At 74.4% G+C, this 55,776-nt stretch carries 50 protein-coding genes and 4 pseudogenes (1 of these 54 only partly in view); 39 read left to right on the top strand and 15 right to left on the bottom strand.

What is annotated here, in order from left to right; all coding sequences use genetic code 11:
* The 10 genes and pseudogenes from NX794_RS21685 to NX794_RS21640 all read left to right on the top strand — a co-directional run.
* Positions 1–403, top strand: the 3' portion of a protein-coding gene (locus NX794_RS21685; RefSeq protein ID WP_258780329.1) for a D-glycero-alpha-D-manno-heptose-1,7-bisphosphate 7-phosphatase. The gene continues 149 nt to the left of window position 1, outside the view; the window shows 403 of its 552 coding nt (coding positions 150–552); the start codon falls outside the window, past its left edge; its stop codon occupies positions 401–403.
* Positions 400–498: pseudogene (locus NX794_RS21680) on the top strand (glycosyltransferase family 9 protein); the annotation flags it as partial. The gene NX794_RS21685 and the pseudogene NX794_RS21680, both read left to right, overlap by 4 nt.
* Positions 499–674: 176 nt before the next feature.
* On the top strand, positions 675–1,685 hold the full coding sequence (locus NX794_RS21675; protein ID WP_258780328.1) for a glycosyltransferase family 9 protein: 1,011 nt from the start codon (positions 675–677) through the stop codon (positions 1,683–1,685).
* Positions 1,682–2,644, top strand: a complete 963-nt coding sequence (locus NX794_RS21670) for a glycosyltransferase (RefSeq protein WP_258780327.1) — start codon at positions 1,682–1,684, stop codon at positions 2,642–2,644. The genes NX794_RS21675 and NX794_RS21670 overlap by 4 nt, the downstream gene beginning before the upstream one ends.
* Positions 2,641–3,891 carry a glycosyltransferase gene (locus NX794_RS21665; RefSeq protein ID WP_258780326.1) on the top strand — a complete coding sequence of 417 codons (1,251 nt, stop codon included), beginning with the start codon at positions 2,641–2,643 and terminating at the stop codon, positions 3,889–3,891. Before NX794_RS21670 ends, NX794_RS21665 begins: the two co-directional genes overlap by 4 nt.
* Complete coding sequence (locus NX794_RS21660; protein ID WP_258780325.1) at positions 3,888–4,610, top strand: D-sedoheptulose-7-phosphate isomerase; 723 nt, start codon at positions 3,888–3,890, stop codon at positions 4,608–4,610. Before NX794_RS21665 ends, NX794_RS21660 begins: the two co-directional genes overlap by 4 nt.
* On the top strand, positions 4,607–6,037 hold the full coding sequence (locus NX794_RS21655; protein ID WP_258780323.1) for a PfkB family carbohydrate kinase: 1,431 nt from the start codon (positions 4,607–4,609) through the stop codon (positions 6,035–6,037). The genes NX794_RS21660 and NX794_RS21655 overlap by 4 nt, the downstream gene beginning before the upstream one ends.
* A gap of 100 nt (positions 6,038–6,137) precedes the next feature.
* Positions 6,138–7,130 carry a glycosyltransferase family 9 protein gene (locus NX794_RS21650; RefSeq protein WP_258780322.1) on the top strand — a complete coding sequence of 331 codons (993 nt, stop codon included), beginning with the start codon at positions 6,138–6,140 and terminating at the stop codon, positions 7,128–7,130.
* Between the two features lie 252 nt (positions 7,131–7,382).
* Entirely contained in the window at positions 7,383–8,645 is a 1,263-nt protein-coding gene (locus NX794_RS21645) for an ANTAR domain-containing protein (RefSeq protein ID WP_258780321.1), read from the top strand.
* Between the two features lie 39 nt (positions 8,646–8,684).
* Positions 8,685–9,140 carry an RpiB/LacA/LacB family sugar-phosphate isomerase gene (locus NX794_RS21640; RefSeq protein WP_258780320.1) on the top strand — a complete coding sequence of 152 codons (456 nt, stop codon included), beginning with the start codon at positions 8,685–8,687 and terminating at the stop codon, positions 9,138–9,140.
* A gap of 57 nt (positions 9,141–9,197) precedes the next feature.
* On the opposite strand, the gene NX794_RS21635 is transcribed toward NX794_RS21640, so the two are convergent.
* On the bottom strand, positions 9,198–9,563 hold the full coding sequence (locus NX794_RS21635) for a DUF6479 family protein (protein WP_258780319.1): 366 nt from the start codon (positions 9,561–9,563) through the stop codon (positions 9,198–9,200).
* Positions 9,564–9,718: 155 nt separating this feature from the next.
* Between NX794_RS21635 and NX794_RS21630 the strand changes: the two genes are divergently transcribed.
* From NX794_RS21630 to NX794_RS21620, 3 genes are all read left to right on the top strand, one after another.
* Positions 9,719–10,096 (top strand): four-helix bundle copper-binding protein, encoded by a 378-nt coding sequence (locus NX794_RS21630; RefSeq protein WP_258780318.1) that lies wholly within the window; start codon positions 9,719–9,721, stop codon positions 10,094–10,096.
* 47 nt (positions 10,097–10,143) lie between these two features.
* Complete coding sequence (locus NX794_RS21625) at positions 10,144–10,992, top strand: oxygenase MpaB family protein (protein WP_258780316.1); 849 nt, start codon at positions 10,144–10,146, stop codon at positions 10,990–10,992.
* Positions 10,993–11,084: 92 nt separating this feature from the next.
* Positions 11,085–12,581, top strand: coding sequence for an acyl-CoA synthetase (locus NX794_RS21620; RefSeq protein WP_258780315.1), 1,497 nt, complete (start codon positions 11,085–11,087; stop codon positions 12,579–12,581).
* 6 nt (positions 12,582–12,587) lie between these two features.
* On the opposite strand, the gene paaK is transcribed toward NX794_RS21620, so the two are convergent.
* Complete coding sequence (gene paaK, locus NX794_RS21615; RefSeq protein ID WP_258780313.1) at positions 12,588–13,892, bottom strand: phenylacetate--CoA ligase PaaK; 1,305 nt, start codon at positions 13,890–13,892, stop codon at positions 12,588–12,590.
* Positions 13,893–14,063: 171 nt separating this feature from the next.
* Here paaK and NX794_RS21610 point away from each other — a divergent pair, with 171 nt between their 5' ends.
* From NX794_RS21610 to NX794_RS21590, 5 genes are all read left to right on the top strand, one after another.
* Positions 14,064–14,918 carry an alpha/beta fold hydrolase gene (locus tag NX794_RS21610; RefSeq protein ID WP_258780311.1) on the top strand — a complete coding sequence of 285 codons (855 nt, stop codon included), beginning with the start codon at positions 14,064–14,066 and terminating at the stop codon, positions 14,916–14,918.
* Positions 14,919–14,965: 47 nt separating this feature from the next.
* Complete coding sequence (locus NX794_RS21605) at positions 14,966–15,739, top strand: alpha/beta fold hydrolase (protein WP_258780310.1); 774 nt, start codon at positions 14,966–14,968, stop codon at positions 15,737–15,739.
* Between the two features lie 32 nt (positions 15,740–15,771).
* The gene (locus tag NX794_RS21600; protein WP_258780309.1) at positions 15,772–16,014 is read left to right on the top strand and encodes a DUF397 domain-containing protein; all 243 of its coding nucleotides are present in this window, start codon (positions 15,772–15,774) and stop codon (positions 16,012–16,014) included.
* A gap of 120 nt (positions 16,015–16,134) precedes the next feature.
* On the top strand, positions 16,135–17,037 hold the full coding sequence (locus tag NX794_RS21595; RefSeq protein WP_258780307.1) for a universal stress protein: 903 nt from the start codon (positions 16,135–16,137) through the stop codon (positions 17,035–17,037).
* 92 nt (positions 17,038–17,129) lie between these two features.
* A complete protein-coding gene (locus tag NX794_RS21590) occupies positions 17,130–17,627 on the top strand; it encodes a hypothetical protein (protein ID WP_258780306.1) in 498 nt (165 codons plus the stop codon).
* An 8-nt stretch (positions 17,628–17,635) separates the two neighbouring features.
* On the opposite strand, the gene NX794_RS21585 is transcribed toward NX794_RS21590, so the two are convergent.
* Positions 17,636–19,606 (bottom strand): N-acetylmuramoyl-L-alanine amidase, encoded by a 1,971-nt coding sequence (locus tag NX794_RS21585; RefSeq protein ID WP_258780305.1) that lies wholly within the window; start codon positions 19,604–19,606, stop codon positions 17,636–17,638.
* Between the two features lie 295 nt (positions 19,607–19,901).
* Entirely contained in the window at positions 19,902–21,044 is a 1,143-nt protein-coding gene (locus NX794_RS21580; protein ID WP_258780303.1) for an aminoglycoside phosphotransferase family protein, read from the bottom strand.
* A 293-nt stretch (positions 21,045–21,337) separates the two neighbouring features.
* On the opposite strand from NX794_RS21580, the gene NX794_RS21575 reads away from it, so the two are divergent.
* A complete protein-coding gene (locus NX794_RS21575) occupies positions 21,338–22,831 on the top strand; it encodes a DNA-binding protein NsdB (protein ID WP_258780302.1) in 1,494 nt (497 codons plus the stop codon).
* 45 nt (positions 22,832–22,876) lie between these two features.
* Here NX794_RS21575 and NX794_RS21570 read toward each other — a convergent pair whose 3' ends face one another.
* On the bottom strand, positions 22,877–24,292 hold the full coding sequence (locus tag NX794_RS21570; RefSeq protein WP_258780301.1) for a SpoIIE family protein phosphatase: 1,416 nt from the start codon (positions 24,290–24,292) through the stop codon (positions 22,877–22,879).
* A 275-nt stretch (positions 24,293–24,567) separates the two neighbouring features.
* Between NX794_RS21570 and NX794_RS21565 the strand changes: the two genes are divergently transcribed.
* Positions 24,568–24,981, top strand: a complete 414-nt coding sequence (locus NX794_RS21565; RefSeq protein WP_258780300.1) for an SsgA family sporulation/cell division regulator — start codon at positions 24,568–24,570, stop codon at positions 24,979–24,981.
* Here the strand turns inward: NX794_RS21565 and NX794_RS21560 are convergent.
* Both NX794_RS21560 and NX794_RS21555 read right to left on the bottom strand, forming a co-directional pair.
* Positions 24,956–25,767 (bottom strand): annotated as a pseudogene (locus tag NX794_RS21560) (Gfo/Idh/MocA family protein). The gene NX794_RS21565 and the pseudogene NX794_RS21560 sit on opposite strands and share 26 nt — an antisense overlap.
* A gap of 78 nt (positions 25,768–25,845) precedes the next feature.
* The gene (locus NX794_RS21555; protein ID WP_258780298.1) at positions 25,846–26,940 is read right to left on the bottom strand and encodes a baeRF3 domain-containing protein; all 1,095 of its coding nucleotides are present in this window, start codon (positions 26,938–26,940) and stop codon (positions 25,846–25,848) included.
* A gap of 367 nt (positions 26,941–27,307) precedes the next feature.
* On the opposite strand from NX794_RS21555, the gene asnB reads away from it, so the two are divergent.
* Positions 27,308–29,149, top strand: coding sequence for an asparagine synthase (glutamine-hydrolyzing) (gene asnB / locus NX794_RS21550; RefSeq protein WP_258780297.1), 1,842 nt, complete (start codon positions 27,308–27,310; stop codon positions 29,147–29,149).
* A 19-nt stretch (positions 29,150–29,168) separates the two neighbouring features.
* Here the strand turns inward: asnB and NX794_RS21545 are convergent, their stop codons facing one another.
* On the bottom strand, positions 29,169–29,690 hold the full coding sequence (locus NX794_RS21545; RefSeq protein ID WP_258780296.1) for a DUF4232 domain-containing protein: 522 nt from the start codon (positions 29,688–29,690) through the stop codon (positions 29,169–29,171).
* 121 nt (positions 29,691–29,811) lie between these two features.
* Complete coding sequence (locus NX794_RS21540; RefSeq protein WP_258780294.1) at positions 29,812–31,416, bottom strand: alpha/beta hydrolase; 1,605 nt, start codon at positions 31,414–31,416, stop codon at positions 29,812–29,814.
* 266 nt (positions 31,417–31,682) lie between these two features.
* Here NX794_RS21540 and NX794_RS35920 point away from each other — a divergent pair.
* The 4 genes and pseudogenes from NX794_RS35920 to NX794_RS21515 all read left to right on the top strand — a co-directional run.
* Positions 31,683–32,344: pseudogene (locus NX794_RS35920) on the top strand (chaplin); the annotation flags it as partial.
* Positions 32,345–32,525: 181 nt separating this feature from the next.
* Positions 32,526–33,380 carry a GNAT family N-acetyltransferase gene (locus NX794_RS21525; protein ID WP_258780293.1) on the top strand — a complete coding sequence of 285 codons (855 nt, stop codon included), beginning with the start codon at positions 32,526–32,528 and terminating at the stop codon, positions 33,378–33,380.
* A gap of 589 nt (positions 33,381–33,969) precedes the next feature.
* Entirely contained in the window at positions 33,970–34,746 is a 777-nt protein-coding gene (locus NX794_RS21520) for a GNAT family N-acetyltransferase (RefSeq protein ID WP_258780292.1), read from the top strand.
* 212 nt (positions 34,747–34,958) lie between these two features.
* A complete protein-coding gene (locus tag NX794_RS21515) occupies positions 34,959–36,404 on the top strand; it encodes a hydrolase (RefSeq protein ID WP_258780291.1) in 1,446 nt (481 codons plus the stop codon).
* A 46-nt stretch (positions 36,405–36,450) separates the two neighbouring features.
* Here the strand turns inward: NX794_RS21515 and NX794_RS21510 are convergent, their stop codons facing one another.
* Positions 36,451–39,156: a glycoside hydrolase family 2 protein gene (locus tag NX794_RS21510; protein ID WP_258780290.1), complete on the bottom strand. Its 2,706-nt coding sequence runs from the start codon at positions 39,154–39,156 to the stop codon at positions 36,451–36,453.
* A 115-nt stretch (positions 39,157–39,271) separates the two neighbouring features.
* On the bottom strand, positions 39,272–40,456 hold the full coding sequence (locus NX794_RS21505) for an ROK family protein (protein WP_258780289.1): 1,185 nt from the start codon (positions 40,454–40,456) through the stop codon (positions 39,272–39,274).
* 116 nt (positions 40,457–40,572) lie between these two features.
* On the opposite strand from NX794_RS21505, the gene NX794_RS21500 reads away from it, so the two are divergent.
* Positions 40,573–42,045 (top strand): APC family permease, encoded by a 1,473-nt coding sequence (locus NX794_RS21500; protein WP_258780288.1) that lies wholly within the window; start codon positions 40,573–40,575, stop codon positions 42,043–42,045.
* Positions 42,046–42,112: 67 nt separating this feature from the next.
* Positions 42,113–42,625 (top strand): GNAT family N-acetyltransferase, encoded by a 513-nt coding sequence (locus tag NX794_RS21495; RefSeq protein WP_258780287.1) that lies wholly within the window; start codon positions 42,113–42,115, stop codon positions 42,623–42,625.
* Positions 42,626–42,725: 100 nt separating this feature from the next.
* Here the strand turns inward: NX794_RS21495 and NX794_RS21490 are convergent, their stop codons facing one another.
* Positions 42,726–43,169: an SPW repeat protein gene (locus NX794_RS21490; protein ID WP_258780286.1), complete on the bottom strand. Its 444-nt coding sequence runs from the start codon at positions 43,167–43,169 to the stop codon at positions 42,726–42,728.
* A 228-nt stretch (positions 43,170–43,397) separates the two neighbouring features.
* Between NX794_RS21490 and NX794_RS21485 the strand changes: the two genes are divergently transcribed.
* From NX794_RS21485 to NX794_RS21470, 5 genes are all read left to right on the top strand, one after another.
* Positions 43,398–43,574 (top strand): hypothetical protein, encoded by a 177-nt coding sequence (locus NX794_RS21485; RefSeq protein ID WP_258780285.1) that lies wholly within the window; start codon positions 43,398–43,400, stop codon positions 43,572–43,574.
* Between the two features lie 293 nt (positions 43,575–43,867).
* Entirely contained in the window at positions 43,868–43,951 is an 84-nt protein-coding gene (locus NX794_RS36100) for a putative leader peptide (RefSeq protein ID WP_428985943.1), read from the top strand.
* A 259-nt stretch (positions 43,952–44,210) separates the two neighbouring features.
* Positions 44,211–44,765 (top strand): NADPH-dependent FMN reductase, encoded by a 555-nt coding sequence (ssuE, locus tag NX794_RS21480; protein ID WP_258780284.1) that lies wholly within the window; start codon positions 44,211–44,213, stop codon positions 44,763–44,765.
* 5 nt (positions 44,766–44,770) lie between these two features.
* Entirely contained in the window at positions 44,771–45,262 is a 492-nt protein-coding gene (locus tag NX794_RS21475; protein ID WP_258780282.1) for an acyl-CoA dehydrogenase, read from the top strand.
* A 26-nt stretch (positions 45,263–45,288) separates the two neighbouring features.
* Entirely contained in the window at positions 45,289–46,431 is a 1,143-nt protein-coding gene (locus NX794_RS21470; RefSeq protein ID WP_258780280.1) for an LLM class flavin-dependent oxidoreductase, read from the top strand.
* A 36-nt stretch (positions 46,432–46,467) separates the two neighbouring features.
* Here the strand turns inward: NX794_RS21470 and NX794_RS21465 are convergent, their stop codons facing one another.
* Positions 46,468–47,508, bottom strand: coding sequence for an acyl-CoA dehydrogenase family protein (locus tag NX794_RS21465; RefSeq protein ID WP_258780279.1), 1,041 nt, complete (start codon positions 47,506–47,508; stop codon positions 46,468–46,470).
* Between the two features lie 199 nt (positions 47,509–47,707).
* Between NX794_RS21465 and NX794_RS21460 the strand changes: the two genes are divergently transcribed.
* From NX794_RS21460 to NX794_RS21435, 6 genes and pseudogenes are all read left to right on the top strand, one after another.
* A complete protein-coding gene (locus NX794_RS21460; protein WP_258780277.1) occupies positions 47,708–49,030 on the top strand; it encodes an aldehyde dehydrogenase family protein in 1,323 nt (440 codons plus the stop codon).
* A 115-nt stretch (positions 49,031–49,145) separates the two neighbouring features.
* Positions 49,146–49,744: pseudogene (locus NX794_RS21455) on the top strand (chitinase); the annotation flags it as partial.
* A gap of 34 nt (positions 49,745–49,778) precedes the next feature.
* Positions 49,779–50,684 (top strand): aldo/keto reductase, encoded by a 906-nt coding sequence (locus NX794_RS21450; RefSeq protein WP_258780276.1) that lies wholly within the window; start codon positions 49,779–49,781, stop codon positions 50,682–50,684.
* Between the two features lie 323 nt (positions 50,685–51,007).
* Positions 51,008–51,391, top strand: coding sequence for a BlaI/MecI/CopY family transcriptional regulator (locus tag NX794_RS21445; RefSeq protein ID WP_258780275.1), 384 nt, complete (start codon positions 51,008–51,010; stop codon positions 51,389–51,391).
* Between the two features lie 144 nt (positions 51,392–51,535).
* Positions 51,536–51,928, top strand: coding sequence for a VOC family protein (locus NX794_RS21440; RefSeq protein WP_258780273.1), 393 nt, complete (start codon positions 51,536–51,538; stop codon positions 51,926–51,928).
* Between the two features lie 35 nt (positions 51,929–51,963).
* Entirely contained in the window at positions 51,964–53,034 is a 1,071-nt protein-coding gene (locus NX794_RS21435; protein ID WP_258780272.1) for an adenosine deaminase, read from the top strand.
* Here NX794_RS21435 and NX794_RS21430 read toward each other — a convergent pair.
* Positions 53,016–53,531: a mycothiol transferase gene (locus NX794_RS21430; protein ID WP_258780271.1), complete on the bottom strand. Its 516-nt coding sequence runs from the start codon at positions 53,529–53,531 to the stop codon at positions 53,016–53,018. The genes NX794_RS21435 and NX794_RS21430 overlap by 19 nt on opposite strands.
* A 143-nt stretch (positions 53,532–53,674) precedes the next feature.
* On the bottom strand, positions 53,675–54,589 hold the full coding sequence (locus NX794_RS21425) for a LysR family transcriptional regulator (RefSeq protein WP_258780269.1): 915 nt from the start codon (positions 54,587–54,589) through the stop codon (positions 53,675–53,677).
* A gap of 111 nt (positions 54,590–54,700) precedes the next feature.
* Between NX794_RS21425 and mgrA the strand changes: the two genes are divergently transcribed.
* Entirely contained in the window at positions 54,701–55,693 is a 993-nt protein-coding gene (gene mgrA / locus NX794_RS21420; protein WP_258780268.1) for an L-glyceraldehyde 3-phosphate reductase, read from the top strand.
* The last annotated feature ends 83 nt before the right edge of the window (positions 55,694–55,776 follow it).

Genomic DNA, 55,776 nt, shown 5'->3' with positions numbered 1-55,776 from the left:
CGTCAGCAACCAGTCCGGTGTGGGACGCGGACTGCTCACCACCGAGCAGGTCCGCCGCGTCAACGAACGCGCCGACCGGCTGCTCGGCGGCCTGGACACCTGGGTGTTCTGCCCGCACGCCCCCGAGGCCGGCTGCGACTGCCGCAAACCCCGGCCCGGCCTGATCCGCACCGCCGCCGGGCGGCTCGGCGTCGACCCCGCCGACTGCGTGGTGATCGGCGACATCGCCGCCGACGTCCTGGCCGCCGAGGCGGCGGGCGCCCGGGGCGTGCTGGTGCCCAACCCGGCCACGGCGCCCGACGAGGTGGCGCGTTACCTGGACCGCAGCGCGCCCGACCTGCCCACGGCGGTCCGCGCGATCCTCCGCCACACCGAACTTCAGGACGGGGGGCGGTCGCGGTGAGGGCCCTCGTCGTGCGCCTCGACAGCTTCGGCGACGTCCTGCTCGCCGGCCCCGCCGTCCGCGCCATCGCCGCCCACGTCACCCTGCTGTGCGGTCTGCCCACCGACGTCCTGGCCGCCGAGGCGGCGGGCGCCCGGGGCGTGCTGGTGCCCAACCCGGCCACGGCACCCGACGAGGTGGCGCGTTACCTGGACCGCAGCGCGCCCGACCTGCCGACGGCGGTCCGCGCGATCCTCCGCCACACCGAAGTCCAGGACGGGGGGCGGTCGCGGTGAGGGCCCTCGTCGTGCGCCTCGACAGCTTCGGCGACGTCCTGCTCGCCGGCCCCGCCGTCCGCGCCGTCGCCGCCCGCGCCGACCACGTCACCCTGCTGTGCGGCCCGCGCGGCGCCGAAGCGGCCCGGCTGCTGCCCGGCGTCGACGAGGTCCTGGTCTGGGAGGCGCCCTGGGAGGGCTTCGACCCGCCCCCGGTCGTTCCCGCCGACATCGACGCGCTCCTCGCCCGGCTGCGCGCCGGCGCCCACGACACCGCCCTGATCCTCACCTCCTTCCACCAGAGCCCGCTGCCGGCCGCGCTGCTGCTGCGCCTCGCCGGCGTCGCCCGGATCGGCGCCGACAGCACCGACCACCCCGGCCGGCTGCTGGACGTCCGCCACCGGCGCGCCGACGGCCGGCACGAGGTGGAAGCCGCCCTCGACACCGCCGCCGCGCTCGGCTTCCCCAGGCCGCCCGGCGACGACGGCCGGCCCCGCGTCCTGCCGCCCCCCGACACCGGCGCCCTCACCGGTCCCGGCCCCTACGTCGTCCTGCACCCCGGCGCCAGCGCCCCCGCCCGCGCCTGGGGCCGGCACCGCTGCGCCGAGGCGGTCGCCCTGCTCACCGACGCCGGACACCGCGTCGTCGTCACCGGCGGCCCCGACGAGACCGACCTGACCCGGCGGGTCAGCGGCGACCTGGCCGTGGACCTCGGCGGCCGGACCGACCCGCGCACCCTCGCCGGGGTGCTGCGCATGGCCGACGTCGTGATCAGTGCCAACACCGGGCCCGCCCATCTCGCCGCCGCCGTCGGCACCCCCGTCGTCTCCCTGTTCGCCCCCGTGGTCCCGGCCGAGCGCTGGGCCCCGTACGGCGTCCCCGTCATCCTGCTCGGCGACCAGTCGGCGCCGTGCGCGGACACCCGGGCGCTGACCTGCCCGGTGCCCGGCCACCCCTGCCTGGACGAGGTCACCGGGCAGGACGTGGTGCGCGCGGTGCACAAGCTCATCCAGGAGCGCCCCTCATGAACATCCTCGTCTGGCACGTGCACGGTTCCTGGCTCACCGCCTTCGTCCAGGGCCCGCACACCTACCTGCTCCCGGTCACCCCCGACCGGGGACCCGACGGACTCGGCCGCGCCCGCACCTGGGACTGGCCCGCGACCGTCCGGGAGGCGACCCCGGAGCAACTGCGGGACGCCGACATCGACCTGATGGTGCTGCAACGCCCGCACGAGGCGGACCTCGCCCGGCGCTGGACCGGCCGCCGCCCCGGCACCGACGTGCCCGCCGTGTACGTCGAGCACAACAGCCCCGACGAGTCCCCGGAACGCCAACGCCACCCGCTCGCGGGCCAGTCGGACGTCCCCGTCGTCCACGTCACCCACTTCAACCGGCTGATGTGGGACACCGGCCGGGCACCCACCGAGGTCGTGGAGCACGGCGTCATCGACCCCGGCCCGCTGTGGACCGGCACCGAGCGCCGCGCCGCCGTCGTGGTCAACGAACCCGTGCGCCGGGGCCGTACCACCGGCACCGACCTGCTGCCCCGGTTCGCCCGTTCGGCGCCCCTGGACGTCTTCGGCATGCGCACCGAAGGCCTCGCCGACCACCTCGGCCTGCCACCCGAGCGCTGCCGCACCCGCGACCTGCCCCAGCACGCGCTCCACCGGGAACTGGCCAAGTGCCGGGTCTACCTGCACCCCGTGCGCTGGACCTCGCTCGGCCTGGCCCTGCTGGAGGCCATGTTCCTCGGCATGCCGGTGGTCGCCCTCGACACCACCGAGGTCCGCGAGGCCGTACCCGAGGGCGCCGGGGTGGTCTCGAACCGCCTCGACGTCCTGGAGGACGCCGTACGGGCCTTCCTCGCCGACCCCGGACACGCGCGCCGCACCGGCGCCGCCGCCCGGGCCGCCGCGCAGGCCCGCTACGGAGAGCGGCGCTTCCTGGACGACTGGGAACGCCTGATCAAGGAGGTCACCCGATGAGCCGTACTCCGCACACGGCCGGCCGCGTCGCCATGGTCTCCGAGCACGCCAGCCCGCTGGCCGCGCTCGGCGGGCCGGACGCGGGCGGCCAGAACGTGTACGTGGCACAGGTCGCCCGGCAACTCGCCCGGAAGGGATACCGGGTCACCGTGTACACCCGGCGGGACTCGGCGGGACTGCCCGACCGGATGACCCTCATCGACGGCGTCCGGGTGGTGCACGTGCCCGCCGGGCCGGCCGCACCCGTACCCAAGGACCAACTGCTGCCCCACATGGGCGAGTTCGGCGCCTTCCTGGCCCGGCAGTGGGCCGCCGACCCACCCGACGTGGTGCACGCCCACTTCTGGATGTCCGGCCTCGCCGCCCTCACCGGCACCCGCGGCCTCGGCATCCCGGCCGTGCAGACCTACCACGCCCTCGGCACCGTCAAGCGGCGCTACCAGGGCACCGCCGACACCAGCCCCGCCGAACGGCTCGCGATCGAGGAGGCCGTCGGGCACGAGTGCACCCGGATCATCGCCACGTGCAGCGACGAGGTCGCCGAACTCAAGGCCATGGGTCTGCCCGAGGACCGGATCAGCGTCGTGCCCTGCGGTGTCGACCCCGACCACTTCGCCCCCGTCGGCGCCCGCCGGCTCCCCGGCGCCCGCCGGCTCCCCGGCGCCCGCCGTCGGCTGCTCGCCGTCGGCCGGCTCGTGCCCCGCAAGGGCTTCGACCGCGCCATCCGCGCCCTGGCCGGCGTCCCCGACGCCGAACTCCTCATCGCCGGCGGCCCCGAGGCCGACCTGCTCGGCGTCGACCCGGAGGCGTCTCGGCTGTACGCCCTCGCCGGCGAGTACGGCGTCCAGGACCGCGTCACCCTGCTCGGCGGGGTGGGCCGGGCCCGGATGCCCCGCCTGATGTCGAGCGCCGACCTCGTGCTGTCCCTGCCGCGGTACGAGCCGTTCGGCATCGTCCCGCTGGAGGCCATGGCCTGCGCCACCCCGGTCGTCGCCACCGCCGTTGGCGGCCAGCTCGACACCGTCGTGGACGGCACCACCGGCGTCCTCGTCCCGGCCGACGACGACCACGACCTCGGCGCCGTCGTCCGCTCCCTGCTCGCCGACCCGGACCGGCTCGAACGCTACGGCGCGGCCGGCCGGGAACGGGTGCTCGGCCACTACACCTGGGACCACGTGGCCGACGGCGTGGCCGGGGTGTACGGCGCCGTGTCCGCCATCCGCTCGCTCTCGGGAGTCGTCCGATGAAGACCGTCACCGACACCTGCGCCGCCGACAAGACCGTCATCGACACCGCGCACTGCGACGACCTGATGAAGGCGCTGGAGACGTTCCGCGAGTGCGGACCGCTCATCGAGGGCTGGGGCGCCGAACTCGCCCGGCGCCTCGGCCGCGGCGCCCGGCTGCTCGTCGCCGGCAACGGCGGCAGCGCCGCCCAGGCCCAGCACCTGACGGCCGAACTCGTCGGCCGCTACCGGGACGACCGGCCGCCGTTCTCCGCCGTCGCCCTGCACGCCGACACCTCCTCGACCACCGCCATCGCCAACGACTACGGCGTCCAGGAGGTGTTCGCCCGCCAGACCGCCGCGCACGGCCGCCCCGGCGACGTCCTCATGCTGCTGTCCACCAGCGGCGCCAGCGCCAACCTGCTGGCCGCCGCCGAGCGCGCCCGCGAACTCGGCATGACCGTGTGGGCCCTGACCGGCCGCGCGCCCAACCCCCTCCAGCTCGGCGCGGACGACGCCCTGTGCGTCGACGCCCCGGTCTCCGCCACCGTGCAGGAACTCCACCTGGTCGCCGTGCACATGCTCTGCGAGGCCTTCGACCACGCCGTGGAGAGCGGCGAGGCCGACGGCGCGGGGGAGGGCAGGCCCGGTGTCGTGGGCCGGCTTGTCGGCCGGGCCCGGGTCGTCGGGCGGGTGGCCGCCGCCGACGCGGCCGCGACCGCCCGGAAGGGACCGGCATGAGCACCTTCCGCACGCCCCTCGTCGTCGTGGGCGACGCCCTGCTCGACCACGACCTGTGCGGGCGGGCCGAACGGCTCGCCCCGGACGCCCCCGTCCCCGTCGTGCACGGCACCCGGCGCAGCTCACGGCCGGGCGGCGCCGCGCTCGCCGCCTGCCTCGCCGCCGCCGACGGCCGCCCGGTCACCCTCGTCACCGCGCTCGGCGACGACCCGGCCAGCGACACCCTGCGCGAACTGCTGGCCGGCCGCGTCCACCTGGTGGAGGTGCCGCTGGACGGCGCCCTCAGTAGCAAGACCCGGGTGCTCGCCGGGGACCGGCCGCTGCTGCGCCTGGACGACGGCGACGGCCGCGCCCGCGCCGGCACCGGAGCCGCCGAGGCCACCGTCACCGGCGCCGCCGCCGTCCTGGTCGCCGACTACGGCCGGGGCACCGCCGACGTCCTGCGGGAGGCCCTGACCGCCGCCGCGCAGCGGGCGCCGGTCGTCTGGGACCCCCATGTGCGCGGCGACGCCCCGGTGCCCGGCGTCCGCCTGGCCACCCCCTCCGCGCAGGAGGCCCGCGTCCTCGCCCGGCGCCTGGAGGAGGCCGAGGGCGACGGGGACGACGCCGGGCTGCGCGGCGCCGCGCGCGACGCCCGCACCCTCGTCCAGGCCTGGGGCGTCCAGGCCGTCGCCGTCACCCTCGGCGAGCGCGGAGCACTGCTCTCGCACGGCGAGACCCCGCTCCTCGTGCCCACCCCGGCTGCCGCGTCCGGCGACCCCTGCGGTGCCGGCGACCGCTTCGCCGCCGCTGCCGCCGGCCTGCTCGCCGATGGCGCCTTCACCGAGGCCGCCGTGCAGGACGCCGTACACGCCGCCACCCGCTACGTCGCCGAGGGCGGCGCCCGCGCCGTCGCCGCGCCGGACACCGCCGGGGCGCCGGCCGAGGCCTCCTCCGACGGTGACACCACCGCCGACGCGGTGCGCACGGCCGCCCGGGTACGGGGCGCCGGTGGCACCGTCGTCGCCGCAGGCGGCTGCTTCGACCTGCTGCACGCCGGGCACGTCGCCCTGCTCCAGGCCGCCCGCCGGGCCGGGGACTGCCTGGTCGTCTGCGTCAACTCCGACGACTCGGTACGCCGCCGCAAGGGCGACGGCCGCCCCCTGGTCCCGGTCGCCGACCGGGTACGGGTGCTGCGCGCCCTGGAGTGCGTGGACGCCGTCGCCGTCTTCGACGAGGACACTCCGGAACGCCTCCTCGGCGAACTCCGGCCGCACATCTGGACCAAGGGCGGCGACTACGCCCGCACCCGGCTGCCCGAACAGCCCCTGGTGGAGAGCTGGGGCGGCCAGGTCCTGCTGCTGCCCTACCTCGACGGCCGCTCCACCACCGGCCTCGCCCGCCGCGCCGCCCTCACCCCCGCCACACCGGCGGGCCCCCCTCAGTGACGCCGGCGGCGGCGTGCGGATCGGCGTCGTCCCGTGCCCCTCCCGCACCCCGCCCGGCGCGCCCGACCGTGACCCGCGTACCGCTTGGAGGACCGTCCCGGTGACCCGAACCCCGTACCCCCCGACCGTGCTGGTGCTGCGCGCGCTGGGGCTCGGCGACCTGCTGGCCGGGGTGCCCGCGCTGCGCGGGATCCGGCGGGCCTTCCCGGGGCACCGGGTCGTGCTCGCGCTGCCGCCGGGCCTCACCGAACTCGCCCTCGCCACCGGCGCGGTCGACGCCGTGTTCCCGGCCGAGGCACCGGCGCGCGCGGTGCCGTCCCTCACCCACTGGGCCGCGCCCCCGCCCGACATCGCGATCGACCTGCACGGCAATGGCCCCGAGAGCCGCGACGCGCTCGCCGCCCTCAGCCCGCGCCGGCTGCTCGCGCACGCCTGCCCGGACGGGCCGCCATGGCAGGGCCAGGCCAACGAACGGGTCCGCTGGTGCGCCTTCCTCCAGGCCTACGGCATCCCCGCCGACCCCCTCGACGTACGGCTGCCCCGCCCCGGCACGCCGTCCCCGGCGCCCGGCGCGGTCGTCGTGCACCCGGGCGCCGCCTCGGGCTCGCGCCGCTGGCCGGGGGAGCGGTTCGCCGCCGTCGTGCGCTGTCTGCGCGCCACCGGACACCATGTGGTCCTCACCGGCGGCCCCGGCGAGGACGCCCTGGTCCGCGCGGTCGCCGAACGCGGCGGGCAGCCCGTCCGCGACGTCCTCACCGGCGGCCTGCCCCTGGACGAGCTGTCCGCGCTGGTGGCCGGGGCGCGGCTGGTGCTCAGCGGCGACACCGGTCTCGCGCACCTCGCGGTCGCCCACGGCACCCGCAGCGTCACCCTGTTCGGCCCGGTCTCCCCACGCCTGTGGGGCCCGCCGCCGAGCCCCGACCACGTCGCCCTGTGGAAGCCCGGGCCGCCCGGCGACCCGCACGGCCACGCCACCGACGCCCGCCTGCTGCGCATCGGCACCGGCGAGGTCGCCGCCGCCTGCCTCACCCTGCTCCGCCCGGCCCGCGCCGGCACCCGGCGGAGCGGACCGGAGGTGGCCCGTGTCCACTGAGCGGGCCGGGGCCGCGGTCTCCCGTCAGCCCCCGCCGGCGACCCCCGGTCACCCCGGTCACCGTCGCCGTCCTCACCCGTACGGTGCTACGGGCCGCGGCGGCCGGGCGGCGGCCGTCGGCCCTCCGGGCGGCCCGGACGCGGGGACCCGCCGCCGTGGTGCGGTTGAGCGCCGGCCGCGCGGCGTGCAAGGTGGTCCCAGGTCAGGAAGAGGCCGATCGACCTTTCCGTGACGTCCTGTCTGGGTGATGCCATGCAAGCCTCGTCCGACCGCCCCGGCACCCGGGCCTCGCTGGTCATCGAGTCCTCCCTGGTCGAGGGACTGCCGGCGGAGGGCGCCCTGCTGCTGCGCATGACCGGCAGCCTCGACGCGCGCGGCGCCCAGGCCTGGTCGGCGGAGCTGCGCGGTCACCTGGAACACGCCGACCGCGCCGGGCTGCGGCCGGTCCTCGACATGGCCCACGTCCAGCTGGGCGGCGCCGTCGTGCTGCGCGCCCTCAGCGAGACGACCCGCACCCGCGCCGGACGCCCGGACCTGATCATCGTCCGGGCCCGGCCCGGGGTGCGCGAGGCGGTGCACCTCGCCCGGCTCGACGGCGTCCGGCTGTACGCCACCCTGGAGGAGGCCGTGCGGGAACTGGCCCGGGGCGCCGCCCGGGTCGAGGAACTGCCGGCCTGGCGGTCCCAGATCGCCGACCCGCTGCGCCCGTCCTACGAGGACCTGCACAAGGAGGTCCGCGCGCTGCGCGCCCGGGTGCGCACGGCTCCCGTCATCGGGATGGCGCAGGGCACGCTCATGGCCCGCTACGGCCTGCCCGAGCCGGGCAGCGCCTTCCGGGTGCTGCGCGACGCCTCGCAGCGGTTCAACGTGCCGCTGCGCGTCCTGGTCTCCGCCGTGGTGGTCGCCCGGCCCCCGGACGGCCCGGTGTGGTTCCCCGGCCGCCGCCCGCTGCCGGTGCCGCAGCTCAGGGTGCTGGGCCGGCCCGGCCGCGACCCGCGCTACCGGCGGCGGATGGTCGACGCCGTGCTGCACGAGGCCCTGGCCATCGGCCGGGCGCCCGCCGGACACGTGCAGTTCGTCGACGCCGCCGCCAACGCGCTGGTGCTGGAGGCCCACCACGGCTGCCCGGAACCGGTCCTCGACCACCTGGTGCGCGACCGCGACCAAGCCGCCCCCGACACGCTCGCCCGCGTCCGGGGACACCGGACGAGCGTGCCGGACGTGGCCGCCGACGCGCTGCTCTCCGAGGAGTGCCGGCGCGTCCTGCTGACCGCCGGCATGCGGGCCGTGCACAGCGTTCCGGTGCTGTCCTCGGCCGGCTCCTGCACGGGCGTGCTCACGCTGCACTGGACCGAGGCCGGCCACCGCCCGAGCGCCGCGCAGACGGCCGCCCTGGAGGTGCTGGCCGAGGACACGGCGGCCTGGCTGCGCTGGTACCACCGGTCGGTCCTGCTCGACGCCCTCGAACACCTCCACGGAGAACTGACCCGTCCGGCGCGGGCCGAGCGGCCCTGAGCCCTCACGGCCCCGCCCGGCACGGGCTACGCTCCGGCCATGCGGATCTCCGTCTCCTCCGACATGGACGAACCCGTCGCCCGCCTCCTGGTGGCCGAGCTGCGCCGGCGCGGGCACGAGGTGCGCGAGCACGGCGCGCTGCGGCCCGGGGCCGATCCCCAGTGGGCGGTCTGCTCGCACGAGGCGGCCCGGGAGGTCGCCGACGGCGCGGCCGACCAGGCGGTGGTGTGCTGCTGGACCGGCACCGGCGCCTCCATCGCGGCGAACAAGGTGCCGGGTGTCCGCGCCGCCCTGTGCACGGACGCCGCCACCGCGCAGGGGGCCCGGCGCTGGAACGACGCGAACGTGCTGGCGCTCGGCCTGCGCCTGACCTCGGAGCCGGTGCTCCGGGAGATCCTGGACGCCTGGTTCGCCGCCGAGCCCAGCCAGGACCCGGAGGACGTCGCGAACGTCGCCCGCGTCGACCAGTTCGACTCGGGCCGCGAGCGGGCGTAGCGGCACGCCCGCCGACCGGGGGCCGGCAGGCGTGCCGGGGGCGGAGCGGACCCGGTGTCAGTGGGAGCCGAGTCCGCCGCCGCCGAACGAACCGCTTGACCCACGGCTCCAGCGCGGCCGGTCCTTGGACGCGCTCGGCCGGGAGTCCATGTTGGTCAGTTCGTACGGCGTGAGCGGGCGACCGCCCTTGGGGACCTGCGGGACCTCCGCGGATTCCCGGTTCTCCTGCACTTCGCCCACCGGCCCGTCCACGGGCAGCCCGGGCTGCTCGTCGGCGCGCGGCCGGTCGGACTCGCGGTACTTGACGCGGGAGTTCATCCAGAAGCCGCCGGCGAGCAGCGCCAGGACACCCACGGCCACGACGAAGAGCACGAGGCTCATCAGGCCGCTCGCTGCTGCAAGCTGCGTCGATGCGGTAGTCATAGCAGAGGTGTACCCCCTCATACCGGGGCGAACCGGACGCGCTCGGTGGCCGGGCGGCGACGGCCGGCGACCCTCGCCGCGCACCCCGTCTCCCGCCCGGGCTTCCGGACCCGCCCCGCTGGTTTGCGGCCCCCCGGCCCGGCTACCCGCACCCTGTGACACCGTCGGCCTCGCAGCAGCAGCTCTACCGGTTCCTGGAGGACCGCTTCACCTGTGCCCAGGCGTGCGCGGAGTGCGCCCGGTCCTGCGCGGTCCGGGCGAGCCTGGTGGACCCGGGCGCCACCGAGGGCCAGGAGCGGGTGCGCCGGATGGGCATCATGTGCGCCGAGGTGTGCGACGCCACCTGCCGCATGCTCAGCGAGGAGAACCAGCAGGACGAGGAGACCCTGCGGGTCCGCCTGGAGTGGTGCCGCTCGGTCTGCCTGGAATGCGCCCACGCCTTCGACACCCACCCCGGCGCCGAACCGGCCGCCGCGACCTGCCGGGCCTGCGCCGCCGCCTGCGCGGACTTCCTGCGCAGCCTCCTGCACTGACCGACCGGGCCCTTCGCCTCGGGGGGCGAGCCCGCTAGCCTGCGGGCATGGGCGACCCCGGGCTGTTCACCCCGAACTCCGTGACCTGGCACCTGCACGGCGACCCCATGATGTGGATCGCCGGCGTCCGCGCGCTCTACCTCCAGGCCCTGCACCCGCGCGCGGTCCGCGGTGTCCTGCAGAACTCCGACTTCCGGCGCGACGCCTGGGGCCGGCTGCTGCGCACCGCCGACTTCGTGGGCACCACCACCTACGGCACCACCGAGGCCGCCGAGCGCGCCGGAGCCCGGGTCCGGAAGATCCACGGCATGCTGACGGCGGCCGACCCGGACACCGGTGAGCGCTACGGCGTCGGCGAACCCGAGCTGCTGCTGTGGGTGCACTGCGCCGAGATCGACTCCTACCTGCACGTCCTGCGCCGCTCCGGCTTCCCGCTCGACGACGCCGAGGCCGACCGGTACCTCGCCGAACACCGGATCAGCGCCCGTCTGGTGGGTCTCGACCCCGACACCGTCCCGGCCGACCGGGCCGCCATGGCCGCCTACTTCGAGCGGCTGCGGCCCCGGCTCGCCGCCGGACCGGAGGCGCGCGAGGTGGACGACTTCCTGCGCCGCCCGCCGACCCACCCCCTCCTCGTCCCGGCCCGCGCACTGCTGTGGCGGCGGGTGGCGAACCTGGCGTACGCCTCCCTGCCCGACTACGCCCACCGGCTCTACGGCAGACCCGCCCCCGCCCCCGCCGTCGTCACCCGGAGACTGCGGGCCACCGGCACCCTGCTGCGGCTCGTCCCCGCCCAGGTGCGCTGGCAACTGCCGCCCCGGCACATCCTGCGCGCGACGGCCAGGCTCGGCCCGGGAGCCCGTCCCGTACGCCCGCGCGGCCGGCACCGGCCCTGAACGGCTCCTGACACGACGCGGCGACGGCGGTGCCGGAGCAGCTCCGGCGCGGCGCTTGACCGGCGGGTGCCGCGGCCCGAGGATCGGCTGTCATGACGCGCGGACACGGCAGCACGGTCGACGGCATCCTGCGGCGCAGCGCCCGGCGCACCCCGGCGCGCGTCGCGGTCGAGTACGGCACGCGCGCCTGGACCTACGCGGAGCTGGACGACGCCGTCTCCCGCGCCGCCGCGCTGCTGCGCGCCGAGGGACTCGGACCCGGCGACCGGGTCGCCGCCTACGGCCACAACTCCGACGCCTGTCTGATCGCCTTCCTGGCCTGCGCCCGCGCCGGACTGGTCCACGTGCCGGTCAACCAGAGCCTCACCGGCGACGACCTCGCCTACCTCGTCGGCCAGTCGGGCAGCGCGCTGGTCCTCGCCGATCCCGGCCTCGCACCCCGACTCCCCGAGGGTGTACGGGTGTTGCCGCTACGGGACACCGAGGACTCCCTGCTCGGCCGGCTCCCGGACACCCCGCCGTACGACGGTCCCGAGCCCCGCGCCGAGGACCTGGCACAGCTCCTGTACACCTCCGGCACCACCGCCCTGCCCAAGGGCGCGATGATGACCCACCGGGCGCTGGTACACGCCTACCTGAGCGCCATCACCGCCCTGGACCTGAGCGCCGGGGACCGCCCCGTGCACGCGCTGCCGCTGTACCACTCCGCCCAGCTGCACGTCTTCCTGCTGCCCTACCTCGCGGTCGGCGCGACCAACGTCATCCTCGACGCCCCGGACGGCGACCGGCTGCTGGACCTGGTCGAAGCGGGCCGCGCGGACAGCCTGTTCGCGCCGCCCACGGTCTGGATCGGCCTCGCCGCCCGGCCCGACTTCGCCACCCGCGACCTGTCCGGGCTGCGCAAGGCCTACTACGGCGCCTCCGTCATGCCCGTGCCCGTGCTGGAGCGGCTGCGCGAGCGGCTGCCGGGGCTCGCCTTCTACAACTGCTTCGGGCAGAGCGAGATCGGACCGCTCGCCACCGTGCTCGGCCCCGACGAGCACCAGGGCCGGCTCGACTCCTGCGGCCGTACCGTGCTGTTCGTGGACGCCCGGGTGGTCGACGCCGACGGCGCGGACGTCCCCGACGGCACACCGGGTGAGATCGTCTACCGCTCACCGCAGTTGTGCGAGGGCTACTGGGACAAGCCCGAGGAGAGCGCCGAGGCGTTCCGGGACGGCTGGTTCCACTCGGGGGACCTCGCGGTGCGCGACGCCGACGGCTACTTCACGATCGTGGACCGGGTGAAGGACGTCATCAACTCCGGCGGTGTCCTGGTCGCCTCCCGCCAGGTCGAGGACGCCCTCTACACCCACGAGGGCGTGGCCGAGGCCGCCGTGGTCGGGCTGCCCGACGAGCGGTGGATCGAGGCCGTCACCGCGTTCGTCGTCCCGCGCGGCGAGGTGACCGAGGACCGGCTCATCGCGCACGTGAAGGAACGGCTCGCCCCGTTCAAGGCGCCCAAGCGCGTGCACTTCGTGGCCGAACTGCCGCGCAACGCCAGCGGGAAGATCCTCAAGCGCGAGCTGCGGGACCGCTTCGCCGGCTGACCGTCCTCACTCCCGCTCGCGCGGGCGCAGGTCCACGATGCGGCGGATCTTGCCCACCGAGCGCTCCAGCGACTCCGGTGCCACGATCTCCACCGCGACGGACACGCCGATGCCGTCCTTCACCGCGGCCGTGATCGAACGGACCGCCTCCTCGCGCGTCTCCGGTGTCGCGCCCGGGCGGGCCTCGGCCCGGATCGTCAGCGCGTCCAGCCGCCCCTCCCGGGTGAGCCGCAGCTGGAAGTGCGGCGCCACCCCCGGGGTGCGCAGCACGATCTCCTCGACCTGGGTCGGGAACAGGTTGACCCCGCGCAGGATCACCATGTCGTCGCTGCGGCCGGTGACCTTCTCCAGCCGCCGGAACACCCGGGCCGTGCCGGGCAGCAGTCGCGTCAGGTCCCGCGTCCGGTACCGGACGATCGGCATGGCCTCCTTGGTCAGCGAGGTGAACACCAGCTCGCCCCGCTCGCCCTCCGGCAGCACCTCACCCGTGATCGGATCGACCACCTCCGGATAGAAGTGGTCCTCCCACACCGTCAGCCCGTCCTTGGTCTCCACGCACTCCTGGGCCACACCCGGACCGATCACCTCGGACAGCCCGTAGATGTCGACGGCGTCGATCGCGAACCGCTCCTCGATCTCCCGCCGCATCCGCTCGGTCCAGGGCTCCGCCCCGAACACGCCCACCCGCAGCGAGGTGCCGCGCGGATCCACGCCCTGCCGCTCGAACTCGTCCAGCAGCGTCAGCATGTACGACGGCGTCACCATGATGACCGACGGCTCCAGATCCATGATCAGCCGCACCTGCCGGGCCGTCATGCCGCCGGACGCCGGTACGACCGTACAGCCCAGCCGCTCGGCGCCGTAGTGCGCGCCCAGACCGCCGGTGAACAGGCCGTAGCCGTACGCCACGTGCACGACGTCACCGGGCCGGCCCCCGGCCGCCCGGATCGAGCGCGCCACCATGTCGGACCACAGGGAGAGGTCGTGGTCCGTGTAACCGACCACCGTGGGGCTCCCGGTGGTGCCGCTGGAGGCGTGCAGCCGGCGGATCCGCTCGCGGGGCACGGCGAACATCCCGTACGGGTAGTTGTCCCGCAGGTCGGCCTTGGCCGTGAACGGGAAACGGGCCAGGTCCGCCAGCGACCGGCAGTCCTCGGGACGCACCCCGGCCTTGTCGAAGGACTCCCGGTAGAACGGCACGTTCTCGTACGCGTGCCGCAGGGAGGCACGCAGCCGCTCCAGCTGGAGGGCCCGCAGCTCGTCGGGGCCGAGCCGCTCGCCCGCGTCGAGCAGGTCCGTCGCATCCGCCATCGAGACGCCTCCCTCACCGACCGCACATTCCGGACGACCGATCATTCGGTTGATCTGTTCGGGCCAGTAATTCAGGCCATCCGCTCCCGGGGCAAGAGGGCGGCGGCGATTTTCCCCGCCGGCCACGGAACCACCTTGCGTGACCGCCGGGCACCCCCGGATGATCACCGCATGCCCGCCTTCACCACGACCGACGGCACCCGGCTCGCCTACCACCTGCGCGGCACCGGCGAACCCCTCGCCGCCCTGCCCGGCGGCCCCATGCGGGCCTCCGCCTACCTGGGCGACCTCGGCGGCCTCACCACCCACCGCCGGCTGGCCCTCCTCGACCTGCGTGCCACCGGCGACTCGGCCGAGCCCGCGGACCCGGCCACCTGCCGCTGCGACCGGATGGCCGAGGACGTGGAGGCGTGGCGTGCCCACCTGGGCCTGGAGCGGATGGACCTCCTCGCCCACTCCGCCGGCGCCGCCCTCGCCATGCTCTACGCCGCCCGCCACCCGCACCGGATCCGGCGGCTCGTGCTGGTCACCCCCAACCCGCGCGCCCTCGGCCTGCGGACCACCCCGCGCGAGCGGCTGGCGGCGGCCGAACTGCGCCGGGGCGAACCGTGGTTCGCGGACGCCTTCCCCGCCTTCCGGGCCTGGCTCACCGAGGACGCCGCGTTCGACGACGCCATGCTGCCGTTCTTCCACGGCCGCTGGGACGACACCGCCCGGGCGCACACGGACGCCGAACTCGACCAGACCAACGACGCGGCGGCGGAGCACTACTTCGCCGACGGCGCCTTCACCCCGGACACGACCCGGCCCGCCCTCGCCGCCCTCCCCGCGCCCGTCCTCGTGTACGCGGGCGAGGTCGACGGCGGCCCCACCCCCGACCTCGCCCGCCGCACCGCATCGGCCTTCGGCCACGCCGAACTCGCCGTCCAGCCAGGGGCGGCGCACTACCCGTGGCTGGACGACCCGGAGTACTTCCGCGCCCGCGTCCTCGCCTTCCTGGACCGCCCGGTCTCCGCTCTGCCGTGAGCAGAGCGGACCACCGCCGACCGGGCGGCCCGGGTTAGCGTCCGGGCATGGACCCCCACGCACCACGCACCGTGACAGCGGGCGGCGTCACCCAGGCGTACCGCACCTGGGGCCCCGCAGACGCGCCCCCCGTGGTCCTGCTGCACTGCCGGGGCGCCGACGGCGCGGACTGGACGACGATCGCCGAACGGCTCGCCGCGCCACCCCACCCGCGCCGCGTCCACGCCCCGGACCTGCGCGGCCACGGACACAGCGACTGGCCCGGCACGTACCGGGCCGAGACCATGGCCGAGGACGTCCACGCCCTGTCGGCCGCACTCGGGCTCGACCGCGTCGATCTGGTGGGCCACTCGCTGGGCGGCCTCGTCGCCTGCCTTCTCGCTCAGCGGCACCCCACGACCGTACGGCGCCTGGTGCTGGAGGACGTCGGCGTGCCGGTACCGCTCGACCCGCCCCGGCCACCCGCCCGCCGCCCCGACGGGAAACTGCCGTTCGACTGGGCGATGGTGCGGGCCACCGACGCCGAGCGCAACGCGCCCGACCCCCGGTGGCGGGAACGCATGGATCGGATCACCGCACCCACCCTCGTCATCGGCGGCGGACCCACCAGCCTCATCCCCCAGGAGCAGGTAGCACAGCTCGCGCGGCTGATCCCGGACGCCCGCCTGGTGACCGTCGACGCCGGACACCTGGTGCACCGGACCCGCCCCGAGGAGTTCCTCGCCGCGGTGACGGGGTTCCTGGACGGACAAGGGCCCGCCCGGGACCCGAAAGTCCTCCCCACGTGGCCTGTCGGGCACCGGGGGCGGTCGCTAGGCTGAGCCGCGGACGACGAACCGGGAGGAGCACGGACGTGGCCGAGAGCACGATCCAGCAGCAGCCGCTCGCGGGCTGGCACAAGCCGGACCTGGACCTGAGCGCGGCCGAGTGGCAGTCCAGCAGCCGCGGTCTGGGTGATGTCCAGATCGCCTTCGTCGAGGGCTTCATCGCGATGCGCAACAGCGGCAGTCCGCAGAGCCCGTCACTGATCTTCACGCCCGCCGAATGGGGCGCCTTCGTCTCCGGCGCGCGGGAAGGGGAGTTCGACCTGACCTGATCCGGGGGTGTTGCCCGCAGAATCCGGGACACGCGACCCGCAGCGCCCCGTCCGGGCCGACGCCTGGGCGAGGCTGGCCCCAGCACGGGGAGAAGTCGCACTTTCCGGAGGTGAGGAAGCATGAGCACGGCGCCGGTCATCGCCGCGGTAGACGGTTCCGAGGACAGCCTGCGCGCCCTGGACTGGGCCCTGGCCACCGCCACCCGCCGCGGCGCACCCCTCAGGGTGGTGCACGTGCGGCAGTACGCCGCCTGGGGCCAGGCCGACGTCCTGGTCGCCGGACCGCCCGACGCACAGGGAGACCCGGTCCTCGACGAGGTGCGCGCCCGCCTCGCCGGCCGCGCCGACGAGGCGGCCGTGGAGTACGTCGCCCTGGAGGGTGTACCGGGCGCCGCCCTGCCCGAACTCGGCACCGAGGCGGCGCTGTTGGTCCTCGGCTCCCGCGGCCGCGGCGGCTTCGCCAGTCTGCTGCTCGGCTCCAACGGCCTCGCCGTCGCCCGGGACGCCGAGTGCCCCGTGGCCGTCGTACCCGGCCCCGGCCGCGAGGTCCACGGCGACGGACCCGCCGAGCCCGGCGCCCGCGTCGTCGTCGGCCTGCACGTCGACAGCCCCGACGAGGCCGTCCTCGACTTCGCCTTCACCGAGGCCGCCCTGCGCGACGCACGGGTCCAGATCGTCGCCGCCTACCCGTGGCCGCTGCAGACCTGGTCCGCGCCCGGCCAGCTGGTGCCGCCCCCGGTCGACCAGGACGCCGTCGAGACCGAGACCCGGGTCCTCGCCGAGGGCTTCCTCGCCCCGCACCAGGAACGGCACCCGGGCGTGCGCGCCGAGGTCCGGGTGCTGCCCGGCGACGCGGCCGGCCATCTCGTCGCCGCGTCGAAGGACGCCGAACTCGTCGTCGTCGGCCGCCACCGCCGCCGCCTGCTCGCCCCGGCCCGCATGATGGGCTCCGTCACCCAGGCCGTCCTCCTGCACGCCGCGAGCCCCATCGCGGTCGTACCGCCGGCGCCGCCCGAGGAGTGACCCCGGCAACCGCCCGGACCCGCCGCTCGCGGCCCTCGCCCGACCGGCGGCCACGGGTCACCCGGCGGGGCCCGGCCACGTACCATGGCCGCATGTCGTTCCTCCGCCGCCGCAGCGCCACTCCCGCCGGACCCGACTTCGACGTGCTGGCCATGGACCCGGGCGACTGGCCGGGCAACCTCGGCGCGGGCCTGCTGCCCGCCCCCGACGGCACCTGCCAGGGTGTCTTCCTGCGCTACGACCTCTTCGGCGGCCGGGGCCCCGCGATGATCATCGGCAACCTGCCCGAGGGCTCCCCGGCCCGCGAGGTGACCGACGGCGAGATCCCCTTCGAGGTGGCCCAACTGCTGCTGGCCCTGGAGAACGACGAGGAGGTCACCGTCGTCGAGACCGAGGACACCCCCGTCCTCCAGGGCGACAACCTCCTCATCGTGCGGCGGCTGAAGCTCTCCGAGAGCCGGATCTCCTGCGTCCAGTTCGACCGCAGCGACGGCGTCCTCGTCACCATCGCCGCCTGGGACCGCCCCATCACCGACGACCTGTACGCCCTGCTGAAGCCGCTCCCGGCGGAGCTTTTCCAGCAGGGCTAGGCCCTCCGCTAGCCGGCGACGCCCTCCAGCCGCACGTCCGCCGCCCGGACGAAGGCGACCCGGTGGCCGTACTGGATCTCGTAGTACAGGTCCTTGCCCACCACGACCCGGTGCGACTCGGTGGTGAAGGTGACCGAGTAGTAGTACTCGCCCGGCATCTCGTCACCGACCACGTACGTCTGCCCGGCCGCGATCGTGTACGGCAGCGCCACCACCGACTGCGCGGGGATGCCCGCCGGATAGGCCTCCTTCTCCGGGTAGGCCCTGCCGTACACCGGGACGCTCGCCGTACCGTCCCTCGGAGTCACCACGAAGCCCTTCGCCGGCACGGCGGTCGGTGTCTTCGCCGGGTTCCGGAACCAGGCCTTCTGCCCGAGGTACCAGATGGCCGTCCAGTCGCCCCAGCGGTCGGCGACCGCGTACTGCTGACCGGTGGACACCCGCGACGACAGGTCGTTCACCCCCTCGGTCGGGGCGGTGCCCAGGCCGATGTCCTTCACCAGCGGCGCGGTCACGTCGTGGTCCGTGTAGAGCCGCACCTCGCCGGAACCGTGCGCCGCGCAGGGCTCGCCGGCCGTCGTGCAGCCCGTGTAGACCGGCTGGTTCGAGGCGTAGTCCGGAAGGACCGTCACCAGAGCGGACCGCTTGCCGGCCGTGCGCTGGAACGGGTGGCCCAGCAGTTCGAAGTAGTGCCGCCAGTCCCAGTACGGACCCGGGTCCGTGTGCATGCCCGGGATCGTGGACGCGGTCGGCCCCGGCACGTTGTCGTGACCGAGGAGGTGCTGCCGGTCCAGCGGGATGTCGTACCTGGCGGCCAGGTACTTCACCAGCCGCGCCGAGGACCGGTACATCGCCTCGGTGTACCAGGCGTCCGGGTCCGCGAGGAAACCTTCGTGCTCGATGCCGACGGACCGGGAGTTGACGTCCCAGTTGCCCGCGTGCCAGGCCACGTCCTTCGCCTTGACGTGCTGGGCGATCAGACCGTCGGTGGAGCGGATCGTGTAGTTCCACGACACATAGGTGGGGTCCTGGACCAGGTTCAGCACCCCGTCCCAGGTGCCCTCCGTGTCATGGATGACGATGTACCTGATCCGCTGGGAGGCGGGCCGGTCACCGAGGTCGTGGTTGCCGTAGTCGTCGTCGCCGAACTCGGCGTACGGCGCCGGCACCGACTCGCAGGACACCGACCTCGGGCACTCGGTGTCGTCCCGCGACAGCGTCCGCAGCCCGGTGCGCCGGAGCTGGGAGGTGTCCGCGCGCAGCCCCGGCCGGGCGGCCAGGACGACGGCCTGGCCGTCGTCGGTGGTGCGTGCCTCACCGGTGCGCAGGACGTCGTACACGTCGTCGGCGTAGGCCGCCGCGGTCGCCGAGTCGTCGGCACCGGAGAAGCGGGCCACCGCGCCGTACCAGTCGGCCGGGTCCGCGTTCAGCGGCTCGCCCAGCTCCCGCTGCGCGGCGGCGAGCAGGGCGGCACCGCCGGCCACGTTGGCCGCCGGGTCGGTGCGCAGCCGCCCGGCCGCCAGACCGGTCAGCCCCGCCGCCTTCGGCAGGGTCCGCAGCCGGGCCGGTACGGCGCTCTCGGCCGGCGTCCGCACGGCGGGGTGCAGGGCGGCGCGGGCCGAGTCGCCCCGGGCGTCCTCGGCGCCCTCGGCGAGGTGCTCGGCGCCGGCGAGGGCGGTGCGCGCGTCCGTGAGGTGCATCGGGCCGTAGCCGCCGGAGACGCTGGGCGCGCCGCCGTGCTGGTCCCAGCGGGACTGGAGGTAGGAGACGGCCAGCAGGACGCTCGCCGGTACGTGGTAGTCGGCCGCCGCTGTGGCGAACGCCCCCTGGAGCCGGTGCGCGGAGGAGTCCGCGGCGCCGTGCGCGGGGGCCGCGCCGAGCAGGGGCAGCAGCAGGGCGGCGGCGGTGAGCGGTCCGGCGGACCGCCGCAGGTGTCTGGGGCCGGGCGCGGACGTGGGATCGGTGGCGGGACCTCGCAAGGCGGCCTCCTGAGACGGGCGGGCGTGGCGGGGCGTGCGGTCCGGGCAGGTCAGTCGTACCGACTTGCCGACGATCCGTCAATGATGCCTTCGCGCCGCCGATTTCCCATGTCACGAGGGGTTTCCGGCGAGTTTCGCGGGGGCGGCGCACGGGCCTGCGAGGCGTCACTGGCGTACACCAGTGGACACCGCCGGACACCGCGCACGACACGCGCGAACCCGTGAACACCCCCTGGGCATACGAAGGTCCGCGATGCGCTGCCGCTCCGGGCGCATCGCGGAACCGTCGTCCCCGTCAGCGAGTGCCGACCGCCGCGCGGACGGCCCTGCGGGCCATCTGGCAGTCGTCGTGCAGCCGCCTGAGCAGCAGCCGCTGTTCCTCGCCTGACGTCGCGGCACCCGGGTGGGCCGGGTGGGGTGCCGCCGGGGCCGTGTCGTGCATCGAACGCTGCACGGCCGTCTCGTACGTACGGATCTCCCGGGTGAGCAGGAGCATCAGGTTCACCAGGAAGGCGTCCCGGGAGGCCGCGCCCGCCGACTGGGCGATCTGGGCGATCTGCCGCCGGGCCGCCGGGGCGTCCCCGAGGGTCAGCCAGAGCGTCGCCAGGTCGTATCCCGGCAGGTACCAGCCCGCGTGCTCCCAGTCCACCAGCACCGGACCGGCCGGTGAGAGCAGGATGTTGGAGAGCAGGGCCTCGCCGTGGCAGAACTGGAGCATGCCGTGCCGGCCCACCTCGTGCGCGATGCCGTGCAGCAGCTTCTGGAGGTCGCCGAGGTCCCGGTCGGTGAGCAGGCCCAGCTCGTGGTACCGGGAGATGCGGGCCGCGTAATCCAGCGGCATCTCGAAGGTGCCCGCCTGCGGACGCCAGGCGTTGAGCCGGCAGACGGCGCCCAGCGCGGCCCGGATGTCGGCGCGCGGCGGGGCTTCCGTGGGATGCCGCTGTACCGCCGCCACCCGGCCGGGCATCCGCTCGATGACCAGGGTGCAGTTGTCCGGGTCCGCCGCGATCAGCCGCGGCACGCGGACCGGGGGCCGCTGCCGGACGAACGAGCGGTATGCGGCTATTTCGTGGCGGCTCCGCTCCTGCCACGCGGACGAGTGGTCCAACAGGCACTTGGCGACCGCCGTGCTCCGCCCGGTCGTCCCGACCAGCAGGACCGACCGGCTGCCGCGGCGCAGCACCTGCACCGGAGCGAACTCCGGGCAGATCCGCTGCACCGAAGCGATCGCGGCGCGCAGTTGGCCGCCCTGCGGGCCGGAGAGGTCGAGTCTGCCGCTGAGCGGCTGGGTGCCGGGCTGACCCGGCACCCGCCGGGGCCGCCCCGCGAGGACGGGGCCGCCCGGCCGCGCCGCCGGGTCGAGGTACGGCCCGCCGCCCGCCGGACGGGGGCGCAGCGGCCGGGGCGGGGCGGACACGGAGGACGATGCTGCGTACATGGGAGAAACAGATCCCTTCGTGTGCCTGCGGTGCCTGCCTGTGCTTCTGGTGCGCGCGACCCGCCCCGGCCGCCGGGACACATCCTGGGGAATGTGCCCGTCATATGCCGTGCGTGCCGCCGTGCGGTGCCGGTACACGAGGTACGGCGACCGGGTCGGGGTGGCGCGTTCCTACTCGACACCCGATGACCAGTGGCACACCATCTGGCGCACCCTGGCGAACCCTGGCGAATAGTCGCCCGGCAACCTCCGGAGGGCTACTGTCAACTCAGCCGAGAACCTGGGGGCTTGACGTGAGTGGACAACCCAACACCCGCCTCGCGGACCTGTTCGGCCTGGCCGGCTGGTCCAAGGGCGAACTCGCGAGGCTGGTCAACCGGCAGGCGGCGGCCATGGGCCATCCGCAGCTGGCGACCGACACCTCCCGGGTGCGGCGCTGGATCGACACGGGAGAGATCCCGCGCGATCCCGTGCCGCGGGTGCTGGCGGTGCTGTTCACCGAGCGTCTCGGCCGTGTCGTGACCATCGAGGACCTCGGTCTGGTGCGGCACGGGCGTGCGGGGAAACGGCAGGGCGACGGGATCGATGAACATCCCGACGGTGTGCCGTGGGCGCCCGAGCGAACCGCCGCGGTCCTCACCGAATTCACGGGAATGGACCTCATGCTCAACCGACGCGGCTTGGTGGGCGCGGGTGCCGCGCTCGCCGCGGGATCCACACTCAGCAGCGCCATGTACGACTGGCTGCACACCGACCCGGCCCTCACGGCCGACGCCCCTGTCCTCGACGACCCCCTGCACGCCGACCCCGCCGGGTTCGACCGCTACGAGGCCGCTCCGGTCGGATCGGAGGAGGTCGAGGAACTGGAGTGCTCGGTCGGCGTGTTCCGTGCCTGGGACGCGGCCCGCGGTGGCGGGCTCCATCGCAAGGCGGTCGTGGGCCAGCTCAACGAGGTGGGCGGCATGCTCGCCTACCACCATCCACCCCATCTCCAGCGGCGCCTGTGGGGCGTCGCCGCCAACCTGGCCGTCCTCGCGGGCTGGATGTCGCACGACGTCGGCCTGGAGCCCACGGCCCAGAAGTACTTCGTCATCGCGGCACACGCCGCCCGCGAGGGCGGTGACCGGCCCCGGGCCGGCGAGGCCCTCTCCCGGGCGGCCCGGCAGATGGTGCACCTGGGCCGGCCGGACGACGCGCTGCACCTGATGAAGCTCGCCCAGTCCGGTTCCGGGGACGGGCTCCAGCCGCGCACGAAGGCGATGTTCCACACCATCGAGGCCTGGGCGCAGGCGGCGATGGGCAAGGGCCAGGCGATGCGCCGCACTCTCGGCCGCGCGGAGGACCTGTTCGTCTCCGACCGGTTGGACGCGCGGACCCCGGACTGGATGCAGACCTTCAAGGACGAGGATCTGTACGGCATGCAGGCCCTGGCCTACCGCACGCTGGCGGAGTTCGACGCGAGCGCGGCCCCGCACGCCCAGTACTACGCGGAGAAGGCGCTCGCGCTGCGCGTGGACGGACGCGAGCGGTCCAAGATCTTCGACCATCTGTCCATGGCGTCGGCCTGCTTCATCGCCGACGACCCCGAACAGGCCGACCGCTACGCACGGCTGGCCCTGATGTCGATGGGGTCCAACTCCTCCCGTCGCACCTGGGACCGGCTGCGCGAGATGTACCGGCTCACCGCCGAGTACGCGGACTTTCCGGAGATCAGCCGGCTGCGGGAGGAGATCAGGCTCGCCCTGCCCAAGCAGCCGAGGGCGAAGGGGGACAGCACGCAGGCGTAGCGGGGGAGGAGGGGAGCCCGTCCTCGGTGGCGCGAGCCGGCCGGTTCAGTCGGTGACTCTGGCGACGAGCACGCACGCGTCGCTCGCGCGTGCGGTCCCGCCGAACTCCTCGGCGATCGCCGCCACGGTGTCCCGCGCGGTGCCCGCCGTGCCGAGCCGGGGGGCGAGTCCGAGCAGCCGGTCCACGCCGGCCGGTTCACCGTGTCCCGGTACCAGTGCGTCGGTGTGCAGCAGCAGGAGGTCGCCCGGCCTCAGGGCCAGCCGGGCCTGTGGGTAGACGGCGTTCGCGGTGGTGCCGAGCGGGTTGCCCGCCGGCGCGTCCAGCCGGCGTCCCGTCCCGTCGCGCAGCAGCAGCGGGGCGGGATGTCCGGCGCTCGCCCAGAGCAGGGTGCGGGTCTCGGGCCGGTAGCGGCAGCAGACGGCGCCTCCGAGGGCCGGTTGCCCAGTGGCGTCGAGTAACCGGTCCAGCAGGCCGAGGAGTCGGCCGGGCGCGGTGCCGACCATCGCCATGCCGTGTACGGCGCCGAGCAGCGTCGCCATGCCGGAGGCCACGGCCACGCCCCGTCCGGTGAGGTCGCCGACGCTCAACAGGGTCCCCCCGTCGGGCAGTTCCAGCGCGTCGCACCAGTGCCCGCCGAGGGAGGTGCCGGTGCTCGCCGGCAGCCGCCGGGCGGCGAGGTCGAGGGCGGCCGGGCCCTGCCGCGGGAGCCGCAGGGAGCCGTGCCAGTGCGGCGGCACCGCGTCCCGCGACTCGGTGGCGATCCGGCGCTCGGTCCGCTCCCGCCGGCGGTGGTGCCGCAGCGAGTCGCGGCTCTCGTGCACCGTCCGCTGGCTGCGCCGCAGCTCGCTGACGTCCCGCAGCACCGCCCACATCGACGCGGTGCCGCCGTCGGGGCCGAGCACGGGCTCGCCCATCATGTGCACGGTCCGCACGCGGGCGTCGGGCCGGACGACCCGGAACTCGCCGTCGATCGGTCTGCCGTCGACCAGGCAGTCCGTGACCATCGCGGCCAGCTTGGGCCGGTCCTCCTCCGGCACCAGGGAGGGGAGTTCGTCCAGGGTGAGGGCGGGGCCCGCGGGGTCGCGGCCGAGGATCTGGTACAGCTCGGCCGACCAGGAGGCCTCGTCCGTGAGCAGGTTCCACTCCGCGCTGCCGACCCGGCTGAGCAGCGATCCGCGCGGCGCGCCCGCGGGTGCCGGTGGCCCCGGCGCCGCGGCGGCGGGCTCGGGGCCGTCCCGGAGCTGGGCCAAGTGCGCGTCGAGATCGTCCAGTTGATGCAGTGCGAGGTCGCACAGGGCGCGCTGCCAGCGCTCCTCGGGGTCCGCGCCGTCGCTCCTGGTGTCCCGCCGTACGGCGTCCACGTCACCCTTGAGCCGCCGCGCCTGCGTGATCAGCGCCTCGACCGAGCCGCGTCCGGGCGGCTGGGCGGACGAGCGGTCCGCGGAGACTGGGGACGGCATGACGCACTCCGTGGGGGACGGTACGGCCGGAAGGGAGACGGGGGGACCGTTACGACTGTGGCACAGCCCGCGACGCCCCGTAAGCGATTCGGCAACACACGATACGGTGGTGCTTCAGGCATATGCCAGAGTCTTCCCGGCGTGACTCCGGCGGCCCGGATGACGTACGCGTCGGGGCGGGCCGGTCGTAGAAGTCCTACGGGTGTGACGCGTATCGGCCGAACTCTGACCGGAATTGGCGGCATGCGCAGGGCCTCGGAAGACTCCTTAATGACATGGACGCCGCGATAGAACAGCCGACCGTTGCCCGTCTCATCACCGCCGAGAACCGGGAGGTCCCGGTCTCCGCCACCCTCCGGTACCGCGCGCACGACCCGCTCGCCGTCTTCGTGGACTTCCCGGCCGAGGCCGCCCTCGACGGCGAGGCGGTCACCTGGACCTTCGCACGCTCCCTGCTCGACCAGGGACTGCGCGCCCCGGCCGGCCACGGGGACGTGCGGATCTGGCCCTACGGCGGCACGCGCACCGTGCTGGAGTTCCACTCGCCGCACGGCCTGGCCCTGTTGCAGTTCCAGGCCGCCGCGCTGCGCCGTTTCCTGCAGCACAGCTACCAGACGGTGCCGGCCGGCCAGGAGGACGTCGGCGCGGTGGTGGAGCGCGGGCTCAGCGCCCTGTTCGACGAGGTGTGAACAGCGGCGGGCGCGGGGCCAGGTCCACCACCACCCGGCCGCCCGTCTCCAGGGAGCGCACGCCCGCCTCGGCGACGGCGGACGCCGCGTACCCGTCCCACACGTCCGGTCCGGTGACCTCGCCGCGCCGGGTGGCGCCGACCCAGGCCCGCACCTCACGGTCGTAGGCGTCGGCGAACCGCACCAGGTAGTCCCCCGGCACCTCCCCCTCGCAGCGCACCTCCTGTCCCAGCAGCCGGCGAGCCGCGTCGATCTCGTGCGAGACCGAGCTGTTCACCAGCATGGCGCTGGTGAAGTGGGCGGGGGAGGAGACGTTGCGGTGGACGCAGTGCGGCATCAGCGGCCGGCCGAGCCGCCCCTCGTCCAGCAGCCCCTTCAGGCGCAGGAACCCGGCGTCGTACCGGCGCATGAAGCCGATCCGGGCCGGCCGGCGCCCCAGCCGCGCCTCGGCCTCCACCACCCTCGGCGCTCCGGCGGAGTCCGGCACCGTCGGCTTCTCGCACAGCACCGGCAGCCCGCGCTCGAAGCAGGCGAGCAGCGCCTCCTCGTGGGCGGGACCGGGGGAGGCGATCAGTACGGCCTCGACGCCGGGCGCGTCCAGCGCGGCCACCGGATCGGTGTGCACCCGGACGCCCGGGATGCCGGCCGCCGCCTCCCTCGCCCGCTCGGCGTCGGGGTCGGCCACGGCGGCCACCCTGGCGCCGCCCACCACCCGGTCGAGGCGCCGTACGTGGTCGGAGCCCATGTGGCCGCCCCCAGCACCGCGACACCCGGCAGGTCGCCCATCCGCGCGCTCCCTCCGGCCGGCGATCACGCCGTAGCGCAGGCCGCACTCCGGGACCGCCCCGGGGCGAGCCACCGGGTTCAGTAGCGCAGGACGCCCGCGATGCCGTCCGCGTCGCCGAGGGCGCCGTCGGGCACGAAGCGCACCCGCGCCCCGGTCTCCAGACACTGTTCGACGATCTCGTCCACGATGTCGTCGCGGGCGTCCAGGTCGCCGGGCTCGGCCGGCACCAGGTGTTCGCCGTGGTCCACCACGGTCGCCCGGTAGTTCTCCTCGACGGCGAGGAGCCGTACCCGGCCCTCCCGGGCGCTCTGCCACAGCTCGTCCAGCCCGGCCGCGAAGGTGCGGTGACCGCGCGCGGAGGTCAGTTCCCCGACCACGGACGAGGTGTTGCGGGCCGTCTCCGCCGCCAGGACCGGCCGGACCGCCTGCCACACGGCCTCCGGACCGGCGTGCGCGAGCCCGCCGTGCCGCACCTGCGCGGCGCCCCTGGCCACGCCGCCGATCTCCTCCAGCAGCGACAGGGCCGCCTCCTCGCCCGTGACGTACAGCGGGCGGGGCTGCTCGCGCAGCAGAGCGCCCATCGCGGTGTCCGCCTCCCGCAGGAACTGCCGGGTGCCCTCGTCGCGGAAGGTGCTCGGCTGGTCGCCGACGCGCTCCTGGCGCTCGGCGTCGAAGTTCACCTTGCGGCGCACCAGCGGGAAGCCGCCGGCGTGGTCCTCGGCCACCCGCTCCGGGCCGCCGCTCCACAGCGTGACGCGGTCGGCGGAGAGCGACAGCACCCAGAAGGGCCGCTCGGCGGCCTGCGCGGCGACCAGGTTGCGGGTCAGGAAGGTGTCGGACAGCACGACCCGCTCCGGGACACCGCGGCCCAGCGACCACACCTGGTGCTCGCCCGGCGCGGCGAAGATCACCAGACCGTCCTCGGCGTGCCCGAGGTCGACCTCCGCGAGCGCGCGGTCGAGCTGCGCCTCGACGTCGGCGCGGCGCTCACGGGTGACGGCGGGGTCGGACTCCAGGCGTTTGCGGGCCTCGGCCAGCACATTGCGCAGCCGGACCGGATCCTGGCCGTTCTCGGGTTCCCGGCGGTGCGTCGGCGTCAGGACGGACACCGCCGGATAGGGACGCGGGCGCCGCAGTTCGGCGAGGGTGGCGGGACTCAGTGCGTGCTCCATGAACAGCACCATAGGGCGAATCCACTATTACGGCATTCGGGGTAATTCGTCCCGGCTGAGGTTCGGACCGCCTCGTGACCGGAACCCGGCGGGGCGACGGGCGTTTGGAGAAGTTTTTGCGCGTGGCCGGTTCCCGGCGCCGTCGGCCCGCTGTCCTCGGCCCGCCGTGTCTCGCGCGGGCAAAACGCGGCTGGATCCGGGAGTCCGGACGTGTCGGCCACGTTACGGCCGCGTTGACCGCTCCCGTGTCCGGGCGGACGCTCGTCATATAGGTGCTCGTTACAACTGGTTTGCCGTCGGAGCGTTTCCCGCCCGGAAGGCACAGGTGGGCGCGGGGTCCCGGCGGACCGGAGGCAGGAGGTAACGCATGTGCGGCATCACCGGATGGGTCTCCTTCGACCGCGACCTGGCCGCGGCGGGCGCCACCTTGCACGCGATGACCGAGACGATGGCCTGCCGGGGCCCGGACGACCGCGGGGTGTGGGCCGAGGGCCCGGCCGCCCTGGGACACCGCAGGCTCGCCATCATCGACCTTCCGGGCGGACGCCAGCCGATGTCCCTCACCACCCCCGAGGGAGCCGTCGCCCTGGTCTACTCCGGCGAGGCGTACAACTTCACCGAGCTGCGCCGCGAACTCGAAGGCCGTGGCCACCGGTTCGGCACCGACTCCGACACCGAGGTCGTGCTGCACGGCTACCTCGAATGGGGCGAGCACATCGCCGAACGCCTCAACGGCATGTACGCCTTCGCCGTCTGGGACGGCCGCCACGACAGGCTCGTGATGATCCGCGACCGCATGGGCATCAAGCCGTTCTACTACTCCCCGACCCCCGACGGCGTCCTGTTCGGCTCCGAGCCCAAGGCGATCCTCGCCAACCCGCTGGCCCGCCACCGGATCACCCTGGACGGCCTGCGCGAGCTGTTCGTCATGGTCAAGACGCCCGGCCACGGTATCTGGGACGGCCTGCGCGAGGTCGAGCCCGGCACCGTCGTCACCGTGGACCGCTCCGGCCTCACCACCCGCGTCTACTGGCGCCTGGAGACCCGCCCGCACACCGACGACCGCGACACCACCATCGCCACCGTCCGCTCGCTGCTCGACGACATCGTGCGCCGCCAGCTGGTCGCCGACGTCCCGCGCTGCACCCTGCTCTCCGGCGGCCTCGACTCCTCCGCCATGACCGCGCTCGCCGCCCGGCAACTGGCCGAACAGGGCGAGAGGGTCCGCAGCTTCGCCGTCGACTTCGTCGGCCAGACGGACAACTTCGTCGCCGACGAACTGCGCGCCACCCCCGACACCCCCTTCGTGCACGACGTCGCCCGGCTCGCCGCCACCGACCACCAGGACATCGTGCTCGACGCCCAGTCCCTCGCCGACCCCGCCGTGCGGGACCGGGTGATCCGCGCCCGCGACCTGCCGGCCGGCTTCGGCGACCTGGACGCCTCGCTCCTGCTGCTGTTCCGCGCCATCCGCGACCAGTCCACGGTGGCCCTGTCCGGCGAGTCCGCCGACGAGGTCTTCGGCGGCTACCTCCAGTTCTTCGACGAGGAGGCCCGCCGGGCCGACACCTTCCCCTGGCTGGTGCGCTTCGGCCGCCACTTCGGCGACGACACCGAGCTGCTGCGCCCCGACCTCACCGCCTCCCTGGACCTCGGCGGCTACGTCGCCGACGGCTATCGCACCGCCGCCGCGGGCGTCGACCGGCTGGACGGCGAGAGCGACTTCGAGTACCGCATGCGGCGCATGAGCCACCTGCACCTGACCCGGTTCGTGCGCATCCTGCTCGACCGCAAGGACCGCATGAGCATGGCCGTCGGCCTGGAGGTCCGGGTGCCGTTCTGCGACCACCGGCTGGTCGAGTACGTCTACAACGCCCCCTGGGCGCTGAAGTCCTTCGACGGCCGGGAGAAGAGCCTGCTGCGCGAGGCCACCGCCGACGTCCTGCCGCGCTCGGTCTACGACCGGGTCAAGAGCCCCTACCCCTCCACCCAGGACCCGCGTTACGCCCGCGCCCTGCGGGACCAGGCCAGAGACCTGCTCGCCGGCCCCTCCCACCGGGTCTTCGACCTCGTGGACCGGGACCGGCTGCGCAAGGCGGCCGAGCAGGACGGACCGGTCAGCAGCCACGCGGCCCGGCGCGGCCTGGAACGCGCCCTCGACCTCGCCCGCTGGCTGGACCTCTACCAGCCGGAGCTGGCCCTCGGCTGACCCGCTTCTCCGGGAGGCCCTAGAGACCGATGGCCCGGTCCGCGGCCGCCGCGGAGCGCTGCCACCACGTCGTCACCGGCTCCCACACCAGGACCCGCTTGCCGGTGCCGAGCCGGGCGGCGGTGAAGGTACGGCCCGCGTGCGCGCTCGACGCGGCCACGGTCAGCGACCCGGTCCGGCGGGCCTCCCGGTCCGCCGGGTCGGCGATGGTGCGGACGTCCGCGTGGGCGGTGGCGCCCGCCGCGAGCCGGTAGCCGCCGGTGCCGCCCGCGGGCTTCGGCAGCGCCGCCCCGTCCAGGTTCCCGAAGGTCACCGTGGGCACCCGGTCCACCAGGCAGGCGCGCGAGCCGTGGTTGGTGACGTTGAAGCGCACCACCGTCGTCCGGCCGGCCACCGCCTTCGCCTTCACGGTCAGCGCCTTCTCGGCGCAGTGCGGGGTCGCGGCCCGCCCGGTGGCGGCCTGGCTCTGCGGGGCCGTCAGCAGCAGGGCAGCGGCGGCGGCCGAGGCGGCGGGTACGGCGAGTGCGGCGCGGACGCGCATGGTGGGTACTCCCTGTCGTGCTCGGGTACGAAAGTCGTGGTGGGCCGCCTGCCCGACGAGCCGGACGTCACACCTCGCGTGCCGTCCCCTCCCGGCCCCGCTCAGCCGGAGACGGTCGCGCTCAGCCGGAGACGGCCGCGCTGCCGCCCCAGTCGTGCCCGTCCGCCGGGCAGGAACTGCCGCTCGCGGGCAGCGAGCCGTACAGCAGGAAGTCGTTGACCTCGCGGTGCACACACGTGGAGGAGGAGTAACCGGTGTGCCCGTCGCCCTTGTTGTCCAGCACCACCGCCGACGAGCCGAGCCGCGCGGCGGTCTCCACCGTCCACCGGTACGGCGTCGCCGGGTCGCCGCGCGTGCCCACGAGCAGCATCCGCGCGGTGTCCACGTCCTTGACCCGCTTCCGGATGTAGTCCGTGCCCTTGGGGCGGCCGTAGCACATCAGGAGCTGGGTGAGCCGGTAGCGGCCGAAGACCGGCGAGGCCTGCTCGTAGGCGGACCGCAGGTCCTTCAGGTCCTTCGCGATCCGGGTCGCGGTGGGCCGGTCGGGGTCGTCCGCGCAGTTGATCGCCATCAGCGCGGCCGACAGGTTGTCCATCGGCACCTCGTCGGGACCCACCAGATGGCCGCCCCCGCGCCGCCCGTCGCGGGGGAGCCCGACGCCGCCGGAGGCGAAGTTCAGCACCCCGCGGGCGTCGCCGTCCTCGACCAGCGAGCCCAGCGCCCGCTGCAACGACGGCCACAGCTCCCGGCTGTACAAGGCCTGCCCGATGGCACCCACCAGGTCCTGGCCGGAGAAGGTGACCCCGAAGTCGGTGGGCACCGGGTCCGCGTCGAGCGACCGGACGACGCGCAGCACCTCGCTCCCGGCCGCCCGCCGGTCCCGCCCGAACGGACACGCGACGTCCTGCGTGCACCAGTCCAGGAAGTCGTCCAGCGCGGTCTGCTGCCCCTGGGCGCCCGCGATGCCCTGCTCCGACAGCGGCTCGGTCAGCGTGTCCACGCCGTCCAGGGCCATCCGGCCGACCTTGTCCGGGAACTGCGCCGCGTACACCGCGCCGAGCCGGGTCCCGTAGGAGAAGCCCAGGTAGTTGAGCTTCCTGTCGCCGAGCGCCTGGCGGATGACGTCCAGGTCCCGGGAGGCGTTCACGGTGCCTATGTGGGGCAGTACCGGCCCGGAGTTGCGGGCGCACTGGCCGGCGGACCGTTTCAGCTCCTTCAGCAGCGCCTGCGGATGCGTCAGGTCGGCGTTCTCGTTGGACACCGACGACGCCTCGTCGCCGGTGTCGCCGCAGCTCACGGGGGAGGAGCGGCCGACGCCGCGCGGGTCGAAGGTGACCACGTCGTAGCCGTTGGTCAGGTCCATGAACTGCCGGCCCTCGGACGCCAGCTCGCCGACCCCCGCGCCGCCGGGGCCGCCGAAGTTCAGCAGCACCGAGCCGCGCGAGTGACCCGTCGCGCGGTACCGGGCCAGCGCCAGGTCCAGGGTGCCGGCGCGCGGGCGGCCGTAGTCGAGCGGGACCGTGACCTTGGCGCACTGGAGGTCCTTCGGCATGTCCGCGCCGTCGCAGGCCGCCCAGCTCACCTTCTGCCGGTAGAAGCGGGACAGGTCCGGGCCCGGCCGGCCGTCGGCGGCCGCGGGCAGCCCCGCGCCGAGCAGCGCCAGGGTCAGGGCTCCGGTACCCGCGCAGCGTCGCACGGCGGGCCGCGAGGACAGCTTGGCCAGCATCGATGCCTCCCGGGGGGCGCCCGCCATGGACCGGGACCGGCGCCCTTGCGGTCACCCTAAGCGGGCCCCGGGCGCCCCGCCTCCCGGCGAGCGGGCGTACGGTCAGGCGCCTTCACTCGCCGATCATTGAGCGGCTTTCCATGAGGTTCGATCAACCTGCCACTCGATGGGGTGAAAGACCGATCAGCCAGAACTCTGATCGGTTCACCCCCGTTTCCAGAACAGCGGGTGACCGCTCGCGACGAAGTCCGGAAGGCAGGAAACCCATGAGACGCGCTACCCGCGACGGTGTGATCGCCGTCGTCGCCGCGTCCGGCGCGATGACCGTGGCGCTCCCGGTGTCCGCCGCCTTCGCGGCCGACGGTGCCGCGGCCGCCGGCACGGCGGCCGGCTCGCCCGGACTGGTCTCCGGCAACGGCGTCCAGCTCCCGGGCACGTGCCGGTCAACGCGTGCGGCGACACCGTGAACGTCGTCGCGCTGCTCGACCCGGCGGCCGGCAACCGCTGCGCCAACGCCGGCGGCCCGGCCAAGGCGGCCACCGGCACGTCCGGCGCCGCCTCGGCCACCGGCGCGTCCGCGCACGGCGGTGCCAAGGGCTCGCCGGGTGTGCTGTCCGGCAACGGCGTCCAGCTCCCCGTGCACCTCCCGGTGAACATCAGCGGCAACAGCGTCGACGTGGTCGGCATCGGCAACCCGGCCACCGGCAACACCTCGGTCAACGGCCCCGGCGCACAGCCCCGCACCCCGAGGCCGCGCCCGCCCGAGCCGACGGCCCCGGTCCGCCACCACCCGGTACCGCAGCGGACGGCGCCCCGGCCGGTGGCGTCCTCGCCGGCCCACACCGGCGCGGACTGGACAGCCCCGGCCGTTGCCGGCAGCGCCGCGCTCCTGCTCACCGGCACGGTGCTGTACCGCCGCTTCCGCCCCCGGCCGCACCCGCTGACTCGGCCCCCGTGTGCTCCACCGGCCGCCGGCCCGGTAGGGGACACCGGGGGGCCCGACCGCCGTCCGGCCACGAAGCGGCCGATCACGCCATGGCGCGAGGCCGCCCCGATCCGGAAGGATGCGGGACGGCACGGCCCGAACCCGACCGAAGCGGAGCGCACCGATGACCTCAGCGGCCCCCCACGACCTCGTCGTCACGCAGGCCACCCTCGCCGACTGGCCGGTGATCAGCGCATGGGCGGCGGCGGAGGGCTGGAACCCCGGGCTGTCCGACGGGCCGGCGTTCTTCGCCCAGGACCCCGACGGCTTCTTCCTCGGCCGGATCGACGGGGAGCCGGTGTCGGCGATCTCGGTCGTCACCTACGGCCCCGACTACGCCTTCCTCGGCTGCTACCTGGTCCGCCCCGACCTGCGCGGCCACGGCCACGGGCTCACCACCTGGAAGACCGCCCTCGCCCACGCCGAGGGCCGCACCGTCGGCCTGGACGGCGTCGTCGCCCAGCAGGACAACTACCGGCAGTCCGGCTTCGAACTCGCCTACCGCACCGTCCGGTTCACCGGCACCGCCCCCGCGGCGGAGCCCGCCCCGGGCGTACGCCGCGCGGGGCTCGCCGACCTGGCCGCCATCACCGCCTACGACAGCGCCTGCCAGCCCGCCGACCGCCCCCGCTTCCTCGCCGAGTGGCTCGCCGGCCCCGGGCACCGCGCCTGCCTGCGCCAAAACGGCGGACGTCTCACCGGCTACGGGGTCGTCCGCCCCGGCCACGACGGCCCGCGCATCGGCCCCCTCTTCGCGGACACCGCCGACGACGCCCGGGCCCTGTTCACCGCCCTCGCCGCCGAGTTCGCCGGCGAACAGATCGCCATCGACGTCCCCGAGCCCCACACGGCCGCCGTCGCCCTCGCCGAACAGGCCGGCTTCCAGCCCTCGTTCGAGACGGCCCGCATGTACACGGGCCCCGTCCGCCCGCACGCCCGGGAACGCGTGTTCGGCGTCACGACACTCGAACTCGGCTGAGCAGGGGGCGGCGCGGCTGCGAGGCGAAACTCGCCATGCGCAGCGCGACGCCCCGACGGAGACGGTGCCTCACCAGGCCGGCGGGGGTCCCGGAGCTCCGCGGGGGTCTGGTCGGGCAGCTGCCGGCGCAGGTCGGTGCGCAGCAGCAGTCCGGGTTCCGGCGGACCCTGCTCGCCCGGCGGTGCAGGCTGGTGGAACCGCTCGGTGCGCGGCAGCGGCACTTCGACCAGCCTGCCGTCGTGCAGCATCGAGAGGCCGAAGCATCGAACTCGATCGCCCAGCCGTAGCCGAAGCCGCCGTCCTGCCCCCGCACCGGTTCGAACCGCCCCCGCCAGCTGCGCCCGGGCGCCTCCCGGGTCAGCGGTTCCATCACGTCGTCGCAGTAAGGGGCCAGCACGATGACGTCCGCGGCTCTGCTCATGCCGAGATGAGACCACGCGCCGCGCTCGCCCGACAATCGGCTTCCGGACGGTTCGGCCCTGTGGGCGTCGCGCCCTGCTCGCCGGACGCGTGGTCCCGCCGAGCCGGACGGCCCCGGCCCGCGGCAATCCGGTTGCCGCCCGCCGCGCCGGCCTGCTGAGGTGGGCGTATGGATCACACGGCGGTACTCGCGCTCTACGACCGGGACATGCGCGAGGGCGCCCGCCCCGACGGCCCCGGTGCCCGGATCGAGCGGGCCGGTGCCGTGGTACGGCAGGTCGCGGACGGGCACGGCTGGAACGGCGTGCTGTGGTCGGGACTGGACGCGGCGGGTGCGGAGGGGGCGATCGCGGAGCAGATCGAGCACTTCACCGGTCTGGGCCGGGACTTCGAGTGGAAGCTGTACGGCCACGACCTCCCGGCGGATCTCGGGAACCGGCTCACCGCCGCCGGTTTCCGCGCCGGACCCGAGGAGACGCTGCTGGCCGGCGAGGTCGCCGAACTCCCCCTGGACGCCGCCGTGCCCGAGGGCGTCCGGCTGGTGCCGGTCACCGACCGGGCCGGCGTCGACCTGTTCACGCACGTGCACGAGACGGTGTTCGGGACCGACGGCACCGCGCTGCGGCACCGCCTGCTCGGCCTCCTCGCGTCCGCGCCGGCCACGGTCGTCGCCGTGGTCGCGCTGGCCGGCGGCGAACCGGTCAGCGCGGCCCGGATGGAACTGCTCCCCGGCGCCCGGTTCGCCGGGCTGTGGGGCGGCGGCACCATCGAGGCCTGGCGGGGCCGGGGCGTGTACCGCGCCCTGGTCGCCCACCGGGCCCGGGTCGCCGCCGCCCGCGGCTACCGCTACCTCCAGGTCGACGCGTCACCCATGAGCCGACCCGTCCTGGGCCGCCTCGGCTTCCACGCGCTGAGCACCACCACGCCGTATATGTATATGAGGTGACGGCACGTCAGTACCGGCCCATCCGGGACCGGTCCTAGCGCCGCGACGCCGGCCAGCACGGTCCCCGTTCCTTGCCGGGACTTTCTGTTCACCACCCCGCCATCCCCTGTACCTTTCAACGGTTCGACGCGTGTAGAACCCTCAACCCGGGTCTACGCGCGCAGATTTGGCGCCGCACCGCCCTCTCCCCACCCCTCATGGAGGTTCGCCGGATGCCCGGATCCAGGAGATCCCGCCGCACGCTCACCACCGCCCTGGCCGGCTGCGGTCTGCTCCTCGCCGCAGCCGCCGTCCAGGCAGGCACGAGCACCCCCGCCCACGCCGCGACCACGCACCGCGTCCTGTTCGACAACGCCCACGCCGAGACGGCCGGGAACGCCGACTGGGTCATCTCCACCAGCCAGCCCGACCCGCTCGGCCAGGACGCCACCCCGAACGCCGAGACCGACTGGACCGGCGCCCTGTCCTCCTGGGGCGTCGCCCTCCAGAAGGCCGGCGGCTACAGCCTGAAGACCCAGCCCTCGGGCTCCGCCCTGAGCTACGGCGGCTCGTCCGCGACCGACCTGTCGAACTTCGACACCCTGGTCCTGCCCGAACCCAACAAGGCGTTCACGACGGCCGAGAAGACCGCCATCATGACCTTCGTGAAGAACGGCGGCGGTCTGTTCATGATCTCCGACCACACCGGAGCCGACCGCGACAACGACGGCGAGGACGCGGTCGAGGTCCTCAACGACCTGATGACGAACAACAGCGTCGACTCCACCGACCCGTTCGGCTTCTCCATCGACACGCTCGACGTCAAGTCCGGCTACCCGGCGGCGATCAGCGACAGCTCCAACCCGGTGCTGCACGGCTCCTTCGGCACGGTCACCAAGAGCCTGATCGCCGACGGTACGACGGCCACCCTCAAGCCCGCCGACAACTCCTCGGTCAAGGGCCTGGTCTACCGCGACGGTTACTCCGGCAACACCGGCGCCTTCTTCGCCACCAGCACCTTCGGCAGCGGCCGGGTCGCGTTCTGGGGCGACAGCTCCCCGATCGACGACGGCACCGGCCAGTCCGGCAACACCCTCTACGACGGCTGGAACGACTCGGGCGCCACCAACGCGCCCCTCGCCCTCAACGCCACCGCGTGGCTCGCCGGTGCGGGCACCACCGGAGGCGGTGGCGGTGGCGGCACCTGCGCGGCCGGCCAGCTTCTCGCCAACCCCGGCTTCGAGTCCGGCGCCGCGTCCTGGACCGGCTCCAGCGGTGTCATCACCGACGACAGCGGCGAGGCCGCCCGCACCGGGTCCTACAAGGCCTGGCTGGACGGCTACGGCTCGGCCCGCACCGACACCCTCGCCCAGACGGTGACCGTCCCGGCCGGCTGCACCAGCGCCAAGCTCAGCTTCCACCTGCACGTCGACACCGCCGAGACCACCACCACGACGGCGTACGACACCCTCAAGGCGCAGGTCCTGAACAGCGGCGGCACCGTGCTGTCGACGCTCGCGACCTACTCCAACCTGAACGCGGCGAGCGGCTACACGCAGCGCACGTTCGACCTGGCGAGCTACGCGGGCCAGACGGTCACGATCCGGTTCACCGGCACCGAGGGCTCCACGCTCCAGACGTCGTTCGTCCTGGACGACACCGCGCTCACCGTCTCCTGAGCGGGGCCGGCGGGGGCGGGCGCCGCGCCCGCCCCCGCCCGTGCGGTCAGCCCGCCGGCAGCGTCCGCTCCGGGGTGTTCCACCCCGAGACCCGCACGCGCGGCGCCGAACCCCGCAGGTCGGCCGTGCGGTAGGTGGCCCGCAGCGTGACCGACTCGCCCGGCCACAGGCCGATTTCGTTGTCCGACCAGCGCACCGGCAGCACCGGCCGGCCCTGCGCGTCGACCAGGTGGACGTCCGTCATCAGCGCCGGCGTCCGGCCGCTCCCGGTGGTCCGCAGCGTCACCGTCGTGGTCGAGGTGCCGCCCACGGAGCGGGTGGCCGCCGTCGCCGCCACCGGGACCTCGGCCATCGCGCCGAGCGCCCCGAGGTCGGCGTAGCGCGTGGTCGGGGTGTGGTACCAGGTGGTGTGCTCCCAGTCGAGGACGTCCGGCGCCGTCGAGAGCCAGTACACGTTCCGGCTCAGCTCCGTGCCGTCCCGGTCCGAGAGCACCAGACGCAGCAGGTGGGTGCGCGCCGAGCCCGGCACCGAGGACGGCAGCGTGAACGCCGTGCCGTGCGCCCCGGAACCGCCCACCGCGAGGCCGGTGACGCTGCGGTCGTAGCGTTCGGTGCCGTCGGGGTCGTAGAGGGTGGCCCGCACCGTGAGGCCCCGCGCGGGCGCCGGGCGGTCGTTGAGCACCACGACCGAGCGGGTGTCGTACGCGTACTGCGCGTGCAGCGGCTCGTTCGCCTTCTTCGCGCCGAAGTAGGCGCCGTTCTGGTCGAGGTAGCGGTCCGTCAGCTGCCAGTGCAGGGACGTCCAGCCGCTGTTGAACATCCAGTGGATCACACCGGTCGCCGGCCTGTCGGCGTCCCGGGCGTTGCGCCGGTACGCCTCGAACTGGGCGCGGACGCTCTCGTACTGGGCCAGCTGGGCCTTGCGCACGTAGTCGGTGAGGCCCGTCGGGGTGCCGTAGCGGGCGGCGAGCGCCTTGTCGTAGATCTCCAGGGTGCGGAAGGTGGCCGACGGTGAGCGGTGGTACTGCTTCGCCCGGGGGTCCTTCCAGAGGGTGTCCAGTTCGGCCGGGGTCATCATCCGGCGCAGGGTGTCCAGAGTGGGGATGCTCGGGCCCGCGCTGGTCTCGGAGTTGAAGCCGGTGGCGCCGCCCTCGCGTTTGGCGTACCAGTAGGCCGGGGGCACCCAGTCGTAGGGGCCGGTCATCTTCATGCCCGAGGCGCCGAGCGCGGGGGAGGACGCGTCGGATGCGGCGGGGACCACGGGGGCGGGCCAGTCGGCGGCCCGCAGCGCGTCCAGGTAGTCCTTCTCGATCCGGGCGTTCGGCGCGGCGTCGCTGCCGATCAGGAAGGAGAGCACGCTCGGGTGGCCGCGCAGCCGGGCGGCCTCGGCGGCCATGGACGCCTTCGCCACGGCGTGGTCGGCGTCCGTCCACTTCTCCCCGGACCCGTCCGGGTTGACGTCGCCCTCCCACTTGTCGCAGCACTCCCAGCCGGGCAGCGTGAGCACGCCGTACCGGTCGGCCAGGTCGAAGAACTCGTCCGGCTCCAGGTGGCCTTCCAGCCGGATCGTGTTCAGGCCCAGGTCGACGGCGTACCGCAGCCGGTCCTCGACGTAGCGGCGGTCCCAGCGCAGGAACTCGTCCGGTGACCAGCCGCCGCCCCGGATCAGCAGGTCGCGGCCGTTGATCCGGTACTGGCGGGCGCCGTCGCCGTTCAGCGGGGCGCGGACGTCCCGGATGCCGAACCTCTGGTGCGCGGTGTCCGAGGTGCGGCCGGCCACGGTGGCGGTCAGGTCCAGGTCGTACAGCGGCTGTCCGCCCATGCCGGCCGGCCACCACACGGCGGGGTGGGTGAGGCGCAGGGCCGGCACGTCGGCGGGGGAGAAGGTGACGGTCCTCCTCTGGTGCGGGGCGAGGGAGACGGTCCGGGTGAAGCGGGCGCCGCCCAGGCGGCCGGAGACCTCCGTCGTCACCGGCGCGGCGGTGTCGTTGCGGGCCTCGGCCCGCACCGTCAGGTCGGCGGTGGCCAGGGAGGGCACGGCCAGGTCGGTGACCACGTGGGCGTCGCGCAGCGCGACCGGGCCGCCCCGGCGCACCAGGACGTCCCGGACCAGGCCCATGTTCTGGTCCGGCGGCGGCTGGAGCCAGTCCAGCCAGCCCATCGTCAGATGCCTGTTCGGGTCGTTGGGCCGCACCCGGAAGGCGACCGTGTTGGTACCCGCGCGGACCAGCGGGGTGACGTCCAACTCGTGGTGCGTGTACGCGCCGGTGACCTGCGCGGCGGGCGCCACCCGGCGGCCGTTGACGTAGACGTCGGCGGCGGACACCACACCGCTGAAGTCGAGGGAGGTGCGCCGGCCGGTGTCCGTGACGGTGAAGTCGGACCGGAACCACCACGGCACCTGGAAGTCGGCCCGGTCGATCTTCCGCTGGTTCGTGGAGTGGAACGGGTCGGCGTAGACCCCGTCGGCGAGCAGCGCGGCCAGCACCGTCGAGCGCGGGCCCGCCGGATGCCAGCCGGCCGCCGCGTAGCCGGGGGAGGAGACGGCCGCCGCCGGGTCGGCCACCTTCGCCGAGGACTGGACGGCCCAGCCGGTCAGCGGGGTGCTCGTCCCGGCGGCCGAGGGGATGGGGGTGACCTCGGCACGCGGCCGGGGGCCGGACGCCCAGGCGGCGGGGGTCAGTGCGCCGAGCAGGACGAGGGCCAGGGCGGTGGTGGGGTACCGGCGTCCGGGCGCGGGGCGAGGGAACACGAGGTCTCCAGCCGGGTAAAGTTAGGAAACTTTACAAATTCGGTTCACGCTAGAGCGCGGTCGAGGGCGTGTCAACGAACCCGGCCGGGGCACGGATCGCGGGCCCCGGCAGGCGTCAGGTTCCGGCCGTCCGGTGTTCGAACACCAGGTCCCGCGCGGTGTCCAGCGCCGTGGCCACCGCGCCCAGCAGCACCGCGTCCTCGCCCAGCCGGCTCGGCGCGATCCGGGGGCGCAGCGGGGTCAGGGCGCGCAAGTGCTCCCGCACCGGGCCCAGCAGCAGGTCGACGCCCTGGCCGACCCCGCCGCCCAGCACGATCAGGTCCGGGTCCAGCACGGCCGCCGCCGCGGCGACCGTGTACGCGACCCGCTCGGCCTCCAGCTCCACCGCGCGCACCGCCGCCGGAACGCCCAGCCGGGCCGCGTCGAACACCGCCTTCGCCGTCAGCCGCCCGCTCATCCCGAACCGCCGCGCGGCCGCCACCACGGCCACCCCGGACACCGCGTCCTCCAGCCGCTCCGGCTTCGGCCCGCCCGGCCACGGCAGGAAGCCGATCTCCCCGGCCAGCCCGTGCGCCCCCGTGCACAGCCGCCCCTCGGCGACCACGCCCATCCCGAGACCGGTGCCTATGAGGAGGTACGCCAACAGCCGGCTGCCCGCGCCCGCGCCGTAGGTGTACTCGCCGAGCGCCGCCAGGTTCGCGTCGTTGTGCACTTCAAGCGGCATTCCCAGTTCCTCGCCCAGCCGGTCGACGATCCCCGCGCGCCCCCAGCCGGGCAGGTGCGCCGCGTACCGCACCCGCCGCCGCGCCGGGTCGTACACGCCCGGCGTCCCGACCACCCCGTGCACCACCGCCGCCGGGTCCAGCGCCGCGTCGGCGATCACCCGGCGGGCGGTGTCCACCACCAGGCCGGCCAGTGCGGTGGAGGTACGGGCGCGGTTGCGGACGTCGGCCCGGGCGGCCACCGCCCCGTCCAGATCGACCACCGCGACCCGCAGCCAGGTGCGGCCGATGTCCACCCCGAGCACGTACCCGGCGGCCGGGTCGGGGGCGTACAGCACGGCGGTGCGGCCGCGCTCCGGAGTCAGGGTGCCGACCTCGTGGACCAGCCCGGCCGCCGCCAGCGAGGCCAGCGCGGTGGACACGGTCGGCTTCGACAGGCCGGTCTCACGGGCCAGTTGGGCACGCGAGGCGGTGCCGAGGGCGCGCAGCCGGTCCAGCAGCAGGCGCTCGTTGGTACGGCGCAGCAGGCCCCGGTTCCAGGGCCGGTCCGGCTGCTCGATGACATCACCTGCGGGCATCGCACCATTCTCGTCCACGCGTCGCACCTGCTTGACGACCTTGGTAAGGGTCCTTAACTTTATCGGCCAGTCGACCCGCTGAGTGCCGCCGGGTGCCCGCCGCGTCAGGAGTCCCCATGTCCGGTAGCCCGCCACCCCCGGGTGGCTTCGTCCGCCGTATCGGCCTGTTCCAGGCGACGGCGATCAACATGAGCCAGATGTGCGGCATCGGTCCGTTCGTGACGATCCCGCTGATGGTCGCCGCGTTCGGCGGCCCGCAGGCGGTCGTCGGGTTCGTCGCGGGCGCCGTCCTGGCCCTCGCCGACGGCCTGGTCTGGGCCGAACTCGGCGCCGCGATGCCCGGTTCCGGGGGCAGCTACGTCTATCTGCGCCAGGCCTTCCGGTACCGCACCGGCCGTCTGATGCCGTTCCTGTTCGTGTGGACGGCGATGCTGTTCATCCCGCTGATCATGTCCACGGGCGTGGTCGGCTTCGTCCTGTACCTCGGCTATCTGGCACCGGGCCTCGGGAGCACGGCGGGCGACCTGGCCGGGCTCGGAGTCATCGCCCTGGTGGTGCTCCTGCTCTGGCGCGGCATCGAGCACATCGCCCGCATCACCGCCGTCATGTGGACCGTGATGATCGCCTCCGTGGTCCTGGTGATCGCCGCCGCGGCCTCCCACTTCCACCCGGACCTGGCCTTCACCTATCCGGCGCACGCCTTCGACCTGACCGGCGGCCACTTCTGGCCGGGCTTCGCCGCGGGCCTGACCATCGGCATCTACGACTACCTCGGCTACAACACCACCGCCTACCTGGGCGCCGAGATCAAGGACCCCGGCCGCACCCTGCCGCGCTCCATCCTCCTCTCCATCCTCGGCATCATGGCGATCTACCTGCTGCTCCAGATCGGCACACTCGGCGTGGTCGACTGGCACCGGATGACCGACCCGCACGACATCGCCTCCACCTCGGTGGCCGCCGCGGTACTGGAGCGGACCTGGGGCCGGGGCGCGGCCGACGTCGTGACCGTACTGATCCTGGTCACCGCCTTCGCCTCGGTCTTCGCCGGGCTCCTGGGCGGCTCCCGGGTGCCCTACGACGCCGCCCGCGACCGGGTCTTCTTCCGCCCCTACGCCAGGCTGCACCCCCGGCACCGCTTCCCCACGCTGGGACTCGCGACCATGGGCGTGCTCACCGCCGGGGGCTTCCTGATCGGCCGTCACACCGACCTCGCCACGCTGATCCAGCTGCTCACCACGGTGATGGTCATCGTGCAGGCCCTCGCCCAGATCGTCGCCCTGACCGTGCTGCGCGGGCGCCGCCCGGAGCTGCCCCGCCCCTACCGGATGTGGCTCTACCCGCTGCCGAGCGTGGTGGCCTTCGCCGGCTGGTGCGTGATCTACGGCTACGCGGACCGGAACTCCCCGGGCCGCCACCCCGTCGAGTGGTCCCTCGCCTGGCTCGCCCTCGGCTGCGCGGCCTTCCTGGTCTGGGCCCGGCTGGAGAAGGTGTGGCCGTTCGGCGACCGGGAGACCGGCGAGGAGGACCCGGCGGACGCCGGCCGGGACCCGGACCCGAGGCCCGTCCCGGACCCAACGTCCCCTTGAGACGGTAGAGTTGTGACAGCCCTACGACTTCCCCGGCGGACCGAGTCCGCCGGGGATGCTGCGTCTCATGACCGAATTCCCCGCTCAGGACCTCCTGGTCCGCCCCGCGACCCCCGCCGACCGGCCCGCCGTCGAGCGGCTGTGGCTGATGTTCCGCCACGACCTGTCCGAGTTCGACGGCACCCTGCCCGCCCCCGACGGGCACTTCCGCACCGAGCGCGTCGAACACGCCTTCACCGCGCCCGGCTGGGCGCCCTACCTGCTGTCCTGTGACGGACGCCTCGCAGGTCTCGCCTTCGTGCGCGGCCTGGACGGCCCCATGCGGGTGCTGAACAGCTTCTTCGTGGTGCGTGCGGCCCGGCGCCGGGGGATCGGACTGCGTGCCGTGCGCGCGGTGCTCGGCCGGCATCCCGGGCCGTGGGAGATCGCCTTCCAGGAGGCCAACACGGCGGCCGTGCGCTTCTGGGAGCGGGTCGCCGACGACCTCGCCCCCGGCGCCTGGAACCGGGAGCCCCGGCCGGTCCCGGGCCGCCCCGAACTGCCCCCGGACCAGTGGATCTCCTTCTCGGTCCGGCGCTGAGCGGACAGGGTGAGGCCGGTCCGTCCACGGGGCGGGCCGGCCTCGACGTACCGTTGTGCGGGTTCCCTCCCGGTTCTCTTCTCCGCCGTCGCGCGGTTCCCTACCGGTTACGGCCCGGGGTGCTCTTCGCCGCCGTGCCGGCGCAGACCAGTCCGAGGACGAGTGCCAGCGCGCCGATGACGATGTTGTTGATGATCACCCCCGCGTCGGGGCCGCTGCCCACGATCCACGGCGCGATGATCATCCAGATGCCCAGCGCGCACATGGCCCAGCTCAGGCCGTACATCCGCTCGGGGGCCCTGGTGAATCCCAGTGCCAGCAGACCGATCGCTATGCCCATGATCAGGTTGTGCGTCATGAGCGCCGGCTGGCTCGCGGAGTAGTGCACGATCCACGGTGATGCCGCGCAGTACAGGCCGAGCAGGAACACCGGCCCGTCCACGAGCGCCACATCACGACCGCCGAGCACGCGGTTGTAGCGTTCCTGCATCTCGGGGGCGTCGGGGTGGGTCGACATGTCACCCCTGTGCGAGACATTGGCCATGACTGGTCTCCTTCTGACGTTGCAGGCCAGACCGCGTCTGGTGCGATGCGGTGGGCACCGCATATCCCATTTTGCGCTTATTCCGCCTTTATGTGTAGCGGTGGGATGTTCGTCCTGACGGATTCGAGCCGGTCTGGTGAAGGGGCATGCCGGCATCGATCGGGGGCAACAGGATCGGTACGACCTGTACATTCCGAGTCGTCAGCGCAGCCGGAGGTGACCGCCGTCATGAGTGCGAAGGTGCTGGAGCGTTTCCCCGCAGGTTCTCCGCGTGGATCCTGGCCCGCGGAGGAGTTCGCGGCCGCCCGCCGCGCCGAGGGCGAACCGGCGACCGTGGTGATGGACCTGCGTTCGGACGCCTTCCTCGTCGTGGTCGAGGCGCCCGACGAGGACAGCCGCGCCTGAGCCCTGCCACGCTCGGTCCGCCGACAGCTCTCGCGCCCGGCGTACGGTCGCCGGGTGCGGATTCTCCGCCGTGACCACGGCCGGCGCGGCCGGCGGACTGTCCGGGTGTGCGCAGATGCCGGCCGCACCAGCCGGCTGCCCCGGTGCTGCTCGCCGGCCGCCGACCACGGCCGGTCCACCGCTTCCCGCGCGCTCACGCTCCATCAGACCCTCGTGAAACCCCATGGTCCGGGATGCGAGACCGGCCGGGTTCTCCTTGACGGCCCTGACCGGCTGCTGCCACGATCGATCGCATGACGATGCGACTGGACCTCACGCGGCGACGCCATGTCGACCTCGCGCGCGTCTCCAGCGCCGCCTGTTGCCCCGCGGTCTGAACCGCCCTTTTTCCCGGACTTCCGGCCCGCCCGAATTCCCCGCGCGTTCCCGCCCGTCTCCCGGCGTGCCCGAATTTCGGCGTGCCCGAAATCCTCTCCGGGGCCGGGGCCCGCGAGACGCCGAGCGAGGCCGTCACCCGGGCCGGCACCTGACCGGTTCCTCCCGCCGGCCGCCGTCAGGCAGCGCCGATCGACCCTCCCTCCCGGGCGCCCCTTCCCCCCGTACGTCCGCCCGGCGCACCACAGAAACGAGGCACCCATGGCCACCGTCCTGTCCGTCTCCGGCAGCCCCTCCGCGTCCTCGCGCACCGGCCGCCTGCTGCGCCACCTCGACCAGCGGCTCATCGCCCAGGGCCACCGGGTGGTCCCGCTCGACGTGCGCACCATCCCGGCCGAGGCCCTGCTCGGCGCGGACTTCCGGCACCCGGCCATCGTCGAAGCCGCCGAACTCTTCGCCCGCGCCGACGGCGTCGTGGTCGGCACGCCCGTCTACAAGGCGTCGTACTCCGGTGTCCTCAAGGCCCTGCTGGACCTGCTGCCGCAGTACGCGCTGACCGGCAAGACCGTGCTGCCCCTCGCCACGGGTGGCTCCACCGCCCATGTGCTCGCCATCGACTACGCCCTGCGTCCGGTACTGAACTCCATGGGTGCCGCCCACATAGTCCAGGGCTGGTTCACGCTCGACAAGGACATCACGGTGGGGGAGGACGGCTCGCTGACCGTGGCCCCCGGCACGGCCGAGGCCCTCGGGCAGGTCGTGGACCAGTTCTCGGCCGCCCTCCGGCGCAGCCCGGTCCTGGCGGCGGCGAGCTGACCGCCATGACCGCCCATGTGATCGCCGACGGCACGGAGGCGCCGGCCGTCGGCGCGGCCCGGGCCGAGGAGTTCCACATGGGCGCCGCCGAACGGCGCCTGGCCCACGGCGAGTCGGACCGGCTGTCCGCCACCGGACCGCCCGCCGTGACCGTGCCCGCCGAGCACGGCGGCACCGACGTGCGCACCGAGCCCCTGGCGGAGAACTTCCGGCTGCCCGGTTCGGCCGACGCCGGCCTCACCCAGACCCGGCAGAGCCACTTCGCCTGCGTTCGGGTGATTTCCCGTCAGGGAACGCCCGAGCAGCGGAAGTCCTCGTTCGCCGTCGCGAGCGCCTTCTTCGAGGTCTCCGGCACCCGCGCCGCCCTGCGCCCGCTCGGCCTGGACCGCCACTGGCGCGACGCCCACACGCTCCACGCCCCGGGCCGCCGAAAGATCCAGCACATCGGCCGGTACGTGCTGAGCGGCACCCGGCCGCCGCGGCACGGCCTGCTCTGACGCACGTCCCGAGAACGGAGACCCCCGTGTCCCTCACCTTCCACTGGTTCCTGCCCACCAACGGCGACAGCCGCCACGTCGTCGGCGGCGGCCACGGCACCCCGGCGACCGCCTCCGGCCGGGACCGGCCGCCCACGGTCGCCTACCTGAGCCAGATCGCCCGGGCCGCGGAAGACCTCGGCTTCGTCGGCGCGCTCACCCCGACCGGCGCCTGGTGCGAGGACGCCTGGCTGACCACCGCGATGGTCAGCCAGAACTCCGAGCGGCTGAAGTTCCTCGTCGCCTTCCGGCCCGGCTTCGTCTCGCCGACGCTCGCCGCGCAGATGGCGTCCACCTTCCAGCGGCAGACCGGGGGACGGCTGCTGCTGAACGTCGTCACCGGCGGCGAGAGCCACGAGCAGCGGGCCTACGGCGACTTCCTCGACAAGGAGGACCGCTACCGCCGTACCGGGGAGTTCCTCCAGATCGTCCGGGAGCTGTGGGACGGCAAGAGCGTCGATCTGCGCGGTGAGCACCTGAGGGTGGAGGACGCGAAACTGAGCCGGGTGCCCGACCCGGTGCCCGAGGTGTACTTCGGCGGCTCCTCGCCGGTCGCCGGGGAGATCGCCGCCCGGCACGCCGACGTCTATCTGACCTGGGGCGAGCCGCCCGCACAGGTCGCCGAGAAGATCACCTGGATCAGGGGCCTGGCCGCCCGGCACGGCCGTACCCCGCGCTTCGGCATCCGGCTGCACGTCATCACCCGGGACACCTCTGAGCAGGCCTGGGCCGAGGCGGACCGGCTGCTGGCCGGCTTCGACCCGGAGACCGTACGGTCCGTGCAGAGCGGTCTCGCCCGCAGCGAGTCCGAGGGGCAGCGCCGCATGCTCGCCCTGCACGGCGGCGGCCGGGACGGCCTGGAGATCCACCCGAACCTCTGGGCCGGCATCGGACTCGTGCGCGGCGGCGCGGGCACCGCGCTGGTCGGCAGCCACGACGAGGTCGCGGAGCGGATCAAGGAATACCACGCCCTCGGCCTCGACGAGTTCGTCCTCTCCGGCTATCCGCACCTGGAGGAGGCCTACTGGTTCGGCGAGGGCGTCCTGCCCCGGCTCGCGGCCCAGGGACTGTGGACGCATCCGGCCGGCGGGACGGGCACACCGACAGCACAGGTGCCCTTCACGAGCTGATCAACCGGCTTGAGAGGTCCGCCAGTTGATGGCACGTCATCCGGCCGCCCCGGTCAGCGCCCGCAGGTGGGCCGCGCGTGTCTCGGCGGTCTGGCCCTGCACCAGCAGGAACAGGCCCTCCCGGGCGAGCCGTTGTGCCCGGCTGGACAGGGCCAGCGCGCGTCCGCCGCCGGCCACCACCGCCGCGGTGGTGGCCGCGCCGAGCACCTCGAACGCCTCCGCGCGCACCGCCAGCCGCTCGGCCGCGTGCTCCAGCGGCTCCGGATGGTCGGCCAGGGCGTAGGCGCGGCGGCGGACATCGCCGAGCCGGTCCCGCAGCGGTCCGGCCACCGGCTCCGCCGGCAGGGACAGCGCGGCCTCCGCGATGCCGAACACGGCCGGATTGGCGTTCAGCGTCCGGGCCCGGTCCGCCGGCGCCCAGGCGTCGTACGGCGTCCGCAGCGCCACGGCCTCTTCGGGCAGCCACAGCCCGGCCAGCTCCAGCGACACCGTGCGCGCAGCCGAGAGCGCGGCGAGCCGCAGGGGCGCCGAGGCCCGCAGCCCCGGCTGCTCGCGTGCCTCGGCGAAGGCGAACAGCACCTCGTCGGCGTCGGTCACACCAGCGAGCAGCAGTACGTCGTTCAGGCCCCACCCGGTGTACCAGGGGACCGTTCCGTCGAACCGCCAGCCGCCGCGCTCCCGGCGCGCCCGCACCGGGACGCGGGGGTGGGCGCGCAGGTGCGCGTAGGCGACCCCGGACAGCAGCTCGCCGCGTGAGAGCGGGCCCAACAGCCGCTCCCGCACCGGAAGTCCGCTCTTCGCCAGGGTCTGCACCGGCGTGTGGTGCTGGGTCTGCACGAACCAGGTGGAGCAGCACGCCCCGGCCAGGATCTCCGCGGTCTCCCGCAGCACGGCGGCCGGCGCCCCGGAGCCGCCGTACGCCTCCGGGGCCACCACCCCGAGCAGCCCCGACCGCTTCACCGCCGTCACATGGCTCACGGGCACCCCGTCCCGGTCGACCCGCTGCGCCTCGGGGAGGAGCAACTCGGTGGCGAGCCGGCGGGCACGGGCGACGAGGGGGTGTGCGCTGACGTCCATGGGGACGATTCTTCCGGTCTTCCGGTCCGTCGGTCCGTCGGTCCGTCGGTCTTCCGGTCCGTCGGTCGTCCGGTCCGCCGAGGTGACCCGCGTCACGAATGCCGTACGGAATGAATTTCAGGGTATGAAAGGTTGGTGTATACATCTGACTGACCGTAACCCTCCGCCCGGCAGGCCGGGCCCCACCAGCGAGGCACCCGTGAACCATCCCAGCCCCGAGCAGCCCGCCGACGTCGTGGCCCGGCTGCGCGCCACCTTCCGCACCGGCCGCACGAAGCCCGTCGCGTGGCGCACCGACCAGCTGCGCCGCCTGCGCGCCCTGCTCACGGAGCGCGGCGACGACCTCGCCGCCGCGCTCCACGCCGACCTGGGCAAGGGCCGCACCGAGGCTTACCGGACCGAGATCGACTTCACCGTCCGGGAGATCGACCACACCCTGGAGCACCTGACGGGATGGCTGCGCCCGGACCCGGCGCCCGTCCCGGCCCACCTCGGCGCCGACGCCACCGCCTGGACGCAGTACGACCCCCTCGGCGTCGTCCTCGTCATCGCGCCCTGGAACTACCCGGTCCAGCTCCTGCTCGCCCCCGTGGTCGGCGCGCTGGCCGCCGGCAACGCGGTCGTCGCCAAGCCCAGCGAGCTGGCACCGGCCACCTCCGCCGCGCTGGCCGCACTGATCCCGGCCTACCTGGACACCGACGCGGTCGCCGTCGTCGAGGGCGGTGTCCCGGAGACCACGGCGCTGCTGGCCGAGCGCTTCGACCACGTCTTCTACACCGGCAACGGCACCGTCGGCCGGATCGTCATGCGCGCCGCCGCCGAGCACCTGGCCCCGGTCACCCTCGAACTCGGTGGCAAATCACCGGTGTTCGTGGACCGGGACACCGACCTCGGCGTGGTGGCCGACCGGCTGGCGCGCGGCAAGTTCCTCAACGCCGGGCAGACCTGCGTCGCCCCGGACTACGTGCTCACCGACCCCGAGACCGCGGGCCGGCTGGAGACGGCGCTGGTCCAGGCCGTGCAGAGTCTGTTCGGCGCCGACCCTTCGGCCTCGCCCGAGTACGGGCGGATCATCAACGAGCGGCACTTCGACCGGCTGGAGAGCCTGCTCGGCTCCGGGCGGGTGGCGGTCGGCGGCACCGGCGACCGTGCCACCAGGTACCTGGCGCCCACCGTGCTCGCGGACGTCGACCCCGACTCGCCCGTCATGCGGGAGGAGATCTTCGGGCCGATCCTGCCGATCGTCACCGTGGCCGGCGCCGACGAGGCCATCGGCTTCATCAACGACCGCGACAAGCCGCTCGCGCTGTACGTCTTCTCCGAGTCCGAGGAGACCCGGACGCGCATCGCCGCCGAGACGTCCTCGGGCGGCCTCGGCTACGGGCTGCCACTCGCCCATCTGACCGTCTCCGACCTGCCGTTCGGCGGGGTGGGGGAGAGCGGTATGGGCAGCTATCACGGGCGCTACTCCATCGAGACGTTCAGCCACCGCAAGGCGGTCCTGGCGAAGCCGCTGCACTGACCTCCCCGGCCCGACCGCGTCGCGTGGCCTGGCATTCGCCGGAGCAATCCGACACCCCACCACGGCCGCTCCCTCCTCCGGCGGGTGCGGCCGTGCTGCGCCAAGGAGTCGGTCCCTGTCGAGGCGTCGTATCGCCGCAGCCCTGACCTCCCCGGCCGTCGGAGGCTCGGCCCTCGACCTCCAGGCCGCCCCCACGGCCTCCGCCGCCGGATTCGTGGTGAGCGAGGCGCAGTTCCACCAGATGTTCCCGAACAGGACGCCTTCTCCACCTGCAACGCTCTCACCGCCGCCCTGAGTGCCTACCCGGGCTTCGCCAACACCGGCGGCGACACGGTGAAGAAGCAGGAGGCCGCGGCCTTCCTCGCCAACGTCAGCCACGAGACCGGCGGCCCGGTCCACGTGGTGGAGCAGAACACCGCCAACTACCCGCACCACTGCGACTGGAGCCAGCCCTACGGCTGCCCGGCCGGGCAGGCCGCCTACTACGGGCGCGGCCCCATCCAGCTCTCCTGGAACGTCAACTACCAGGCCGCCGGCGACGCCCTCGGCATCGACCTGCTCCACAACCCCTCCCTGGTGGAGAAGGACGCGGCCGTGGCCTGGAAGACCGGCCTGTGGTACTGGAACACCCAGTCCGGACCCGGCACCATGACCCCCCACAACGCCATGGTGAACAGCGCCGGGTTCGGGCAGACCATCCGCAGCATCAACGGCCGAGGGGGCCGGTGCCGTGTGCGACACTCCGTCGATGACCGCACAGACGATCACCGCGGACGCGTCCGGCACCTGGCAGCTCGGTGACCTGTCCGTCCGCCGCACGGGCTTCGGCGCGATGCGGCTGACGGGCAGCGCCGCCTTCCACCACGGCACCCCGAGCGACCGGGGACGCTCCCTCGCCGTCCTGCGCGAGGCCGTCGAACTCGGCGTCGACCACATCGACACGGCGGCCTTCTACTTCTCGGCGCTGCGTTCCGCCAACGAACTCATCAGCACCGCGCTCTCGCCCTACCCCGAGGACCTGGTCATCGCCACCAAGGTCGGGCCCCACCGGGACCACGACGGCGAGTGGGGCACCTCGGCCCGCCCCGACCAACTGCGCGGACACGTCGAGGAGAACCTGCGCCAACTCGGCCGCGACCACCTCGACCTGGTCTACCTGCGCCGGATGCGGCAGGACTCCGTCGCCGAACACTTCGGCGCGCTCGCCGAGTTGCGCGAGGCCGGACTGATCCGCCACCTCGGGATCTCCGCCGTCGAGCCCCGGCACCTCGACGAGGCGCTCGCGATCGCGCCGGTGGTCTCCGTGCAGAACCGGTACGCCGTCGACCGCGTCGACCCCGAGGCCGACGAGGTCCTGCGCCGGTGCGGGGAACTGGGCATCGCCTTCGTTCCCTTCTACGCCCTCGCCGGCCCCGCCGGAGAACACGGCGCGACCGCCGCCCACGACGCGGCGGTGCTGTCCGTCGCCGACGCCCACGACGCCACTCCGGCCCAGATCCGCCTCGCCTGGACCCTGCACCAGGGCCGCCACGTCCTCGCCATCCCCGGCACCGGCAACCCCGACCACCTCCGCCAGAACATCGCGGCGGGCGCATTGCGGCTGACGGAGGCGGAGCTGCGGCTGCTCGACGAGAGCCGGGCGCGGACGAATTGAGGGGTGGTGAGGTGGCTGCGCGCTGAGCGGGTAGGCGGGGTGGGGCCGTAGCGGCGGCCGGTGGTACCCCGTCTGCCGCCCGACCGAGCGGCCCTGAGGCGATACCGCCCGGCGGGGTCCGTGATCGCTGGGGAGGCTTGGGCGGCGCCGTCCCGTCCGAGCAGACCCGCGCCGGCCCGAACCCCGGCCGGCAGCCACGCCCCCGAGAACCTCGCCCGCACCCCGGCCGTCAACCACGCCCCGGATGCCCCCGCCCCGCTGACTACCATGATGTAGACGCTCCACCGGAGTGCGCGCGAAGACAGGTCAAGCGAGGCGTTCCCATGATCGACGGTAAGGGCGGGCGGCGGTCGGCCGGTGAGCTGGAGGCCGGGGTGATGGGCGCGCTCTGGGCCGCCGCCGGGGAGCCGCTGACCCCCGGGCAGGTCCAGCGTGGACTCGGTGCGGGGCTCGCGCGGACGACGGTGACGACGATCCTGACGCGCCTGCATGAGAAGGGGCTCGTGGAGCGTCGGCGTGAGGGGCGGGGGTACGCCTACTTCCCCGCGCGCGAGGCACAGGACGCGCAGGGTCTGACCGCCCGGCGGATGCACGGCGAGCTGGACCGCGACGGTGACCGGGAGGCCGTGCTCGCGCGGTTCGTCGCCCAGCTCCGTCCCGACGACGAGCGCGTCCTGCGGGAGCTGCTCGGATCCGGCGGCCGGTGACCGTACCGCCGTCGCGGGGCCCCGGGGCGCGGCGGCCGGGCAACGCGCGTAGACCCACGACTGGCGCCTCGATAGTTTTACGTATAACCTCACCCGCTAACCACCCCCACCGGACCCCCACCGGAACCCGCCGGAAGGTAACCGATGCGACGCGTCGCCCTGGTCACCCTCGTCGTGGACGACTACGACGAGGCCATCCGCTTCTACACCGAGGCCCTCGGCTTCCGCCTGGCCGAGGACGCCCCGCGCCCCGACGGCTCCCGCTGGGTCGTCGTGGAGCCCGGGGCCGGGCCGGACGGCACCGGGCTGCTGCTGGCCCGTGCCAAGGGGGAAGCGCAGGGTGCCCGGGTCGGCGACCAGACCGGCGGACGCGTCGGGTTCTTCCTGCACACCGACGACTTCGCCCGCGACCACGCCCGCATGGCCGCCGCCGGCGTCACCTTCCTGGAAGAGCCCCGGCACGAGCCGTACGGCACCGTCGCCGTCTTCCAGGACCTCTACGGCAACCGCTGGGACCTGCTCCAGCCCGCCGCCTGATCCACCACCCCCTTACCGCCGAGGAAAGCCCCGCCATGACCGCGCCCCGCATCGACACCGAGACCCTCCGCCGGCTGCCCAAGGCCGTCCTGCACGACCACCTCGACGGCGGCCTGCGCCCGGCCACCGTCGTGGAACTCGCCGCCGCGGTCGGCCACGAGCTGCCCACCACCGACCCCGACGAGCTGGCCGCCTGGTACGTCGAGGCCGCCAACTCCGGCGACCTGGTCCGCTACATAGCCACCTTCGAGCACACCCTCGCCGTGATGCAGACCCGCGAGGGCCTGCTGCGCACCGCCGAGGAGTACGTGCTCGACCTCGCCGCCGACGGTGTCGTCTACGCCGAGGTGCGCTACGCCCCCGAACTGAACACCAACGGCGGTCTGGCCCTCGCCGAGGTCGTGGAGACCGTGCAGGAAGGCCTCGCCGTGGGCATGGCCAAGGCCGCCGCCGCCGGTACGCCGGTCCGGGTGGGGACCCTGCTGTGCGGCATGCGCATGTTCGACCGGGTCCGCGAGGCCGCAGACCTGGCCGTGGCCTACCGGGACGCCGGCGTCGTCGGCTTCGACATCGCCGGCGCCGAGGACGGCTTCCCGCCCGCCGACCACCTGGCCGCCTTCGAGCACCTGCGCCGCGAGAGCGTGCCCTTCACCATCCACGCCGGCGAGGCCCACGGCCTGCCCAGCATCCACCAGGCCCTCCAGGTGTGCGGCGCCCAGCGCATCGGGCACGGCGTGCGCCTGACGGAGGACATCGTGGACGGTAAGCTCGGCCGGCTCGCCTCCTGGGTGCGCGACCGCCGGATCGCCCTGGAGATGTGCCCCACCTCCAACCTCCAGACCGGCTGCGCCACCTCCATCGCCGAGCACCCCATCACCGCCCTGAAGGACCTCGGCTTCCGGGTCACCCTCAACACCGACAACCGTCTGGTGTCGGGCACGACGATGACCCGGGAGATGTCCCTGCTGGTCGAGGAGGCCGGCTGGACGGTCGAGGACCTGCGCACGGTCACGGTGAACGCCCTCAAGAGCGCGTTCGTCCCGTTCGACGAGCGCAACGCCCTCATCGAGGACGTGGTCCTGCCGGGTTACGCGTCCGCGCTCTGAGCCAGCCCCCTGAGGTAGGCGGCCTGTCCGACGTGCTGGAGATCGTCGGACAGGACGCTCACCAGGCGCACGCCCAGCGTGACCGGGGGGTCCCAGTGCTCGTCCACGACCCGTTCGAGATCCTTGGCGGCCACCTCGCGCAGCGCGCCGAGCGTCTGCTCGTGCACCGCGTCGTAGTACCCGGTGAGCAGGTCGGCCGAGTCGACCCGCACCTTCGCGACGTCGGCCGGCGAGTGCCCGTAGCCGGTGTCGTCCCGGGGCAGGTCGAGGCCGAAGCGCTTCTCCCAGCCGTCCGCGAGCCACACCTGGTCGAGGCCGAAGGCGTCGGCGACGTGGTCGTCCTGCACCCGGGTGAGGTGCCAGACCAGCCAGGCCACGGAGTTGGCCTCGGGCGCCGGCCGGTACCCCAGCTCGTCCGGACCGAGGCCCTCGACGACGGCATGGACTTCTTCCTGGACGCGGCCGTAGCCGCCGATGAGGATGTCCTTTGCGTGCATACCGTCCACCATCGCAAATCGCCGCCCCTCACGCGCCCGGAACCCGGCTTCCGGCTCCCCGGTGAAGTCCCGCGCGGCAGGTCGTCCGTCGCGGTGAGCGCGCCATCACGCACCGACGAGTCTGCGGCGGCGGACGGTCGCGGTCAGTCGGCCCGGGCACCCGGCGGGGGAGGTGTCGGACCCCCGGTTTCCAGGAGGGTGACGAGCGCGCGGGCGGCCGGGCTGGTGGCCCGCTCCGGAGGCAGCAGGGCCACCGTCTCGTACGCGGTCTCGTCCGGGCCCTTCAGCGGCAGTGCCGTCAACGAGGGCCGCTTGTGCCGGAAGTGCCGGGGTACGACCGCGATGCCGAGGTTCTCGTCCACCAGGTCCAGCAGGCTGTGCACGTCGTTGACCTCCAGCGCGACCGTGCGCCGGGCGCCCGCCGCGGCGAAGGCGGCGTCGGTGGTGCGGCGCGGACCCCAGTCCGGGTGGAAGTCCACGAACACCTCACCGGACAGATCCTCCGGGACCAGTACCGCGGCGGCCGAGGCCAGCCGGTGACTGGGGTGGCACAGCACGGTCATCGGCTCGCCGGCCAGCGACACCGAGCGCAGCTGGTCGCTGTCCGCCCGGGTGCGGTAGGCGAAGGCAAGGTCGAGCCGTCCGGCCGCCACCTCCTCGGCCAGCGCGCCCGACCCCGCCTGCCGCAGCCCGATCTCCACGTCCGGGTGCCGGCCCCGGAACGCCGCCAGCAGCCGCGCCACGTGCACCCCGGCGATGCACTGCTCGGTGCCCAGCGACAGCGTGCCGCGCAGCACGCCCTGCACCGCCGCCACCGCCTCGTGCGCCGACCGCACCTGGGCCAGGATCCGCTCGGCCTCCACCAGCAGCGCCCGCCCCGCCTCGGTCAGCGTCACCCGGCGGGTGGTGCGCACGAACAGCGGCGCCCGCAGCTCCCGCTCCAGCGCCCTGATCGACGCCGACAGACCCGACTGGGACACCATCAGGCGCTCGGCGGCCCGGGTGAAGTGCTGGTCCTCGGCGACCGCGACGAAGTGCTGCAGATGGCGTAGCTCCATGATTGAGAAGCCTAGCCGCACAATTCCATCGGATTCTTCTGTTGGACCGCTGTACGCGTGCCGGGCGACAGTGGATCCGGTAGACCGTGTGCCGATCCCACTGGAGTCGCGTTGTACACCGCACACCCCGACCGTTACGCCGAGATGCCCTACCGGCGCACCGGACGCAGCGGCCTGAAACTGCCCGCGCTGTCGCTCGGCCTGTGGCACAACTTCGGGCCCGACCGGCCCGTCGAGACGCAGCGCGCCATCCTGCGCCGCGCCTTCGACCTGGGCGTCACCCACTTCGACCTGGCCAACAACTACGGCCCGCCGCCCGGCGCCGCCGAGTCCGCGCTCGGCGAGGCGCTGCGGGCCGACTTCACGCCGTACCGCGACGAACTGGTGATCTCCACCAAGGCCGGCTATCTGATGTGGCCGGGCCCGTACGGCGAGTGGGGCTCGCGCAAGTACCTGCTGTCCTCGCTGGACCAGAGCCTGAAGCGGCTCGGCCTCGACCACGTCGACGTCTTCTACTCGCACCGCTTCGACCCGGAGACTCCGCTGGAGGAGACGATGGGCGCCCTGCACTCCGCGGTGACGCGGGGCAAGGCGCTCTACGTCGGCGTCTCCAACTACTCCGCCGAGCAGACCCGCGAGGCCGCCCGCATCCTCGCCGACCTCGGCACCCCGCTCCTCATCCACCAGCCGCGCTACTCGATGCTCGACCGGCGCCCCGAGGACGAGGGCGTCCTGGACGCCCTGGACGAACTCCAGGTGGGCTCCATCGCCTACTCCCCGCTGGAACAGGGCCTGCTCACCGGCCGCTACCTCGACGGCATCCCCGAGGACTCCCGGGCCGCGAGCGACAGCCCCTTCCTGAACTCCGACGCGCTCACCGAGGAACTGGTCGGCCGGCTGCGCGCCCTGAACGAGGTCGCCGCCTCCCGCGGCCAGACCCTGGCCCAGCTGGCCCTCGCCTGGGTGCTGCGCGGCGGCCGGGTCACCTCCGCCCTGGTCGGCGCGAGCAGCGCACGGCAGCTGGAGGACAGTGTCGGCGCCCTCCGCAACCTCGACTTCGACGCCGGGGAACTGGCGCGGATCGACGCGCTCGTGAAGGGCTGACCCGCGGTACGGCGGCGACGGCGGGGGGGGGGCGGGGGGGGCCCCTCCCCCCCCCTCTCCCCCCCCCCCGCCCACCCCCCCGC

It is taken from the genome of Streptomyces pyxinicus (assembly GCF_024753135.1).
GTDB classification, from domain to species: Bacteria; Actinomycetota; Actinomycetes; order Streptomycetales; family Streptomycetaceae; genus Streptomyces; species Streptomyces pyxinicus.
The sequence above is the reverse complement of the archived record's forward strand: the minus strand, read 5'-3'. Positions and strand labels throughout refer to the sequence as shown.

What these genes read in the sequence shown, in the direction of transcription:
- NX794_RS21665 (WP_258780326.1), top strand. Translation starts at nt 2,641, where the DNA reads ATGAGCCGTACTCCGCACACGGCCGGCCGCGTCGCCATGGTCTCCGAG.
- NX794_RS21595 (WP_258780307.1), top strand. Translation starts at nt 16,135, where the DNA reads ATGAGCACGGCGCCGGTCATCGCCGCGGTAGACGGTTCCGAGGACAGC.
- NX794_RS21525 (WP_258780293.1), top strand. Translation starts at nt 32,526, where the DNA reads ATGACCTCAGCGGCCCCCCACGACCTCGTCGTCACGCAGGCCACCCTC.
- NX794_RS21625 (WP_258780316.1), top strand. Translation starts at nt 10,144, where the DNA reads ATGGGCGACCCCGGGCTGTTCACCCCGAACTCCGTGACCTGGCACCTG.
- NX794_RS21440 (WP_258780273.1), top strand. Translation starts at nt 51,536, where the DNA reads ATGCGACGCGTCGCCCTGGTCACCCTCGTCGTGGACGACTACGACGAG.
- NX794_RS21515 (WP_258780291.1), top strand. Translation starts at nt 34,959, where the DNA reads ATGCCCGGATCCAGGAGATCCCGCCGCACGCTCACCACCGCCCTGGCC.
- NX794_RS21430 (WP_258780271.1), bottom strand. Translation starts at nt 53,531, where the DNA reads ATGCACGCAAAGGACATCCTCATCGGCGGCTACGGCCGCGTCCAGGAA.
- NX794_RS21435 (WP_258780272.1), top strand. Translation starts at nt 51,964, where the DNA reads ATGACCGCGCCCCGCATCGACACCGAGACCCTCCGCCGGCTGCCCAAG.
- NX794_RS21605 (WP_258780310.1), top strand. Translation starts at nt 14,966, where the DNA reads ATGGACCCCCACGCACCACGCACCGTGACAGCGGGCGGCGTCACCCAG.
- NX794_RS21425 (WP_258780269.1), bottom strand. Translation starts at nt 54,589, where the DNA reads ATGGAGCTACGCCATCTGCAGCACTTCGTCGCGGTCGCCGAGGACCAG.
- NX794_RS21490 (WP_258780286.1), bottom strand. Translation starts at nt 43,169, where the DNA reads ATGGCCAATGTCTCGCACAGGGGTGACATGTCGACCCACCCCGACGCC.
- NX794_RS21450 (WP_258780276.1), top strand. Translation starts at nt 49,779, where the DNA reads ATGACCGCACAGACGATCACCGCGGACGCGTCCGGCACCTGGCAGCTC.
- NX794_RS21540 (WP_258780294.1), bottom strand. Translation starts at nt 31,416, where the DNA reads ATGCTGGCCAAGCTGTCCTCGCGGCCCGCCGTGCGACGCTGCGCGGGT.
- NX794_RS21660 (WP_258780325.1), top strand. Translation starts at nt 3,888, where the DNA reads ATGAAGACCGTCACCGACACCTGCGCCGCCGACAAGACCGTCATCGAC.
- NX794_RS21640 (WP_258780320.1), top strand. Translation starts at nt 8,685, where the DNA reads ATGCGGATCTCCGTCTCCTCCGACATGGACGAACCCGTCGCCCGCCTC.
- NX794_RS36100 (WP_428985943.1), top strand. Translation starts at nt 43,868, where the DNA reads ATGACGATGCGACTGGACCTCACGCGGCGACGCCATGTCGACCTCGCG.
- NX794_RS21520 (WP_258780292.1), top strand. Translation starts at nt 33,970, where the DNA reads ATGGATCACACGGCGGTACTCGCGCTCTACGACCGGGACATGCGCGAG.
- asnB (WP_258780297.1), top strand. Translation starts at nt 27,308, where the DNA reads ATGTGCGGCATCACCGGATGGGTCTCCTTCGACCGCGACCTGGCCGCG.
- NX794_RS21495 (WP_258780287.1), top strand. Translation starts at nt 42,113, where the DNA reads ATGACCGAATTCCCCGCTCAGGACCTCCTGGTCCGCCCCGCGACCCCC.
- NX794_RS21465 (WP_258780279.1), bottom strand. Translation starts at nt 47,508, where the DNA reads ATGGACGTCAGCGCACACCCCCTCGTCGCCCGTGCCCGCCGGCTCGCC.
- ssuE (WP_258780284.1), top strand. Translation starts at nt 44,211, where the DNA reads ATGGCCACCGTCCTGTCCGTCTCCGGCAGCCCCTCCGCGTCCTCGCGC.
- NX794_RS21635 (WP_258780319.1), bottom strand. Translation starts at nt 9,563, where the DNA reads ATGACTACCGCATCGACGCAGCTTGCAGCAGCGAGCGGCCTGATGAGC.
- NX794_RS21555 (WP_258780298.1), bottom strand. Translation starts at nt 26,940, where the DNA reads ATGGAGCACGCACTGAGTCCCGCCACCCTCGCCGAACTGCGGCGCCCG.
- NX794_RS21590 (WP_258780306.1), top strand. Translation starts at nt 17,130, where the DNA reads ATGTCGTTCCTCCGCCGCCGCAGCGCCACTCCCGCCGGACCCGACTTC.
- NX794_RS21485 (WP_258780285.1), top strand. Translation starts at nt 43,398, where the DNA reads ATGAGTGCGAAGGTGCTGGAGCGTTTCCCCGCAGGTTCTCCGCGTGGA.
- NX794_RS21445 (WP_258780275.1), top strand. Translation starts at nt 51,008, where the DNA reads ATGATCGACGGTAAGGGCGGGCGGCGGTCGGCCGGTGAGCTGGAGGCC.
- NX794_RS21645 (WP_258780321.1), top strand. Translation starts at nt 7,383, where the DNA reads ATGCAAGCCTCGTCCGACCGCCCCGGCACCCGGGCCTCGCTGGTCATC.
- NX794_RS21620 (WP_258780315.1), top strand. Translation starts at nt 11,085, where the DNA reads ATGACGCGCGGACACGGCAGCACGGTCGACGGCATCCTGCGGCGCAGC.
- NX794_RS21475 (WP_258780282.1), top strand. Translation starts at nt 44,771, where the DNA reads ATGACCGCCCATGTGATCGCCGACGGCACGGAGGCGCCGGCCGTCGGC.
- NX794_RS21505 (WP_258780289.1), bottom strand. Translation starts at nt 40,456, where the DNA reads ATGCCCGCAGGTGATGTCATCGAGCAGCCGGACCGGCCCTGGAACCGG.
- NX794_RS21570 (WP_258780301.1), bottom strand. Translation starts at nt 24,292, where the DNA reads ATGCCGTCCCCAGTCTCCGCGGACCGCTCGTCCGCCCAGCCGCCCGGA.
- NX794_RS21565 (WP_258780300.1), top strand. Translation starts at nt 24,568, where the DNA reads ATGGACGCCGCGATAGAACAGCCGACCGTTGCCCGTCTCATCACCGCC.
- NX794_RS21580 (WP_258780303.1), bottom strand. Translation starts at nt 21,044, where the DNA reads ATGTACGCAGCATCGTCCTCCGTGTCCGCCCCGCCCCGGCCGCTGCGC.
- NX794_RS21610 (WP_258780311.1), top strand. Translation starts at nt 14,064, where the DNA reads ATGCCCGCCTTCACCACGACCGACGGCACCCGGCTCGCCTACCACCTG.
- paaK (WP_258780313.1), bottom strand. Translation starts at nt 13,892, where the DNA reads ATGGCGGATGCGACGGACCTGCTCGACGCGGGCGAGCGGCTCGGCCCC.
- NX794_RS21500 (WP_258780288.1), top strand. Translation starts at nt 40,573, where the DNA reads ATGTCCGGTAGCCCGCCACCCCCGGGTGGCTTCGTCCGCCGTATCGGC.
- NX794_RS21670 (WP_258780327.1), top strand. Translation starts at nt 1,682, where the DNA reads ATGAACATCCTCGTCTGGCACGTGCACGGTTCCTGGCTCACCGCCTTC.
- NX794_RS21655 (WP_258780323.1), top strand. Translation starts at nt 4,607, where the DNA reads ATGAGCACCTTCCGCACGCCCCTCGTCGTCGTGGGCGACGCCCTGCTC.
- NX794_RS21545 (WP_258780296.1), bottom strand. Translation starts at nt 29,690, where the DNA reads ATGCGCGTCCGCGCCGCACTCGCCGTACCCGCCGCCTCGGCCGCCGCC.